We start from the raw sequence: 49,627 nt of genomic DNA, 5'->3' as shown, positions 1-49,627 counted from the left end.
TACACGAATTTTCACAAATTTATTCGTGTACTATTCGTGCATTCGTGGCAAAGATAATTTTTTAAAGATATCTCTACCAATATCCGTTTCCCAACCCGCTCAATCAATGATGAGACTGAACACGGTCAAAAATTAACTAAAAGTTTTGCCACGAATACACGAATTTTCACAAATTTATTCGTGTATCATTCGTGGCAAAGATAATTTTTTAAAGATATCTCTACCAATATCCGTTTCCCAACCCGCTCAATCAATGATGAGATTGAAAAGGGTCAAAAATTAACTAAAAGTTTTGCCACGAATACACGAATTTTCACAAATTTATTCGTGTATCATTCGTGGCAAAGATAATTTTTTAAAGATATCTCTACCAATATCCGTTTCCCAACTCGCTCAATCAATGATGAGATTGAACAGGGTCAAAAATTAACTAAAAGTTTTGCCACGAATACACGAATTTTCACAGATTTATTCGTGTATCATTCGTGCATTCGTGGCAAAGATAATTTTTTAAAGATATCTCTACCAATATCCGTTTCCCAACCCGCTCAAGCAATGATGAGATTGAACAGGGTCAAAAATTAACTAAAAGTTCTGCCACGAATACACGAATTTTCACAAATTTATTCGTGTATCATTCGTGGCAAAGATAATTTTTTAAAGATATCTCTACCAATATCCGTTTCCCAACTCGCTCAATCAATGATGAGATTGAACAGGGTCAAAAATTAACTAAAAGTTTTGCCACGAATACACGAATTTTCACAAATTTATTCGTGTATCATTCGTGCATTCGTGGCAAAGATAATTTTTTAAAGATATCTCTACCAATATCCGTTTCCCAACCCGCTCAATCAATGATGAGATTGAACAGGGTCAAAAATTAGCCAAAAGTTTTGCCACGAATGCACGAATTTTCACAGATTTATTCGTGTACTATTCGTGCATTCGTGGCAAAGATAATTTTCGTTAAAAAGTTATTTCTACCGATATCTGTTTCCCAACCCGCTCAATCAATGATGAGATTGAACAGGGTCAAAAATTAGCCAAAAGTTTTGCCACGAATGCACGAATTTTCACAGATTTATTCGTGTACTATTCGTGCATTCGTGGCAAAGATAATTTTCGTTAAAAAGTTATTTCTACCGATATCTGTTTCCCAACCAAGCCAACATTGGAAGTGCCGCAAAAATTGCCAAAGCGACTTTAAAGCCAGCAAAAATCCCTACAATTCCGGCTATTAAAAGTACAATCACAGGATAGAGATATAATAATAATCCAAATAAAGCCGAATCATAAAAAACAGATCTTGCTGTGATTTTCGATACTTTTTTGTCAAAAGCATGATAAAGAGGTCGGTGAATAAGGCGACCAAACCATCCCAATCCTTGTAATAAAAAGTTACCTTTTGATGGAATAGAACTCGGTCCGAAAAAATTATTGAAAGCCATTTTACGCTCTTCCTTTGTTGCCGTTTCAGGAATTGTCAGAATTTCCTGATTCATTTTGAATTGAAGGATTTCATTAAATTCCCGAAGCCATTTTTCATAATCTTCCGGATCGGTTTTGATATCGGAATAATGAATTGCGTCTCCAAAACGGATAGCAGTCCGTTTCCCGGTACCTCTGTAATGTTCATAATTCATTCCAATTGGAATCACCTGCATTTCCTTCAAGTTACTTTCTCCAAACCACGCCTGATGCGCCATTCGTGCCGTTCCTTTTCCCAGTGGACGAAGTTTCCACTCATTCACACAAACGCCTTCTGAAAAGATTATTACAGTATTGCCTCCTTTCATCGCATCCAGACTCTCCCTTGTCGTCACGTCCAGACTTAAAACGGCCTGTCTTCCTTCCGAGCCTCTGAAAACCGGTATCAGATTTATTTGTCTTAACCAGAAAGCAACAGCAGGTTTTTTAAAAGCATCTCCGCGTGCCAGTGTAAAAATCGGCTGACGCATGGTTGCACCGATCACAAGCGCATCAAAAAATGAATCCGGATGATTGGAAGCCAATAGCAATGGCCCCTTATTTGGTACTTGATCGAAGTTAACAACAAACAACCGTCGAAGGAAAATAGGCAGCGCCAGACGGATCAAAAAGCGGGAAAAATAGAAAAAATACAAAATATTAAATGGTAAGTTTCGCTGCAAAATTAATGTTAAATTTTATGTTAAAGAAGTAATGCAGAATTTCAATTCCTCTTTCCACTGAAAATCAATATTTTAACATTTTTCAGTGTTTGCTACTCAAAGAGACAAGCATATATAGTATCAGTGAAGTTGTTAACTTTGTAACACTTTATCACTAAAAAGTACCCGATTCTGTCGGCTATTTAACTAAAAACAGTAATTAATTTCATGCGTATAAAAAACTATCCGGCCATTATAGAAAAAGCGTGGGCGGGATTTGATGATTCTATTTCCATTAAGTTGGTTGAAGATATAAGTGCCAAAGTTTCTACAAATCACGTTTTCAGGGTTACGCTGGACAACGATGATACCGTTATTGCCAAGCTTTCTTATTTTGGAAAATATGAACATTTCAAGGAGGACCACCGGATTATTCAGGCCGCTTCCAATAATTTGCTTTACCCTTTTGAAAATGTTCTGGCAAAATCACTGCTGAAAAATAATCAGGTTTATACCTATCGTTACCAGGAAGATTTTCTGGATACCTGGGTTGTTTTTTATAATCCGATCCGGGCAATGCAACGCATGCCCAAAAGACTGGACGAAGATCATATCCGGAAAATGGGCCGGGAAATGGCAAAATTCCACCTTGCATGCTTTCGAGTAGGAAAATCGCTCCCGAAATCTTCGAAAAAATTAAGAACCGATATTTACCATTTACTTGATATTCTGGATACAGAAGCAGGACAATACGAACATCGGATGCATATCGATTTTCTCAAAGATCAGTGTGAAACTTTTTTGAAGAATATCAATAAACTAGGTGTTATTAATTTTGATATGATGCCTGTTTTCGTAGACTGGAATATTGGAAATTTCTCAGTTACGGACGAACAGCATTTATTTTCACGGTGGGACTATGACTGGTTCCGGGTTTCTTCGAGGATTCTTGATTTTTACTTTTTCAGCAGAGTTGTTTCTAACGTTGGCGATCGTACCGTTTTCAGTTATCTTATCACGCCGCTAATGGAAGATCGCTTTATGATTTTCCTGGAAGAATACCATAAAGTATATCCGCTTTCAGAAAATGAAGTGCGGTTTATGAAAGAAGCTTATCGTTTTTTTATTCTGAATTATGTAATAAAATACGGAAAATACTTTTTTCATAGAACTTACTCAACCAAATTGCAGAGAGAAGCCTACGAGCTCTACTTTCCTTCGATTGACACTTTTGATCCTGAAAAAATCCTAAATCATCTGGGTATTAAATCAGAACCAAAAGAAAGTAAGAAAAAACAGAATTTAGATAAATAGTAAACCAGACACCAAATTCATGATTCTAGACAACTTCAAATCCGTGCTCTCGAAGTACGAAGTTATATTTTTCGATGCGTTTGGTGTACTTAAAACTTACAACGGTTTAATCCCCGGAATTGAAAATACATTCGCTTACCTGAAAGAAACCGGTAAAGATTTCTATGTTGTTACAAACGACGCATCCAGAAGTCCTGAGCAATTGGCTGAATCATACGTAAAACTGGGAATTAATGATGTCACGCCTGATAGAATTATTTCGTCGGGTATGCTTGCGCGGGAATATCTGGATCTAAAAGTAAGAAATGGGATCGTAGCCTATCTTGGAACAGAAAATTCTGCTCATTACATCGGCACGGCTGATATTAAAACGCTATCAATCAAGGAACTCGATTTAAGCGCCATCGACGACGTCAACGCGCTTGTTTTCTTAGATGATGAGGGATTTGACTGGAATACAGATCTGACAAAAACACTAAATTTGCTTCGTAAACGCAATATTCCGGTGATTGTAGCCAATACGGATAAAACCTATCCGGCTTCAAAAACCCGGCTTTCCATTGCCGTTGGTGCTTTGGCAAAAATGATCGAAGATACCATTGGAAGGCAGTTCATCCGTTTTGGGAAACCAGATCCTCAAATGTTTATTTTTGCGTATCAGCATATTAAAAATTATCCAAATGTGAGTAAAAGAGATATCCTCATGGTAGGAGATACTTTGCATACAGACATTTTGGGTGGAAATAAATTCGGGCTGGATACTGCGTTGGTATTAACGGGTAACACTCAGGCGATTGACGCAGAAGTCAGGATCAGAAGTACAGGAATTATCCCGACTTACATTTGTGTATCGGCGGTGGTTGAGTAGGAGATTTTAGGAAATAAATTTTCTATATTTGTTTAAAACAGAGACGCTATGGACTTACGAGCAGTTGAAATTACGGAAATTGAAACCCCTCTTGAAGAAACCATCTCTTTGAACCATTCCCGATTGACTTACCGGTTAAGCATTTTGCTGTCTGCCTATGATGATAAGTTCGATATCATGCCAGAACTCGAACTTGAATTATCCAACGGTCGCGCAAAGCCTGATATTTCAATTTTCCAAAATCTGGTTTTCAACTGGGAAGAGGATATAATTCGCTACACAGAACCACCGATCACAGCAATTGAAATACTTTCTCCGACACAAGCTTATGATGCTTTGACCGGAAAAATCAGGAAAATATACTTTCCAAGTGGTGTTAAATCCGCCTGGATTATCATGCCCTCTGTCAGGACCCTTCAACTATTTCTTCCTGACAATTCTGTTCAATATTTCACCGAAACCGATTTCAAAGACCCTGCTACCGATATAGGACTCAATTTAAAAATGCTATTCAAATAAGATCTTTTTATTTTTTAGACACCGGACTTCCTTTCAAATTAAGATCTTTCAATTTCTCCCGGATATCTCTCATAAAATCAATTCCCGGGTCTGTCTTGGTAGTTCTGTAATTGGAATCAACTTCTTTCCATAACGGATCCCCTACAAAATCGGTGTATTCATAATGGCCGATCACATATTCTATCGCCGGATATTTCTTTTTCAAATACCGTACAAGCTGCTCATTGGCCTTTAATTGCTCCTTTGTTAAAGGATCTTTATCCGAACCCACGTTCTCTACACCGATCGCGCAATAGTTTAATCCGATAACATGCCGGGCAAAAGCAGTATCCGGTAGAAGCCTGAATATAGTCCCATCGCGGTCGATTAGAAATTGTGACGAAACATTTAAATTACTCGCAGAAGCAATTCCCGCACGCGCTCCCGGTAGTAAAACCGGATTGAAAACATCAAAAGTCTCCTCAATAGAAGGCACAGCAGTCCAATGCAACACAATCATTTGTGGCTTGATATAAGGAGTTTTCTGTTTAATTGAATGCCTGTTGGCTAAATAATCAATAGATAGGCGCTTCCTTTCCGCATCAAAAATGATAGGTTTGTCAAGAATCCGGAAAGTGGCCTGAGACACCGATTTGTCGCTTAGCAGTAATAAAAACAACAACAAGATGCCGGGCAGAAATTTCGTAATCACCGAATTGCTATTCATAAATCTCTTCATTTTTTAACCGCAAATTTGACGTAAAACTCCCTCACACGTTTTTCTTCCTCTCTGGCTTCTTCTCTTTTATCCATCAGCCTTAACAACAACGCCCTGTTGGCGTGACAATCCGCTGCGACGTAGGAATCCGGAAAAGAACGTGCGGAACGGGTAAATAAATCGTAAGCCTGGCGAAGAGAAGTCGTATCGGTATTTTTCATTAGCGCCTGTCCATCCAGAAAATCCTGATGCCAGCGACGGGCGATATCATTCATGCGCGCAGCTTCTTCAAAAACTAGAAAAGGCGGAATAGTAACCAATGAATTTTTGGGAATTATTTTCGGAATTGGTTTGCTAAAAAAGGCTTCAAAGGCTTCCGTATATGCCGCAGCTTCTTTACGGTTGTAATCTTCCTGTTTCAATTTTTGCTCTTCTTCCGGATTTGAGAAAAATGCAGCTTCGGCTAAAACAGCCGGAATTCCATAGGTTACCCTTAAAACCTGAGCTCCGGCTTTTGGAAAAATACTAAAATCAGAAGCGACTGAAACCGGACTATTACCTTTAAAAAGACTTTTTGTAATAGTTGTAGCCAGTTCTTTTCCCAGCTCGACTCCTGCCAAATTTTCACTTGAATTGCCATGAAAATAAATAATAGGGAAGTCTACTTTCGAGTCCGCAGTAGCATTATGATGAATCGAAACGAAAAGATCGGCTTTGTTATCAACGGCTATTTTTGCGCGGCGCCATAAGGCAATGGTATCGTCTGTTGTTCTGGTCATGAAAACCGTGGCACCTTTTTCTTCCAGCATTTTTTGCAAAAGTTTGGCGACACGCAAATTGATCCATTCTTCACGTTCACCTCCCGGACCGACCCGGTAGCTATCCGTAAGTGCAGTTCCGCCGTGGCCTGCATCGACACAAATTATTTTGCCGGAAAGTACACTGGTTTTTTTTTGAGAAAAGACTTTTTCTTGTGCAAGCAGCAAAAGAGAGGCAACGAATAAATACTTTATCATGGGAATAGGAGTATGATTAAATTAAAAAAATCCTTTGTCAGGATTTTTTTTGATTGTTAAATTTAACGTTTATTCAACCATAACGACGTTTTCTGTTGTCTTTTTATCCGATTTTAATCAAATCAGGAATATCAACATTTCCGGTCCTGCTTATCTTTATCAGAATGGGTCAGGTTACGTAATTTCCTGTTAATTTTGGAAAGGTTTGTCTACTGACTTTCACACACTATCAAATTTTCAATCAATATTATGCTTGCAAAAACTTTCGGAAGTGCGGTTTATGGCGTGAATGCCAAGATGATTACCATTGAAGTTCAGGTTGGGCAGGGAATGCATTTTCACATTGTCGGGCTGGCAGATAGCGCGGTTAAAGAAAGTGAACATCGTGTTGAAGCTTCTTTGAAATATTTCAATTACAAAATGCCAAGGCAAAAAGTAGTTGTCAATTTGGCACCTGCTGATATCCGAAAAGAAGGATCTGCTTATGATCTTCCCATTGCGCTTTGCATTTTAGAGTCATCTGAACAAATTACTTCTGTTCAGAATCTGGAAGATTATGTGATCATGGGCGAGCTGTCGCTTGATGGCAAGCTACGACCGATAAAAGGTGTTTTACCCATCGCGATCGAAGTTAGAAAACAAGGTTTTAAAGGATTTATTTTACCTGCTGAAAACGCCAGGGAGGCAGCGATTGTCAATAATATTGACGTGATTCCCGTTGAAACGCTTCAAGATGCCATCGAATTTTTGGAAGGTAAGAGTTCTATTGAGCCGCTTATAGTAGATACAAGAGATTTATTTTTTACAACACAAAATGAATACGACGCTGATTTTGAACATGTTCAGGGTCAGGAAAATATCAAACGCGCTTTGGAAATTGCAGCTGCGGGCGGCCATAATGCCATTATGATCGGACCTCCCGGCGCTGGAAAAACGATGCTGGCGAAGCGTATTCCCAGTATTCTTCCTCCGCTAAGTTTGCCGGAAGCGTTGGAAACAACAAAAATCCATTCTGTTGCCGGTAAGTTGGGAACGCATATGGGACTGGTTTCCCGTCGGCCATACCGCGCGCCACATCATAGTATCAGCGATGCAGCTTTGGTTGGTGGCGGAAGTTTTCCTCAGCCCGGAGAAATTTCACTGGCACATAATGGAATACTGTTTCTGGATGAACTCCCGGAATTTAAAAGAACCGTATTGGAAGTAATGCGGCAGCCGTTGGAAGAAAGAAAAGTAAGTATTTCAAGGGCAAAAATGACAGTAGAATTTCCGGCAAATTTCATGTTGATCGCCAGTATGAATCCCTGTCCCTGCGGTTATTACAATCATCCGGACAAAGAATGTGTTTGCGGACCGGGTGTGGTACAAAAGTATCTGAATAAAATCAGTGGACCATTGTTAGACCGGATTGATCTGCACGTAGAAGTGACGCCTGTAACCTTCGATCAGATCGCATCAACCCGTAAATCAGAAAGCAGTGCGCAAATTCGTGAACGGGTTATTAAAGCACGTGACAGGCAGATCGAACGTTTTAAAGATACTAAGGAGATTTATTCCAACGCAATGATGCCTCCGGAAATGGTTAAGAAGATCTGTATCATTGAAACAGCCGGAACAGCGCTTTTACGCACGGCAATGGACAGGTTAGGATTATCGGCGCGCGCATACGACCGAATTTTAAAAGTGTCGAGAACGATAGCAGATCTGGCTGGAAGCGATGATATTCGGGTGGAACATTTGGCTGAGGCGATTCAGTATCGGAGTCTGGATCGGGAGAATTGGGCTGGTTGATGTGCTATTTTCTGAAAATTATTTTTATAGATAATCTGTAACCATGAATACTCGCCTCCTTGCAGACATTTTAAATCAGCCCGATGCCTATTACTTGATCGAAAAGGCAAACAACTTACTCAATCAGGAACGTGAGTGCAGATTGAAATTTTATGATGATGTTACTGAGCAGGGAAAGGTTGAGTTTATTAATGGAGAAGTTATTGTCCATTTTCCGGTTACTAAAAGATACAACGTTGCCAGCGGTCTACTTTACAGATTATTAAGTATTTATTCCGGAAAGAATAATTTAGGCTTTGTTGGCATTGAAAAAATAATGATTACCCTCACAAGAAATGATTATGAACCAGATATCTGTTTTTTCCGAAAAGAAAAATCTTTGACTTTCACAGAAGATCAAACCCTTTTTCCCGCTCCGGATCTTGTCATAGAAATTCTTTCAGATTCTACTGCCAAGCGTGACAGAGGTATAAAATTCAAAGATTATCAGGCGCACAAAATTGAAGAATACTGGATCATCGATCCGGAAAACCAGACTTTGGAGCAATATCATCTTAAAGGAAATAGCTACGATCTGGTTCTTAAATCTTCACAGGGACTTGTTACAAGTTTCGTTGTAGACGGTTTTCAAATTCCGATTTTATCGATTTTCGATGAAGTGGAGAATTTCAAGACGATTGTTGGGTTTTGATTAGCTCATAACTCATCCACACTAACCCCGCCCAATTCCTGAAAAAGCGTTTGCCAGTAATGCGTTACATGCGGATTATTTTCTTTGGAAGAAGCTGTGGCTTCGAAAGGAGAAACGATGGTAACCTGAGGCGAACCGATTGCGTATTGTTCCAATTTTTTTACGTCTGATTTTGCTTCGCCTTCAGCCTGTGCGTCGGAAACCGGAGGCTGTTTGTGGAAATCACGTCTGTCAGCACCTTTTACACTTTCTATCATATCGCTGAAATAATATACGCTAACCTGCGCGCCACTTTCTCCTGCTTTGGCAATAACCGGCAAACTGGCCCAGATATCGGTCGACTGATTTGACGCTCCGGTATTTTGCTGGTTTAATTTCAAAAGCAATTGTCTTAAAAAAATACTTTTTTCTCTTTGTAATGAAAGTTGAAATGCAGTTTCAATTGCCTCACGGTCGGTTGCATTCGCACCATCGTTAACCTCTTTTTCACTACGGATTGTCAGCGACAAGGCACGTGCCTGAGATGTATTTTCATGTATAAAATAAACTTCCAGCTTATCTCCTTTATTTTTCATGTTGGTTTCCACGATGTTAGTCAGCGTCTGGCGATATTTTTCGTTTACATAAGCTTTATTGACATTAACACTTTGCGTTTTATCCAGGAAAATCAGCGTATATACGGGCGCATCCGGAATGGCTGCTGCTTTTTCCTTTTCACTACCACAGGCGGCTAGCAGAAAAACAAGCACTGAAAGAACTGTATATTTTATTTTTGAAGATGAATTCATGAGAATCGGGGAATTTTTAAGAAAGTTCATAGCTCTGGATTTACGCAACGAAACTACTCAGTTCGTCATAACCATACAACGCCAAACGGGATGAACGGTTTAGTTATTTTATCAACACACAAAAATCCCTCCAGAACGGGATGTTTAGGAGGGATTTTACATTTTTATGAAAAAACAAATCCGAATTCTACTCCGCTTTGTTTTGATTCTGAATCATTTGAACTAATTCTTCTGAAATTCCCGTCGATGAATAACCACCATCATGGAAAAGATTTTGCATCGTTACCATACGCGTCAGGTCAGAGAACATGGAGATAGTATAGTTTGCACAATCATCAGCCGTAGCATTTCCAAGCGGGCTCATTTTTTCTGCAAATTCATAAAATGCATCAAATCCACCAATTCCAGAACCAGCTGTTGTTCTTGTAGGCGACTGAGAAATTGTATTGACACGCACATTTTTTGCTTTTCCATAACGGTATCCGAAACTGCGTGCAATACTTTCCAACATCGCTTTGGCTTCGGCCATATCCGTGTAGAATGGATAGGTACGTTGTGCCGCGATGTATGACAAAGCAACCACAGAACCCCATTCGTTGATCGCATCCATTTTCTCAGCCACTTGTAAAAACTTGTGAAGAGAAAGCGATGATACATCAAGACTTTTCAGGTAATAATCGTAGTTAAGGTCGCCGTATGGTTTGCCTTTACGAATGTTTGCGCTCATACCGATCGAGTGCAAAACAAAATCTACTTTTCCGCCCAATACGTCCATCGACTGGGTATATAGCTTTTCAATATCTTCAACTGAAGTGGCATCCGCAGGAATAATTTGCGCATCACAAACTTTGGCCAATTCGTTGATTGCGCCCATACGCATAGCGATCGGTGCATTGGTCAATGTGAATATAGCTCCTTCTTCCTTTGCTTTTAGCGCAACTTTCCAGGCAATTGAATTTTCGTCCAACGCGCCGGATATTATTCCTCTTTTTCCTTTTAATAAACCGTATGCCATGATTTTCTTTATTGTTAATTACGAGTTAACGCCCTTTTTGGCCGACAAAAGTAACAAAATTTTGATTGCTTAAACCACATTCTTTTACAATCCTAAGCATCTGTTTATTTGATGACAAGGTTATTTCTGAGCGGTTTCTACTGGTTTTAGCCCAAGCTTTTCTTCCAGAAACTGTTCCGTGGCTTTGTAAACTCCCTCGACATCTTTCGAACGCAGATAAGATCCGATCACATGGTCGCCGCTGTTTGGAAATGCTTTTTCCACTTTCAGATTTGCCGGCGTACCTAATTTTGGAAACATATCCAGCATCGCCTTCACCGAAACGACCTTATCCTGCTCTTCTTCATTTTTGTAATAATAAGCCATAAAAACCGGCACTTTCACCTTTTCATACACTTCTGGCTTAGCCACCGCATCGATGGTTTCCTGCAATGCCAGCAAGCCATTGGTATGATAACTTTGCAGCCAGAAATTGGCTCTTTCAGGAATCGTATCCGCTGATTTTCTGCGCTCACCCATAATTCCGTGTAAAATTTGTTTTCCCCAAGGTCCGGTAATCAATTTTATGGCAGGCGAAGCAACGGCCATGCAAGGAGAATAAAGCACAATTCCCTTTAAATCTGGATTTGTTGAAGCCAGATATACCGTTAATAACCCTCCCGCAGAAGTTCCTATAACAATAACACTATCACCAATTGCTTTCCCGATCGCAAGAGCACGTTTCGCACCGGCGATAAAATTGTCGGGCGTAAGGTCATCAAAGGCATTGGAATCACTAATTCCGGCATCATGCATGCGCGCGAGGTAAAGGTTTGCCCCATAACGTTTGGCAAGATCCCGGTGAATTGGTTCACCTTCCGCCCAGCTGGCGCCAAAACCGTGTATATAAACGATACTATATTTTGTCTTTTCTTTTTTCAAACTATCTGCCCAGACAATGCGTGCCTGATTATCCCTTTTCATATCCTTAATTGACGCCTCAGATTTGTTAATTTCCTCTTCAAGTTCCGGCAGATTTTGTGTTACAACCGGGAGCTTAGGATCTGGTATTGTGGGAGTTACTTTCGGTCCGGCAAAATAAACAATGGCAAATACCGCAAACACGGCTACGATCCAGACAATAATTTTTAACATATATTATGATTTTTGAAGGTTTCTTTGCTCCGAAAGTTCGTTAGTTTTATGCTGCATTCCAATTGTAACCGAGCTGCAACATTTCATTCAGTAAAGCAGTATTTAATTAGCAAGCGGAAGTAGAATCATTTCTAATCATATAGCCAGGAAAAATGCCCAACCTCTTACTCGTTGAAGACGACACCAATTTAGGAGAATTACTCCAGGAATATCTTATCGACAAAGGATATCCGACCGATCTTGCTACGGATGGACAAAAAGGCTGGCAATGTTTTGTCGATAATCAATACGATCTCTGCATTTTTGACGTGATGATGCCTAAAAAAGACGGTTTTTCTTTGGCAAAAGAGGTAAGAATGACCGGCCGTGATGTCCCGATTATTTTCCTGACAGCCAAATCAATGAAGGAGGATACGATGCAGGGTTTCCGGTCGGGTGCGGATGACTATGTCACCAAACCTTTTGACAGAGAGGAACTTATTTTAAGAATTGAAGCCATTTTAAGAAGATACCGCAAACAATCCGATTTGCCGGAAGAAGAAAAAAGTACTGTTTTTCAAATTGGGAATTACACTTTTGACTACAATCACCACCAGTTAGTTCTTGACGAAAAAGGAACGCGACTTACCAGTAAAGAGTCGGAATTACTCAAACTTTTCTGTGAAAATCTCAATCAACCCATCAGTCGTAGTTTTGCTTTGAAGACCATTTGGGGCGATGATTCCTATTTTAATGCCAGAAGTATGGATGTGTATATTACCAAACTGCGTAAACATTTCAAAGAAGATGCTTCGATTCAGATCATGAATTTGCATGGCGAAGGTTTTAAATTGATGGTAGGGTAAATCAGAAAATTTATCCCTGTGAAACTCAAATTATTTCTCCATGGTTCTTTGTCTAAGAAATTCATTTATTCATTAAGCTGACAGCCGACAGCCGATTGCTGATCGCCCTAATAAAATGATCTATTTAACCCGTCGTCCAAGACGTAATCGTAAATCCGCGGCCATCCGGGATTTAGTACAGGAAACCACACTTTCGGTCTCCGATTTTATTTTCCCAATGTTCATTCAGGAAGGCACCAACCAGAAAGTTGAGATCAAATCAATGCCTGGAATTTATCGTTTTTCACTGGATACGATTCTTGAAGAATTGAAAGAAGTAACGGATCTTGGAATTCGTGCGATTGATCTTTTTCCAAATTATCATGAAGATAGAAAAGACAAATATGCTTCTGAAAGTTATAAGGAGGATACTTTTTATCTGAAAGCCATTACGGCAATCAAAGAGAAATTCCCTGATTTAGTAATTATGACAGATATTGCCATGGATCCATACAGTTCAGACGGGCATGACGGATTGGTTGAAAATGGTGAAATTGTCAACGATGCAACGATCGAAATTTTGGCCAAAATGGGTATAGCCCAGGCAAAAGCCGGTGCTGATATTTTAGGGCCGAGTGATATGATGGACGGCCGTATTGGTTATCTGCGCGATACCATTGACCGGGAAGGATTTACGAATGTCAGTATTATGTCCTATTCCGCAAAATACGCGAGTGCGTTTTACGGCCCATTCCGCGATGCACTGGAATCTGCTCCCAAATTTGGCGACAAGAAAACATATCAGATGAATCCGGCGAACAGCCGTGAAGCATTATTGGAAGCCCAACTGGATTTCGCAGAAGGAGCTGATATGCTGATGGTAAAACCTGCGTTGTCTTATCTTGATATTATTACCAAACTGGATCAGAATTTCGATATTCCAATTGCTGCTTATAACGTTTCCGGAGAATACGCGATGCTTAAAGCAGCCGCTCAAAATGGCTGGTTGGACGGCGACCGTGCGATGATGGAAGTATTGATGAGCATCCGTCGCGCTGGTGCGAAGTGTATCTTGACTTATTTCGCTAAGGAGGCTGCAGTGATATTAGGATCTTGATTTTAGGATTTTTTGATTTTCCTGATTAAAATCTGCCATTTCTGGGCATTAAAATCTCAACTCAATTACTTATAAGTAAATATTGCGTCTAATTATAGCCTTGCTAATGTAGTGGTTTAAGGTGATTTATAAGATCTAATATTTGTTTAATGGACCTGGATCAACTAACTTATAAAATTATTGGTGCCTCCATGAAGGTACATAATACATTAGGAAATGGTTTTCAAGAGGTAATTTATCAACGTTGCTTGGCCATTGAATTGAGACGTTTGGAAATAGAATTTGTTAGAGAGCAGGACCAAACAATATTTTACGAAGGTATTCACGTTGGCACTCGCAGGGCAGATTTTGTAGTCCAAAATCAGGTAATTATTGAATTAAAAGCAGTGATAAATTTAGAAGATGCCCATCTTGCCCAAGCCAAAAATTATCTCATTGCTTACAACTTTGATATAGGTTTGCTGATTAACTTTGGATCGACGAGTTTGCAGTATAAAAAAATATTTAACTCAATAAAAAACCCGGTCAAAAAGCAGAATTAATACGACAATAATATTAAGAGGCTTTCTTAAAACGAGTAAGCCTCTTTTTTTGGGCCTATTAATCCCAAAATCATAATTATCTTGTTGCCTGATTAAACATAAATTACCTCTTCACATCGGACTAAAACTTAACATTTCAAAATTAAATAGAAATACTCAAATGGACATTCACAACTCAACAGAACTCCTTCCTATCAATCCTGTTAATCTTAAAATCCTTAAATCAAGATACTTATTTTTCCTGCCAGCATTATTGCTGCTAAGTATTCAGGCTTTCTCCCAAAAGAAAACGCCACTTCCCCCCGAATTCTCTATCAAAAAATCTGAAACAGAGGCGCATATGCGGTTTTTAGCTGCGGACGAGCTATTAGGACGAAGGACGGGTGAGCAGGGAAATCTGGTTGCCGCAAGATATATTGCTGAACAATTCAGAAAACTGGGCGTTTTACCGGTTCCTGGAAATACAACTTCTGGTACGTCTACCTACTACCAAAATGTCCCTTTTGAAAAAATGGGTTCGAACGGAAGTGGAGAAATTGTTGCCGGTGACGAACATTTGAAAAGTGGGGAAGACTGGATCTTGATGAATGGTGAAGCAACGGATATTACAGCCCCTCTGGTTTATGCAGGTTTTGGTTTGGAAAACGCAGCAAAAGGCTGGGATGATTATAAGGGTCTGGATGTAAAAGGCAAAATAGTTTTATTACAAAGCGGAACGCCGGATGTACAAACGCCTTCCGAAATCATTGCTTCTTCAACCGAGAAAAGAAAGCTGGCTGCTGAAAAAGGTGCCGTGGCTATTATCGAATTATTCAACGCACCGATGCCATGGAATATGGTAAATCGCTATTTTGCAGGTGAAAGAATTGCTCTGGCAGATGCAAAAGATGGCTCTAGAAAATCGATTCCTCACGCCTGGGTGAATGGGAAAGAAGCCAAAATAACACGTGCTTTACGTGCGGTTCAATCGGTAACTTTTAAAACATCGGGTAGAAAAAGCCAATTGGTGAACAGCTACAACGTAGCCGGTTTTATCCAGGGAACTGACCCCACGCTGAAAAGTGAATATATTCTTCTTTCCGCCCATTATGACCATGTGGGTGTCGGAAAGCAGGGTGGGCAGGCTTTCACGCCCGAAGATAGTATTTTCAACGGAGCGCGGGATAATGCTTTTGGTACCGTAGCACTTTTAACAGCCGCGGAAGCTTTGTCAAAAAATCCTCCTAAACGTTCTGTTTTGATCGTGGCCTTAACTGCGGAAGAAGTTGGGTTGCTGGGAAGTCGCTATTATGCTGCTCACCCTTTGCTGCCAATGAATAAATGTATTTTGAACCTTAATTCCGACGGTGCGGGGTATAATGACACGACTATTGTTTCTGTGATTGGCCTGGATCGTACGGGCGTGAAAACAGAAATTGAAACAGCCAGCAAAGCTTTTGGATTAGGTGTTTTTGCTGATCCTTCGCCGGAACAAGGATTATTCGACCGTTCTGATAATGTAAGTTTCGCAAAAGAAGGAATTCCTGCACCGACATTTACACCGGGTTTCAAAGAATTTAACGGCGACATTATGAAGAATTATCACCAGGTTTCAGACAATCCTGAGACGGTTGATTTTAATTATTTGTTGAAATTCTGTCAGGCTTTCACGTACACAGCCCGGTTAATCGCCGATCGCAAAATCGCTCCTCAGTGGATTGCAGGCGATAAATATGAAGCGGCTGCGAAAAAACTTTATGGGAAATAAGTTAAAATTTACAATTTGCTCAATGTATTGAGTAAATTTACTCAATACATTGAGCAAATTGTAAATCATGTACGAACGATCTCATTTAAAAGTACTTACAGACCGAATAAATGAACCACGAAGGTTTATTCAGGTGCTTATGGGGCCTCGCCAGGTTGGTAAAACGACCGTAGTTACCCAATTGCTCCAAAAGTTAAACATAAATACCCATTTCGTTTCTGCCGATTATGTCCTTATTTCCGATTCATTTTGGCTTGAACAGCAGTGGGAAATTGCCCGATTAAAAATAAAAACTTCTTTCCGCAAAGAATTTCTTTTAGTTATTGATGAAATTCAAAAAGTCACCAACTGGAGTGAAAAGGTAAAATTATTATGGGTCTATTTCTGAAAATTATAAAGTATACTATTGGCGTGATCGGGATCAAGAGATTGATTTTGTGCTTGAATATAAAAATCAGATTGTTGGGATTGAAGTCAAAAGCGGAGCAAAACAATCGTCATCCGGAATGGCAGCTTTTCAAAAGCAATTTCAACCGAAGAAAATTTATTTGGTTGGAGATACTGGATTACCTTGGCAGGATTTCTTAAAGATCAATCCGATTGACTTATTTTAACAAACAAAGCCCGACAATGGATGCCGGGCTTTGTTTATATATCTGGTAATAATAATTGACTAATCACCTCGCACCCGGAGGGCAATTCTTCTTCAAATAATCAGTGAACAGCGTTCTCAAATGCAGCGACGTCCCTTCGCCTTCAAAAATCCCGTGAGAGCGGTTTGGATAGGGCATGAACTGGAACACTTTGTTGTATTTGATCAACTCATTTACCAGCATTTCTGCATTTTGGTAATGCACATTATCATCACCCGTTCCGTGGATATAAAGCAAATTTCCTTCCAGGTTTTTTGCATTCGTTATTGGTGATCCTTTCACAAAATCTTCAAGATTTTCCTGCGGAATGCCCATGTAACGTTCCTGATAAATATTATCGTAAGTCAACTGGTTTCCAACTGCCGCAACTGCAATTCCGGTTTTGAAAATCTTCGGGTACTTAAATAAAAGATTCAATGTTGAAGAACCTCCACCGCTCCATCCATGGACAGCTACACGGCTGGTATCTATGAAAGCATATTGTTTGAACATGGAAGTCGCCGCTCCCGCAATATCATTAATATTAATCGTACCAATATTCCGGTATATCGATTTTCTCCACGCACTTCCTTTTGGAGAAGGTGTTCCCCGGTTATCCACAGAGGCGTAGATATATCCGTCTTTGGCCATACTGCCCGTGTAAAGACGATTTCTACCCGTTCCATAACTATCATGAACAGTACTTGAAGCAGGCTCACCATAGACCATAAATACGATCGGATATTTCTTGGCAGGATCGAAATTATCCGGCTTCACCATCCAGCCATCCACTTCAACATTTTCTGCCGTTTTTATTTTGAAAAACTCAATGTTAATCCCCGCCGGGCGAATCCGCATCATTTTCTCGCTGATCGAATTATTTGGATCCACTGCTTTATGATCCGGTAACGTGATCCACTCCATCATAGGAGGCAGGTGCGCATTGGAAAAACTATGCGTTGCATATTTTGCCAAAGGAGAAATTTCATAACTGTGCGTTCCTGCCTGATCTGCCGGTGAAAGTCGCTGCGGTTCGCCTTTTCCATCCAGAGAAGCGCGATACAGATATTCCTGCGTCGCGTTGTCCGGTGATGCTGTGAAATAGTATGCGTTATTTTTTTCGTCGATCAAAACGGGCGTGATCACATCATATTTTCCGGTAGTGATCAATGTTTCTTTTTTCCCATCACGACTTACGCGATAAGCATGTCTCCAGCCATCTTTTTCACTAACCCAGACAAATTCTTTTCCGCCACCAATCCAGTCCCAGCCTTCGTTTCCATCTGCCCAACGACTTTTGATATCGATCCATGCTTTGTCTGTTTCCGTGAAAAATGGTTTTGAAACGCCATCTTTTGTGTTGATATAAAACAAAGTGCTGACATTTTGTTTACGGTTCAATTGCTGGATAACCAGCTCATTAGCGCTTCCGGCCCATTCCATACGCGGAACGTAGGTGTTTTGAGGATCCCCCGGAATGTTCATCCATTTTGTTTTGGCTGTAACTACATCTACCACACCAATTTTGTAAGGTGACGGCGTTTGTCCAACCTTTGGATATTCAACCGGAATCGTGTAGGAATAAATCGAATCCGTGGTATTGATCATCAGGAAATTGCGGATTTTACGGGCGTCAAGCTGCCAGTAAGCAATTGTTTTGCTATCCGGACTCCAGCGGAATCCGTCGCGACAATCAAATTCTTCTTCGTAAACCCAGTCAAATGTTCCATTAATAACACGATCCGTTCCGTCCAGCGTAATTTGTTTGATCGTACCCGTTGCCAGATCTTCCGAATAGATATTGTGTTTGCTGACATAGGCTACTTTTTTCCCGTCAGGAGAAAATTTCGCGAACATCAGTGAAGATTCCGGACGGCCTTTTCCCAGTTGTTTCAGATTGTTTGTCGCCAGATCCAAAACCCAGTAATCGCCTCTTGTATCTTTTCGCCAAACTCTTTTTGAATTGGTATAGATCAAAACCTTCGTTCCGGCTTCGTTGAAAGTATAACTGCGAACTTCTAAATTTTTGTCCGAGCCTTTGGGGGTAAGTTGTTGTTTTGAAACTAAGGTTCTGGGCTGATTGCCCGGTAATTTAATCTCGAAAATTTCACCTTCTGCCTCATCTCTGTAACCACTGCCATCAGACAACCACTGAAAATTAGCCGGGATTTGCGCAAACAAAGGGGAGGAGATAATAACAAAGACGAGTGCTTTGATCAAATGCTTCATTTGTAATGGGTATGAAATAAATATTATACGAATAATTGCTAATGCAATTTTAACACTTTGATTTACAAAATCCGATGGGCTGGTCATAATACAATAACAATAAGCAAGTTTTGGTAAAGTGGGCTTACCCAAACTTCCTTATTTAACTACTGATTATCAATTAATTCCTTCCTCAGGATCTAATTTTACATCTTTTCCACGTGAACGCTTTTGTTTTTTTAAAGCATCACTAAGCAAATATTCGATTTGTCCGTTCAGACTTCTAAAATCCTGCTGTGCCCACGCTTCAAGCTCTTTCAGCATTTCAGGATTAATCCGCAAAACGAACGCTTTTTTTTCTGCCATATCAAGGATACAAAGTTCCGGCGTTCAATACTGGGGTGACTGATTTTTCACCACATAAAACGACTAATAAATTACAAACCATCGCCGCTTTTCGCTCTTCATCCAGGTTTACAATTCCTTTTTCCGAAAGCATTGCCAGGGCCATATCCACCATACCAACAGCACCATTCACAATTTGACGGCGCGCAGCTACCACCGCAGAAGCCTGCTGACGCTGCAACATCGCTCCGGCAATTTCCGGTGCATAAGCCAGGTGACTGATTCGAGCTTCGAGAACGTCCACTCCAGCCCTACTCAACCTTTCAGTAAGCTCAGCTTCAAGCATTTCGTTGATTTTTCCGCTTCCGTCACGCAAAGTAAATTCAGGAACTTCCACTTCTTCCGCTTCCATGGTATCGTAAGCATAAACGCCTGCCAAATGACGTACTGCTGCTTCGGACTGAATTTCTACATATTTTGTGTAATCATCCACTTCAAATGACGCTTTCGCCGTATCGCCTACGCGCCAAACGACAACAGCCGCGATTTCAATCGGATTACCAAGTTTGTCGTTCACCTTTAACTTTTGACCGTTCAGGTTTCTTGCGCGCAGACTGATTTTTTTTCTGCCAAAGAATGGATTAACCCAACGCAAACCACTTTGTTTCATCGTTCCAATGTAATCTCCAAAAAATGTGGTAACCACAGCTTCATTCGGGTTAATAACAGTCAATCCAATCAGGATGAAAAATCCGATAATAGCAATGAGAATACCAAAATTCGGACGTCCCTCAACGATCGGATATATGATACCTCCAAATAACATGATCAAGCCAATTCCAAATAGCAAAAAGCCTGACATCGAGCGTAATTCTTTTTCATTCATAGCTTAATTGTGATAGTAAAATGATATCACAATGTTATCAATTTCAGAATATATTTTAATATAAAATGGTACAAAAAAATCCCAAAGCATTTGGATGGCTTTGGGATTGGATGAATGGTAATAATTATTGCTTAATTAGTAGCGAAGTTAATGGGAAGTGTATATCTTATCTTCACTTTGTCTCCGCGCATGGTACCTGCTTCCCACATTCCACTCGATTTTTTTACAACTCTTAACGCTTCTTCATCTAAACTTTTTTCTACACTTTTTTCAATTTTATAATCTGTTAAAGTGCCGTCTTCCAATATTACAAATGATACTACAACCCTACCAGTAATTTTGTGCAGGGAAGCCTGATATGGATACTGAATATTTGTTCCTAAGAATTGAAATAGTTTTGAAGGTCCACCTTTAAATTGAGCGGGTTGGTCATCTAATAAGCTATACTCAGTTTTATCCTGTTTAATACCTTTGACTAATTTTCCATTCTCATAGAATTCATCATAGACCAAAGTACTATCACCCCACTTACTCGTCCATCGGCCAGACTTACTGCCATTTAACACTTTTCCTTCTTCAAAAATATTTTTATTGTTAAAGGGGTTGCCATTGATTTTACCCCAACCATTTCCATCTGTGACAATCTGCGTTCCATCGCGCTCCCAGACATTTTTGACAATAATCCCTTTTCCGTTGCCTGATTCAACAATGCTGTGAATCTGTCCATTATCAAACCAATCGGTAATTTTCAACAAACTATCTATATTGGTCTGTTCAACTTTTAACATCCCGTTCAAAAAATAAAATTTTCCGGAAGATGGCGGTCTCCCGGATCCGGGATACGTACTATGCGCGAGAAGTTTTCCGTCTGGCTGAATAATCATTTCCTCGTAAGAACTTTCATAATTATTCATTTTTGCAGAAATCCGGAATGCTTTTACCGAATCAACAGTGGCAGACCCCGATACAGTAGCCCACATCTCTTTTTTCTCAAAGGGGATTTTTACGACCGTCTTCCACTTACCAAGCCGAAGCTCTTCATATAGAATATCATCTCGGACAAAACCGCGCACATCAACCGGGATCACATTTCTAAATTTAAATTTTTTGGGATCTCTCGTCAATAAATTATCCTTGTCGAGATATTCTATAATCGCATTCGAAGTACTATCATATTCCGGCATTGGATTTGTCCTGAATAAAACCGGAAAAACAGTTGCTTGCCTTACGGATTTATCTTTAATCAGTGCAGGTTTCCACGCTTTGTATAAACTTAAAAGGCGAATGGCCTCCGCGTCAGTTTCTTTGTTCACTGATCTTAAAACTTCAAGTCCCGACATACTTCCATCCGGCTCGATTACGCCCTTTACAAAAACTTTCGCGTTCATTCCCATCGCAGCCAATCTGATAGGAATCTGAATGTTTGAATTAATAAACTGATTTATAAACATAACTCCACCAGATGGTTCGGCCGGTTTTTCAACTTCGTTGACCTGATAGATTTGCTGGCTTAAAGCCGGGAAACTCAAAAGAGTTAATGCTAAAAAGAATGATTTCATAGCTAATTCGATAGGTGTGTAAATAGTATAAACTTTGAAAAAGTATACTTGCAAAAGCGCTATTTCAGCGCAAAATTAACAGGCAAATTATACTTTACCCGAACCTTTTGACCACGGATTTCACCTGGCTTCCACCTGCCACTCATTCTTTTTACAACCCTTAATGCCTCATGATCAATATCATCACGAACTCCTTTTATTAGCTTATAGTCGCATAAACTTCCATCTTCACATACAACAAAAGAAATAAAGACCTTTCCCGAAATTCCCATTTTGGCAGCGTCAGAGGGATAGGTAATGTTGTTTGAAAGAAATTGGTAAAACTCCTGTATACCTCCCTTAAACTGAGGTTGTACAGCGCTTTCTTTATAGACAACCTTTTCTCCATTCACAAACGAAGCCCCTTCTTTTAATTTTCCCAGATCATAAACCTCGTTGTAATAAACCGTGCTGTCAGCAAGTTTGCCGATCCATTTTCCATTTTTCAACCCGTCGATTACTTCTCCTTCTTCAATCAATACCTTTTGGCTTCCTTCATATACAGCAGTCACATTTTTCCACCAGCCGTTTCCGTTTTTTACCATTTGTCTTCCGTCGTAGGTCCAGGCGCTCAGGATTTTTCCTTCTTTCTGCTGCTCAACATTTCTTTTTGGATTTTCACCTATACTTTTCAGTTGTCCGTTGTTAAAATAAGCCACATGAATACTGCCGCTGTCCGAAAAAGTTTCCATCTCTTTGAGCATACCACTCAGATAGTATGATTTTCTGAGTGCCATTTTACCAATCGAAAAATATTCAATGTGAGACAGAAGTTTGCCATTCGACTGAAATGTGAGAAAGGGAATATAACTCGTTTCATAATTATTTTCGGCCGACAGCTGATAGGCCTTCACCGAATCCACCCCGATTTCGCCGTGTACCTGGTACCATAATTCTTTTCTAACAAAAGGAATGGTCGATACCTTTTTCCATTTCCCGCCCTCCAATTCTTGATAAATTATATCACCTTTTACTATCCCACGCTCATTAAGTGGCATAATACTCCGGTAATGATATTGACCAGGATCGTTTACCACACTAAATTTATTATTGTAATAATGGATAAAACTCCAACTTGTGCTATCAAAATTTTCCAGCGGGACAGAATCAAAAGCCAAATGATAAACCGCCGTTTGCCTTACTTTTTCATTTTTTAAAACTGCCGGTTTCCAGGCTTTATAAAGGCTCATCACGCGTATTGCCTCTTGGTTACAAAGGGAATCAATACCTTTTATTATTTCCAATCCCGACATCGTTCCATCCGGCTCCACAACACCTTTGACAAAAACTTTTCCTTTAGCACCTTTGATCGAAGATTGAAAAGGTATCTGAAGATTGGAAGCGATAAATTGATTGAGCAGGCCAGCACCACCGGAAGGAGTGGCAGGTATTTCTACATCGCTCGACTGGTAGACTGTCTGGCTAACGGATTGATAACCAATTAGAACAAAAATTAATAGTAATATTTTCATCGGTCAGGTGAGTTTGCTGTATCCAAATATAGAGAATCCTTTATTTACCATTATTATACTTAGAATTAATATTATTCATGTTCTATGAGATTTTTGTAGAACTAGTTTGTCTTCAAACTTAATCTACTGATAACCTGCCAGTAATATCCAGGTAACATGAAATGAGAATATTTGTAACATGGGAGAAACAACTCATTTTAGAACGATTATTATTTCTGACTTACACCTCGGAGCAGGTGGTTCCAAGGCAGAAGAAGTTACCAATTTTTTGAAAAGCTACTCTTGTAAAAAGCTTATTCTGAATGGTGATATTATTGATGCCTGGCAGTTGAAAAAATATGGCGTCTGGAAACGGAAACATACCATGTTTTTCAAACGGGTTTTGAAAATGATTGAAGAAAACAAAACCAGAGTGATTTACATCCGTGGGAATCATGACGATTTTCTTGATCAGATCATTCCGCTGCGTTTGGGAAAACATTTCCAGATCAGAAAAGATTATATCCTTAACTCTTCTGAAAAACGCTTTTATGTTACACATGGAGACGTTTTCGATTCGATCACAACCAACTTGAAATGGCTGGCTTATCTGGGCGATATCGGTTATACGTTTTTGCTTTGGATAAATAAATTTTATAATAAATACCGTGCTTGGAGAGGATTGCCTTACTATTCTCTTTCTCAAAAAATAAAACAGTCAGTGAAAATGGCCGTGAATTATATGTCGGATTTTGAAGAAAAACTGACAGAACTGGCCCGTTCCCGTGATTGCGACGGTGTAATTTGCGGACATATCCACCATCCTGCTATCCGCGATATCAATGGAATTACGTACATGAATTCCGGCGACTGGGTGGAAACATTAAGTGCGCTGGTTGAAGATTTTGAAGGAAACTGGAATCTGATTTATTACAATCAGGCACATTATGATGAAAAACCTGCCGAAGAAAAAGCTGTTAAAACTACACGGATCGATACTTTCCCAACCGTAGATAAACAGGTGGCTTTCACAGGAATTGTTTTGGGTGACGATAAAAGAAGGATGATTTAATACGGCTTATGAAGATTTTGTTTTTGGTTCAGGGTGAAGGAAGGGGGCACCTGACGCAGGCCATATCCATGAGCCAGATCCTTCGCGGAGCTGGTCATGACATTGTTGGCGCAATGGTTGGCAGTGCGGTAGGTAGGCTCATTCCTTCCTTTTTTGAAGAACAAATTCATTCATCTGTATATTATTTCAATGCACCCAGTATAGTCTACAACGGTGGCGGAATGAATGTAAAAAGGACTTTGCTGAGTCTTGTAACACATCTTCCGCAATACATAAAAAGTTTACGCTATATACACAGAACGGTCCGCGAAATTCAGCCGGATCTGATCATCAGTTTTTACGAAACGTACAGCGGCCTCTACAATGTGATATACGGTACCAAAATACCGATGATTTGTGTCGCCCATCAATATTTAATTCTTCATCCTGATTTTACTTCTCCCAAAAACAGCGGCATCAGCCGCATACTGATCAACCTTAATTCCAAAGCTGCTTCCTGGAAAGCAAGTCAAAGGCTCGCTTTGTCGTTCCGGGAAATGGAATCACTGCCTGATAAAAAACTGATTGTGGTACCACCACTTTTGAGACAAGAAGTCCGCGATCTGTATCCTTTGAAAGAAGATTTTTTCCTGGTGTACATGACCCATCATAGTTTGAGCGAGCAAATTATAGCATGGCACCTGAAACATCCGGAGATACGTCTGCAATGCTTTTGGGACAAGGCAGACGTTCCGGATGAACATAAAATTGACGAAACCCTTACATTTCACAGAATCAACAGCCAGAAATATCTTTTCATGCTGGCAAGCTGCCGTGCTTTGGTAACCACAGCCGGATTCGAGTCCGTTTGTGAAGCTATGTACCTGTCAAAACCCGTGATGATGGTACCCGTTCCCAATCATTATGAACAGGAATGTAATGCACTGGATGGCGTTATTTCCGGAGCGGGTGTTACTTCAAAAACGTTTAATCTTTCCGTATTGCTGGATTATCTTCCGCATCATATCGATCAGTCCGAAAAATTCAGAAACTGGTATCACAGAGGAGAAGCCATGTTTATCAAAAATGTTGAAGTTTTTGACAAAACTCTGCCCGCACCAAAGCTGGCACTTGCTGATAAGAAATAATGCGTGTTAGCCTTTCTTGAAAGTTATTTTGCTAAGTCGGCGAAGGTTTTTCGGATCCGTTGCGTCGAGCTGATAAAGCCCGTCGGCCGCGGTAATGATTACCGTTTTTCCTGACACAAAGACATTATTTGCCTGGATATCTTTTTCATGGGAAAGTAAATGCTGATCGATGGCGGCGGTATCGCTTACGTCGAAAACTTTAAAGCCGTTTATTCCTTCGCAGATGTACAAAATTGGAAAATCTATACTTAATGCACGGGGGCTATCCATGGGACATTTTTTCATAAATCTTGGATGTGCGGCATCACTGATATCAAAAAGTTTTAACCGGTTCTGATTTCCGCCACAAATTGTTCCAGTCCGTTCTGAGACATAAGCAATATCATTTTGGACAACAACTTTATCGCACATTGACATGCTATCCAAAATCGAAATCATTCGAGTGGTTAATGGATTTGTATTATCAAAAATCCACATATAATAATTGTAATCAAGAATTAGCTTATTTTGAAAGGAAGTAAAGGAGAAATTAACCGAGCCAATGCTCGCCGAATTTATTGCTTTCAATTTTGGTGTTTTGTCCAGATCAAATATGTCCAGGACTTCTCTATTAATTGTGTAAAGATATTTATCCTGAACGGCAAACCTTGGAGCAGTTTTGGCATGTTCCAGAGCACTGATCGGAGCAGGATCCTCTATGGCTATCAAATCTTCCGGCTCATCACAATTGACTATTTCTGTAACGTATTTCTCAATCTTCTCACCAAAATATAAGCCTCCATCCTGCACGCTCCACCATTTTCCATTAAACCATCCGGATTTAAACACCTGTTGTGCTCGTTCAACTTCCTTTATGTCATTCAAGTTTGTAATATCGAACGAAATCAAATCGGAATAGCTATCCGCATAAAGCCTGTTTTGATAAATGGCTAAATCCCCATTACCCGGAATTTGTAAAAAAGAAAGAAAAACCGGATTTGTTGGATCGCTATTTTCAATGATGTGAACTCCTTTTTTTATTTCGCTAACAAATAAAATAGTACCCTTAACCAAAATTTTTCCCGGATCCTCCATTTCCCTGGCAGGCAAAAACCTCACACTATCCCGAATCTCGGAAAATGGATGGATTACCGGGGTGTTAACAAGGGTTGTTCGGGTACTGGTGCAATCTCCCTTTTCTTTGCAAGACCAGAATCCGCTGATTAGCAGAATAAAAAGTAGTTTATTTTTCACGACGTTGAGTTTATTATTTAAATGGGAGGAGTTGTATTACTCTATTTCAACCGCAAGAAATAATTTTCAGACAGCTTTCTTGAGTGCAATTTTACTCAGCTGTTTCAGATTTTTTGGATCGGTACCATCAAATTGATAAATCCCGTCCTCCGCATTTACGATCACAATTTTTCCGGAAAGAATAACATCATTTGCCTTTAAATCATTAGTGTAAGTGAGCAAATGCTGATCAACCGTCATTTTATCACTGACATCAAAAACTTTAAAGCCATTTGTTCCCTCGCAGATATATATAGTTGGGTAATCCAGGGCAAGGCCGCTGGTACTGATCATGGGATACGATTTAATCAGCTTCGGTAAACTTGAATCACTGATATCTATTAGGTCAAGTTTTTTTGCTTCATTACCACAATAGCTTCCGATTGTGGTAATAAGGTATGCGATGTTATTTTGAATAACAGTTTTATCGCACGAAGTCCCTTGTGGAAAAGCTGATATTTTCTTGGGGAAATCTGGTGTCGAATTGTCATAAACAATGAAGCCATCAAACGATGAAATAAATAATTTGTCCTGATGCGTGAAAATTGAAAGCGGCAGAGGAGATACCTTGATCGTATTTAACGGGTCCGGTTTTGTAAAATTCATTAAATTAAATATCTCAACCGTTGTAAAATCCGTAGCTGAATAAAGAAACTTGTCCTGAATAGCAAAACGGCCCAACGTTTTCAGCCCTCGACGGGTTACAATGCTCGTTTCTAATGGAATTGACTCTGGCTCGGGATCATTCTCGCAATCCACATCAACTGTTTCTGTAACATATTCTTTTGTTGTTTCAGAAAGGTTAAATCCTCCGGACTCCACAGACCAGGAAGTATTATTAAACCAGCCTGCTTCAAACAAATCATTGACACGCCCAGTTACTTTAATATTGGTTAGATCCGAGATGTCAAAGGAAACCACATCGGAATAACTATCTGCATACAAGGTGTTACTCTGAATTGCAAAATCTCCATTTCCCGGAATTTGAATGAAAGAAATTTTGACAGGATTTGACGGATCATGGTTATCAATTATATGGATTCCATTTCTGATGTCATTAATGAACAAGTAATTGTCCTTGGTATACATTTTACCGGGATCCTGGATTTCCTGAGAGGCCAGGATTTTTACGCCGTTTCTTATTTCAGCTGCCGGATGAATTATCGGGGTATATTTAATTACTACCCTTGTTTCCTTACACTTATCCCGGCAGGACCATAAACCACTGGCTAATAGCACAATGGAAAAGGCAAATAATTGTCTCTTCATAACGTTGAGTTTTTTTGAAGAAAGGAGGTGATATTTTTTCTCTCTAAAATTATAGTCAATATAATAAAAAAGAAATGTAACTGCAATAAACAAAATCGTCCGAAAAGAGTGCTCCGAACGAATTTGAAAACTAAAAAAATGTTAAATATTGAAATCCGTTCTGACCGCAATAAATCCTAAAAACTTATCCCAATCCGGGCAGCAATCCTGTTATATACTCTATCTTCTGTGCGCTCAGTCTGATTATAAAGTAAGGGCTTATCAGCAAATGCTTCCTGCCGTTTGTAGGATACCGAAAATGTAAAAGAGGAGCTGTTAATTTTTCCCATCCGCAAGCCAACGCCGGGATTTATCATCCAGCCGCCTTTTGTTTTATAACCATCCGAATCCTGATTCAGCCAGTTGAATCCGTAACCTACGTCACCTGTAAGAAACAATCGTGCTTTTGGCCCTTTTGTAATATCATAACGGATTCCGGCTGCAATTGGATTTAATAACGCAGTTTTATACCAATCAAAACCCAGCGTAACACCCACATCCAGTCGCTGGTTCAGATGAATTCCGTTGAAAGTCTGGATACTCAAACTCGCTTTGCTATCCACCGTTTTCTGATTACCACCATAACCTTGATAAGTGTCATATTTTACTCTGCCAAACAAACCTCCAAATTCCGTATGGTTTACAAACTTCCTTTTGAAAGTTTCGTCCTGCGCCAGTGCAGGAGAAATAGCCAGAACGGCCATGAAGAATGAAAAAAGTATTTTCATTTTATATTTTTTAAATTGTTGAGAGAGAAACCGGTATCTATAAGTTATTCAAACTAAACTAGTCCCGACAACTTATTGAACTGCTTTTTTAACTGCGATTTTACTAAGCTGTTTTAGATTTTTTGGATCGCTTGCATCAAACTGGTAAAACCCATCATCGCCTATCAACATTAAATTTTTGCCCATAGAAATCACATCGTACGCATGCATATCGGTATTGAAAGAAAGCAGATGTTGATCCACTGTTAATTTATCACTGACATCAAAAACTTTAAACCCGTTTTTCCCCTCGCAAAGGAATAAATTCGGGAAGTTTATGCTCAATCCATATGGATTTTCCATCGTGTAGCTCCTGATCAGTTTCGGAGCACTTGCATCACTTACATCCACAAGATCCAATTGATTTTGGTTTCCGCCACAAGAATTGCCCGTACGCAGTGTGACATAAGCAATATTGTCGTGCACAACAACCGGATCGCAGGCGCGCGCATGTTCGTACATCGAAAGCTGTTTTGGTGCAGCGGGATTACTATTATCCAAAATGAACATTCCCGTTGAAGAACCCAGAAAAAGCTTGTTTTGGTAAGGAAAAATAGTTTCAATATTCCAGCCCACATTTACGGTGGTATAATCTACCGGTTTTGCAGGATCATTGATATTAAATAAATGCATACTATTTTGACTCACGGTATACAAAAAGTTGTCATATAGTGCAAAACGCGACATAGAGCCAGCCTGCCCATTTGAATTTCCAGAAGACACAGACGGTGCATAACTTGAAAGCATGCTGGTTGTCGTAAACCAGGAATCATAATATATTGGCGAGGCAATATTATCTTCACAATTGGTTGTTACAGTTTCTGTTACGTAATCAATTGTATAATCCTGAATCGTCAGATTGTCAACTCCGTTAGTCTGATTTAGAAACCAGGCAGCACCGTCAAACTGTCCATTACGAAATACATTTTGAACTCGGCTTACTTCTTTTGCATTTGCAGGATCAGTGATATCTATCGCTACAAGATCCGTGTAACTATCGGCATATAGAATATTATTACGAACAGAAATGTCTCCATTACCAGGAATGCTTATAAATGCCAAAAATTTAGGATTTGACGGGTCGCTGTTATCCACGACATGAATTCCTGTTTTTATCTCATTGATAAATAAATAGTTATCTTTTGTATAAATTTTTCCTGGTCTGACAAGATCATGCGGAGATTCAGTTTTTACATTACTACGGATTTCGGCGAGAGAAATTGAAATGGGTGTATAGCGCCGAGTAATTCTTGTTTCTTTACATTGATCATTACAAGACCATAAAGTGCTGGCCAGCAATACAAATAAGAGCGGAAGTAATTGTTTTTTCATGACGCAGGGATTTTGTTAGAGAAGATTCTGTGAAACTTTTTCTTACTAAAATCATAGACACAGGAAGAAAAGGAAAGGTTGTAACCATACCAAACAAAATCGTCCGCAAGCAAAGCCAGCGGACGATAACGCACCCCGAAAACGTTAGTCGACAACTAACGTTTATTTTCTTTTAGCTTTTGGCTGTTAGCGATTCGGCGTTAGTGTTGATAATAAACCAACCTTTGCCCAAATCCAATTCCTAACAGTTCAATAGCCCATTTAATATCAGTAATCACTAGGCATTGGCTTATTAATCAACCCACTTTCACCAAAAGCTAATCCCTGACAGCTAATAGCTACTTACTGTCCGGATTCATGATTCTTCCCATGAACAATATTGTATTTGATGTTTTTTCGCTGATGATGATTCCGAATGGACGGTCGCAGATGATTTGTAGCGGTTGAGTAGGACCAGCCGAAGTAGCAACTATGCCAATTGATGTGACCGCTGCTGCCTCTGTTCCCTTTTCATCTATGCCCAGATAGGTATCTTGTTTTACGAAACTGACCATCGTAGGTACTGTCCTATTAATCTTTCCTAATTCCGCAGCTGTATTGAAGATTGCGGAAATACCCATTTTGTTCAAGGTTTCATTCAGCTTTTTTGAATATTCCAACGTAAATCTTGGCAATCCCAAATTGACACCGGTTTTTGCAGTATCAGATTTAATCTTGGTCCATTCCGCAGTTGTGAATGAGCTCAGGATTTCATTGATTGAATGCTGGGTGTTCGGGAGCAAAATGGTCATTTCAAATTGTCCGTTACCATACGGTAATTTAACCGCTGTATATTTTTCGGAGCCTGATAAAGCAAAATCTGATTTTGAATACATCATTTTTACATTTTTATCAACTCCGGATTGAAGATGAAATGTCCTATCCTTTGTATTTCCTGAATCGAATTTTGTCACCCAGTCTCCTTTAAAATACAGGGCGTTCAACAGAAACATAACATCATCCGGATTGATCTGATCAAGCACCTTTTTGATTTTCCCATTCGTTTTGTCGCTCGCCCACTGATTGATTTTATCCAAGGCCGTTTTATTAAATTCCAGCCCGGTAACTTCTGCATTGAATGTTTGATTCAGTACATTTTTAAAATCAGTTTCAACCTGGAAAGTATTTCTGTACCAGACAGAATTGGCAAGTCCCAGCGTTACTTTGGAATCTGCGACAGGCATGTCGTTCAAAAGTGTCTGATATGCTTCATTGAGATCCGTAAGCGATACGCCTTCCATTTTCAAAGTTTTCAGAATTTCGGCCGCAGTCTCATTTTCTGCTCCGTTCAGCAGCATCCCCATTGCCATGTGCAGGCTCAGCGGGGATACGAATAAGTTATCATCTGCTTTTTCCTGTTGTTGAAGATTTTTGAAGAAATCGAAAGCAAAATCATTGGTCCCGGCCGAAATCCTCGCAGGAATCTGCACCGGATGCACTTCGCCCGGTGCAGTATCGATTTCGTCGTTACTGCACCCTAAAAGAATTCCTGCCATCAGGGCAGGAATCAACATCTTGATTTTTAATATTTTATTCATGGCTAATAAATAAAATGTGTATAGGGTTTCAATTTTATTTAACCTACGTAACAGGTTATATTATGAAGAGTCAATTCTCCGCTGATTGGTTGGAATGAGATGAATCTTTTTTTTAAAAAGAATATCTTACACCCCAGGCAACACCATATAATGACGGATGTGATTCCAGTGATTCGCTGTTTTTAAATCCTGAAAGCAGTGATTTTTGATACGATCCTGAAAGTGTTGCTTTTAATTTTGCTGATAATTTATAATTGAAACGCAGACCGGTTGTTGCCGAATAATTCAAATTACGATACACATCATCCTTCGCTTTCGTTGTGATCACAGATCCCGAAGCGGCCTCAAATTCATTGTTGACAAAGAAATTCGTAATCACTCCACCCACAACTGAATAGCTTAATTTCTTGTCAGGATTTAATGTAAAACCAGCCTGAACAGGAACCTGAACGAAGCGGTAATTATTAATAACTTCTTTATTTAAAGCAATATAAAGCGTATTAGACGAGTAATTAGAACCTAGCGCTGGGCTGTTAGGAGCAGCATTAGATCCCAAAGCTGTTTTATCCGCTAACGCACTTTGCAATACATTCTCGGACTGGCTGTTAACAGCATTCAATAAATATCCTCCACCTTCATAGGTAGAATTTCCCTGCAAATAATTCAAACCCGTTTCCACCGACCAGTGTTTGGAAATACGCTTCGCGCCTTGCGTCTGAACTGCATAAGATGATCCGGATTTACTGCTCCCTGATAATGACTGTCGTGATGCATTCGCGGAAGCATAGGCCGAAGGCGCATTTGTTACATTTATATTTGGATTAAAACTGGCAGGCATCACATTTACATCAGCCCAATATTCCTGTTTCTTTTTCTCTTTTTTAGGAAGCTTGGTTTCAGCCATCGCATCTGGCTTATAGAAAACATAGCGTTTTTGCATGTAAACATCCAGATCTTTATATCCGATCGGCATCAACGCTTCTGCTAAAATCTGACTTGCAGCATCAAGTTTTGCTATTTCAACCGCTTTTTCGGAATTATTTGTCAACTCCTGAGCCTCTTTTGCCTCAGGAGTTTCCTTTATTTTCTTAAAATCACTGGCCAACAAAGATTTTTCTTCGCTGTTAAAACCCGATACGGCAGCGACATTATTTTCCACGGGTGGTACAACATCAGTATTTCTACTTTCTCCAAATCCTGATTTTTGCTGCACTAATTTTTCCCCGGTGTTTCTGAAAACAGCCGCATTTTCCGATAAGCCTTTACTTCTTCCAACTTCTGCAATAGTGCTTCCCGGGCTTAAAACCCGCTCTTTTTCGATTTGTGTTTCAGTTGGAATAACACTTTTATCTTCTTCTAAAACTTCCTTTTGAGTATCAGGACTGGTTTTATTGGCTGCTACTTGTTTCTCTGCGTTACTATTATTCACGTTGTTAGAGCCATCCCATAAACTAATACCAACAAGCAGCAATGCTGCCACCGAGGCAGCCGCATACCAATATCCTGGTGTTTTCCACCAAAGTGGAACCACTTTATCCCTCTCTTCCTCGTCAAGACGAGCCTCTATGCCTTCCCAGGCAGATAGAGGAGGCGTTTCAGAAGCTTCCTGAAATGCCTTTTTCCATTGCTCATCAAAGCTATTTTTTTTGGACGGATCCATCATCAAATCTTGTTTCTTTGTTCAATTTTTCCTGGAGAAGCGTACGAGCCCGCGAATACTGCGATTTCGAGGTTCCTTCAGATATACCTAATTTCTGGGCTATTTCATTATGCTGGTATCCTTCAATGGCGTACAGATTAAAAATCGTCTGACAGCCGATAGGCAATTCCTTGATAAATTCCAGCAGCTGCTGCCATTGAAAATCTGCCAAGGTAATATCCTTACCGGCCAGGCCATTTTCATGCGTATCAATATCGTCGAGCTGTTTTAAATATTTATGTTGTCTCAAATGGTTTAACGCCGTATTGACTGCGATGGAACGCAGCCAGTATTCAAGCGGACTATCATTTCGAAACGTACTTATATTTTCATAAATCTTTATAAAAGCATCTTGCAAAACATCTTGCGCGTCATCTCGGTTTTTGGTATATCGAAGGCATATAGCAAACAATTTGCCGCCAAAAACATCATATAGCTGTTTCTGGGCGACACGGTTGCGCTGTTGACAGCCAATCACCAATTCCTGTTCGTTAAAAGTCATCCGAAGTTTAAGGGGGTGCTACTTTCGGTTTGATTTATTATTTTTTTGCCTTACTACTAAGGACTAGGTCTCGTTTTAAACTTGCTTCGTTATTCTTTCTGATTAAATAAATTACCAGCTCTTCAATACGTTGACACCGATATTTAAAAAATGGTTGGAACAGAGGTTTAAATAATTAAAACTTTTTTTAACTTACCTAAGTTCAACGAGACGCTCCGGAAAATCGTTGGTGTGTTAATATGAGTTAAAGAGTATGTGATCAAATATATCGGAGGAACTATTACATTGCGCATATCCTTTTATAATAGTAAAATTTAGATTTTCACGTACCTAACCTCTTTCGCTCATGAGTCAATATATGGTTGAAATCCAACTTCCGGCTGTTATGACGGAAGAATACACTGAGAAAATACCGGCGCAGAGAAAAAAAATCAACGAATTAATGGAGCAGGGACGACTTATGTCTTACGCATTATCCGAAGATCGTTTGAAACTCTGGTGCGTGGTAAGAGCGGAAACTGAGTTTGAAGTAATGTCATTGGTTTCAGAATTTCCACTGATTGATTATATGGACCCAACCATTTGTAAACTGATGTTTAACAATGTCGTTGCGCTTAGGCTGCCCATGTTTTCATTGAATTAAAAATCGAATGATTTAAAATTATAAGAACCTCATTGTCTGCACGATGAGGTTCTTTATGTAAAAAAGTATCAATAATTTTTAGCAATACATGATTTCCAAAACCCGTTACACACCGATTTCTTCCTGGCTCAGACAAAGTTTTTTTATTCTTGCAACGTTAGTAGCTGTTGCCTGTTCTGGTAATGGAAATAATACTTCTCAGGAAAATACGCAAAGCCAGGAACAAACGGAATCCAAAGCAAAAAAGCCACTAAAACTGACTAGAAAATCTGATAAATCGCTTTTAAGCAAAAATCAGAAAGGGGAGATTCCCCAGAAAGTTTTAAACATTCTGGCTTATGTCCGTGAAAATGGCCGTGCACCGGAAGGTTATCAGGGAGGCAGAAAATTTGGAAACTTTGAAAAACTTTTGCCACTAAAAGATGATGCGGGGAGTATCATGAAATACCAGGAATGGGACGTTAATCCTAAGAAAAAAGGAAAAAACCGCGGTGCGGAACGTTTGATCACCAGCGAAAATAAACGCGCGTGGTATACGCGGGATCATTATGATTCTTTTACAGAAATCGAATAACTTTCCCGGGCAGCTTTTTATCTTTGTACAACTTTTACTTTTTTATCTGATTCTGTCAGTATTAACACCATGAAAAACACACATTTTCTTCTTGCAAAAAAAGACACAGATCTTCGCAAATCATTTCTGGGTGCTTTTATTGCCAAAATTGATGGTCAGAAAGCGACTTCAATAAAAGATTTCCATGAGCAAATTGGCGAAGCATTAAACTTCCCAGATTACTCCGGAAAAAACCTGGATGCGCTTGATGAAATGCTGAACGATCTGGAATGGATCACAGAAGAAAAAGTAATTTTATACATCACAAATTCCAACGACTGGCTTTCAAAAGAAAAATCAGACGATAAAATTCTCGCGCTTATTGACATTTTTGACGCAACAGCGGAAGATTGGAAATGGATGGACGAAGAGGAAGATGTTGCAAAAAAAGAGCTCCGGATTATTTTTGAAGATTCACCAAGGATCAGGGCCATTCTGGAAGAACAGGAAATTCCTTTTGGTGATTGTTAAAAATTGGCGCTTGTCAATTTCTTCATATCCCGTTTCCATTGAATATATCCTAACACAGCTAATGCCAGAAAAACAGCATATAAAATGGCTGTAAGGTATAGATCTTTGTAAAAATACATTACCGTGTAGCAGGCATCTGCGACGATCCAGACGATCCAGTTTTCAAGATATTTTCGTACCATCATCCATTGTGCGATCAAACTGGCAATGGTTAGCGCAGAATCAACATAGGTAAAACTTGCATTGGTGAAACGGCCCAGGAGAAACCCCCAGAGTAAGGTTCCGGCAAAAAAGATAATGGCAAAAATTCCATAAAGTTTTGATGGTGTATTACTTACTGAAATTCCATCATGACTTTTTCCGCCATATAACCACATCCACCAGCCATAAATACTGGTAAAGAAATAGTAACCCTGCAAACTCATATCGGCATATAACTTAACCTGCCAGAAAACGATCACGTAAAGTACGGCGTTGATAATTCCGAAAAACCAGCCCAAAACATTTTGCCGGGTATTTAGATAAACACAAATTGCGCCCGTCACAAAACCGAGTATTTCAAGAACCGTTGTGGCTATGCCCGCGAAAGTTATGGATTGATTGAGCCAGTCGATCATGTATTTGAAAAAGTTACCTTGAATTTGTATCCAAAGAAACCAAAAATTAAGCAGATGGATATTTTTTCTATCCGCGAATGTATTTAAAATGAAAATTCCGGATGCCATATGTCACTTCCTTTGCATTTAGCATAACGATTCCTATATTTATTGTACTCATTTAAGTTACAAAGAAACTTTGTTTGTCTAATCCTTACCTACCTTTTCATTATGAAATTTAAATTTACACTCCCCACCGCATTTTTCCTGATATTCATTTTTGCCGGTTGCAGCACGCATCTGCGGCCATTGGGATATGTTGCGGTTCAACCTTACGCAAAACCATTTCAGAAAAAAGTCACCCAGCCTTTGAACATCGTTTTAATGGAAGATGTGAGAGATAGCCTTGTGATGGACGGTGGTGGAATAAAAAAAATGAAAGTCAGTGATTTCAGATTAAGTGTTATAGATGGGTTGAAAAGTACTTTCAGCAAAAATTTTCAAACAATTAATTTTCTGGGGATAACTCCTGAGAAAGGTTTAGTATTAGTTATTTATCGAATCAGGCCTTTCTGGAAGGTTGGAGGGTCCTCTACTTCGGCTGTTCTTGCAGGAAATGTGGCCGTTCCTGTCACTTCAAATAATTCCTCAGCGGCGTTCCAATTCGAATCGTCATTGTTCCTGAATAACAAAAAAATACAGGTTGCCGACAGTCAGACTTACAGTGATGAACTGACGGGAAGTGCGACTCCCCATAAAATTTTTGAGGACGGTTTGCGAATTACCTGTGAAACCATTAATAAAATGATATTCACAGACGAAGTTTTAGAGAAAATTAACTGATTTCAAATTAAGACATTTCACAAAAATTTTACGTTGTCCCCGACTGATTTCACTTTATCTTTGTAAAAGAGAAAAAACAGTAAACAAAAGCGAAAAATCTGTTGTTCTTAATTTATTGCCGACCGGGAAAATCCCTGGAACGGCTTTTTGTGTTTGATCAAGTTTATAAAAACCGGGGAAATTTCCTCTAATAATTTAGCTATACTTTTGGAAGTAAAAGATTTATTGACGCTATACGGAGGTGACAGTTATCTGGATCTGTTCATTTCACAAATTGCCTCTAAAAAACAGGACGCCGCACATATTCAGATCAAAGGACTTGTCGGCAGTGTAGATGCGGTAATTGCAGCGGCCGTTCAGCAAAAGAAGAAAAGTCCGGCCTTATATATTTTGAGCGATCGGGAAGAGGCTGCTTATTTTCAAAATGACTTGCAGAATTTGCTGGGCAAAACGGAGGTTTTATATTATCCTACGTCCTACAAACGCCCATATCATTACGAAGAAGTAGACAACGCCAACGTTCTGATGCGCGGAGAAATCCTGAATAAATTGAACGTTGCCAAACCCGGACCGTTTCAAATCGTAACTTATCCCGAAGCGCTTTTTGAAAAAGTGATCAACAAAAGATCGTTGATTGCCAACACTTTTTCGGTGAAAGTAGGCCAGAAGCTGGATCCATCATTTCTGACAGAATTCCTGACCAGTTATGGTTTTGAAATTACCGACTTTGTTTTTGAAGCCGGCCAGTTTTCCGTACGTGGAGGTATTCTGGATGTTTTCTCTTTTGCCAGCGAACATCCATTCCGTATCGAGCTTTTTGGTGACGAAGTGGAAAGTATCCGCTCTTTTGATCCTGATACGCAGCTTTCGATTGAAACAGCCAAACAAATTAATATTGTCCCGGATATTCAGCAAAAACTGGTTCATGAAACGAGAGAATCATTCATGGATTTTCTGGATAGCGATTCAGTTTTGTGGTTTAAAGATGCAGAACTAACGCTTGAAGTGATCGAAAGCTGTTTCGAGAAAGCGGAAAAAGCTTTACAGGAAGTGACCAGCGGTGGTGTTCAGATCGTTTCAAATCCGGCCGATTTATTTGAGACACGACGCGGTTTTTTAAATCAGGTTAAAAAATTTAAAACGGTAGAATTCGGGCGTCGGTTTTATTTCAAAACGGAAAGCAAACTCCCCTATTCTTCCAAACCGCAACCGTCTTTTAATAAGGACTTTAAGCGTTTACTGGATGATCTTTCCGAAAATCAGTCAAAAGGTTTTGTCAATATCATTGTTGCGGAACAACCGAAACAGCTGGATCGTCTGGAAAGGATTTTTGAAGATCTTGATCCGTTTGTCAAATTTCAGCCGATGCCGAATATTTCGCTTCGGGAAGGTTTTATTGACGAAAATCTGAAAATAGCCTGTTATACTGATCACCAGATTTTTGCCCGTTTTCATAAGTACAGGTTAAAAGAAAAATTCAGCAAATCGAAAGCGATTACGCTGAAAGAATTGAAGTCCCTGCACGTCGGTGATTTTGTTACCCATGTGGATTATGGTATTGGACGTTTTGCCGGTATGGAGCGGAAAGATGTCAATGGAAAAGAGCAGGAAGCAATCCGGCTTATTTACCGCGACAATGATTTGCTATATGTAAGTGTGCATAACCTGCATAAAATTGCCAAGTATACCGGCAAGGAGGGAACGCCTCCTGCGATGAGTAAATTGGGTTCCGGCGATTGGGAAGCGAAAAAATCAAGAGTTAAAAAGCAGCTTAAAGATATTGCCCACGAACTGATTGCACTTTACGCGAAACGTCGTCAGGCACCAGGTTTCCAGTTTTCTGCTGACAATTACATGCAGGCTGAACTTGAATCATCCTTCTTGTATGAAGATACGCCGGATCAGGCAACGGCCATTGCCGACGTGAAAGATGATATGGAAAAAGGTCATCCGATGGATCGTCTGGTTTGTGGTGATGTTGGTTTTGGAAAAACAGAAGTAGCAATTCGCGCAGCTTTCAAAGCCGTTTGTGATAGTAAACAAGTAGCTGTTTTGGTACCAACAACGATTTTGGCCATGCAGCATTTTAAAACGTTCAGCGAACGTTTATCAGATTTCCCGGCGAAAGTGGGTTATATCAATCGTTTTAAATCAACAAAACAAATTAAAGATACGCTGAAAGAGGCTGCCGAAGGCAAAATTGATATCCTGATCGGCACACACCGTATTTTGAATAAAGATGTGCAGTTCAAAGATCTTGGTCTTTTGATTGTCGATGAGGAGCAAAAATTTGGAGTTAAAGCAAAAGACAGATTGAAGGAAATGCGTGTGAATGTGGATGTTTTGACATTAACTGCAACGCCAATTCCAAGAACACTGCATTTTTCTTTAATGGGCGCGCGTGATCTTTCGGTTATCGCAACGCCGCCACCAAATCGCCAGCCGGTAACGACAGAAATACATTCATTCAGTGAAGAATTTATCCGCGATGCCATCAGTTTTGAAGTGCAGCGCGGCGGACAGGTTTTCTTTGTACATAACCGTGTGAATGATATTGAATCGATTGCTAACATTATTATGCGTCTGGTTCCGGAAGTAAGAATCGGTGTGGCGCATGGACAAATGGACGGTGATAAACTTGAAAAAGTAATGGTCGACTTCATTGAAGGAGAATATGACATTCTGGTTTCTACCAATATCATTGAATCCGGAATTGATATTGCCAACGCCAATACGATCATTATCAATTCGGCGCATATGTTCGGACTTTCGGATCTTCACCAGATGCGCGGCCGGGTAGGGCGTTCCAACAGAAAAGCATTCTGTTACCTTTTAACGCCGAACGCGTCTACCTTAGCCAGTGATTCTAGAAAACGTCTTCAGACTTTGGAAGAGTTTTCGGAACTGGGAGATGGATTTAAAGTTGCGATGCGGGATCTGGATATTCGTGGAGCAGGAAATCTCTTAGGTGCGGAACAAAGTGGCTTTGTGAATGATCTGGGTTATGAATTGTATCATAAAATGCTGGATGAAGCAGTTGCCGAGTTGAAAAATAATGAGTTCAAGGATTTGTTCTCATCGGCTTTGGGGCTGCCTGCAAAATTACTGCCGGATTGCCAGATCGAAACCGATTTTGCTACCTTAATACCTGAAACGTACGTCAAAAATATTTCAGAAAGACTTTCGTTATATACGCGTCTCGACGATATGAAAACGAATGAAGAGCTGCTTGGTTTCGAGAAAGAAGTAATGGATCGTTTCGGACCTCTGCCAAAAGAAGTTGAGAATTTGTTGAAAACAGTTCGTTTGCGTTGGGAAGCCGAAAGTTTGTATTTCGAAAAATTAACGTTAAAAAACAATACATTGAAAGGATACTTCGTTACTTCGCAGAACGATGAGTTTTTTCAGTCGCCAAGGTTTGGTAAAGTAATTGATTACATTAAGTTACATCCAAAACAAAGTTCGTTGAAAGACCAGAAAGGGAAACTTATGCTGATCTATGAAAATGTGCAAAGTATTGACCAGGCGCACAAGATTTTAGTTGAAATGTGTCAATAATGGATTTTTCGCAAATAAGTTCGATTGATTTCTTACATTTGCAGTTTCGCATACTATTAAATACCAAACACTCTAAGTCACTTTAAAGCAATGATTTGCATGCATAAGATGGGTATCCGGTCGATCGCGTTGATACTGATTGTGTTATTAGCGGCTACTTCGTGTAGTAAGAAAAAAAGACCAACGAGTTTGAAACCGGGGAAATCCAGTTCAAAAACAGGCTTGGCGTATAATGGCAAGGATGGCTATCAGGTGAAACAATACAAAGCATTACCTGCTGGTCCTGACTTGGTTTATATCGAAGGTGGGCGTTTTACCATGGGATCTTTGGAAGAAGATGTTATGAACAGACGTGACAACCCAAAACGTACCGTAAGTATCCAGTCGTTCTATATGGATCAGACGGAAGTTGCCAACGTCCATTATCTTGAATACTTAAATGCTGTTCAAAAAGATTCTTCGGAAGAATTTTACAGCAAAGCCTTACCCGACACAGCTGTTTGGTACAATGAATTGTCATTTAACGATTCTTATGTAACCATGTATCTTCGTCACCCTGGTTTCCGTTTGTACCCTGTTGTAGGTGTATCGTGGGTTCAGGCGAACGATTATTGCGCATGGAGAACTGCTGCTGTAAGTAAAAGCAATACTGCAATCGGTAATAAAGCCGGACAGAAGAAAAAAGGATTTGCTATTGGCAAGAAGAAAAAAGCTGCCAATGCTGCGGAAGCAGAAGCAGTTGCCTCAGCGGAACCAGCTCAACTTAGAATTGAGAGCGGTTACGTAATGCCTCCATACCGTCTGCCAACAGAAGCTGAATTTGAATATGCTGCGATCGCTATGATCGGTACACAGTATGCGGATGAAAATCAATCAAACCAGCGTATTTATCCTTGGGATGGATCGACAATGCGTCAGCCACGCGGACGGAAGCAAGGACAAATGCTTGCTAACTTCAAACGTGGACCAGGAGACTATGCTGGTATCGCCGGTAAATCAAACGATGGTGCGATCATTACTCAGGAAATTCGTTCATATCCTGCTAATGACAACGGCCTTTATGATATGGCTGGAAACGTAAGCGAATGGGTTTATGACGTTTATCGTCCGCTTTCCAACAATGATGTGAATGACTTGAACGCATTCCGTCGTGATGGATATCAGGATGATGCTAAAAACTATGACAGCAAAAACGGTAACTCTTTGGTAAATGATAACCTTCGTGTTTACAAAGGTGGTTCATGGTCTGACGTAGCCTACTGGTTGTCACCAGGAACGCGTCGTTACATGGATCAGGATTCTGCCACTGCATCGGTAGGTTTCCGTTGCGCAATGATTGCGACTGGTAGCCGTAAATAAGATTCTTTTAGAATAAATTTATAAAAGTAAAAAGGAAGGATTCAGGTTTTAAAACTTGAATCCTTCCTTTTTTAATGCCAAATTCTTTTTAATGCTGAGCGGAAGCAATCGTTAAAATATAAAATTGTCCGCATCCTGCCTCCCTCAAAACTTCTATACACGCTTCCAAAGTTGCGCCAGTTGTCAAGATATCATCTATAACAATTACGGATTTCCCTTCAACATTTTCACTTACCCGGAATACGCCTTTAACATTTTCCCAGCGTTCATTTCTTGTTTTACCGGTTTGTGTTTCGGTAAATCTGGTTCGTTGCAAAGCATTTCCAGACCACGGAATATTAGTAGCGTTTGAAAAACCTTCCGCCAGTTTATCACTTTGGTTATAGCCTCTTATCTTTAATTTTTTCTTGTGCAAAGGAACTGTGACGATCAGGTCTGCCTCCGGTAAATTTCCATTTGCCATCATTTCCTGTCCAAACATAAACCCAAGTAAAATACCAACTTCCGATTTTCCCCGGTATTTCAGCGCATGTAATAATTTCTGCACTTTGCCTTTTTTGGTAAATAACAAAAAAGAATGCGTTCCTGCTACTTCGTGAATATTGACAAACTTTTGCTTGACGATATCACTAAAAACACTGTCCTGCTCAACTCTGGGTAAACCAATTCTGCACGTAGTACAAATAATAGCCTCATTACCTACCAATCCTTTGTCACAGGCTTCGCAGCATCTTGGAAAGATAAGGTCAACGAAATCAAACCAGAGAGAAGTCATAACAATTTTGAATGATTGAGTGAGAGAATGATAGAATAATTTGAATGAGAGAATGATTGAATAAATTAGCTGGTCAACCAAGACATTCTTAACTTTACTTTTCAAATTATTAGCGATTTAGTATATCCACCAATTGTATAGTAAATGAAAACCCTTATCCTGAATGCCCGCATTGTCAATGAAAATACGATCCAGGAATCTGACGTATATATTGTTGATGGTCACATCCAACGCATTGCAAAAGATTTACAAAATCTTCCCGCTGACCGGGTTATTGATGCAAAAGGGACGTATTTACTTCCTGGTGTTATTGACGACCAGGTTCATTTCCGTGAGCCAGGACTAACTTACAAGGCAAATATTCATTCCGAAGCGCGTGCCGGGGTAGCAGGTGGCGTAACATCCTTTATGGAAATGCCAAATACAGTTCCAAATGCGCTTACACAACCGTTGCTGGAAGATAAATACCAGATTGCGGCAAACACGTCCCTGGCGAATTATTCATTCTTCATGGGCGCGTCGAATAGCAATTATGACGAAGTAATGCGCACGGACCCAACACAGGTTTGCGGGATCAAGATTTTCATGGGTTCTTCTACGGGAAATATGCTTGTAGACTCGCCGGAAGTTTTAGAAAAACTATTTGCTAATGCACCGATGCTGATCGCAACACATTGCGAAGATGAGCCGACGGTTCGTCAGCGGATGGAGTTTTTCAAAGAAAAATACGGAGATAATGTTCCTTATAATATTCATGCGCTCATCAGAAATGAAGAAGCCTGTTTGATCTCATCCACTTTTGCCAGCGGATTAGCACATAAACATAAAACGAGATTACATATTCTTCATATTTCAACGGGTGACGAAGTTTCTCTTTTTGAAGTAGGAGAGCGTAAAAATGGTAAAATTCTTTTGGCTGACGGATCCCCAAAACTTGTGACGGCAGAAGCTTGTGTGCATCATTTATGGTTTGATGCGGAAGATTATCACATATTGGGAAATAAAATAAAATGTAATCCGGCCATCAAAGCGCCGCATCACAAAGAAGCAATTTTCCAGGCACTTTTGGATAACAGGATTGATGTAATCGCTACGGATCATGCTCCGCATACCATCGAAGAAAAAGCACTACCTTACTGGCAGGCGCCTTCGGGTTTACCTTTGATTCAACATACATTAAATGTTATGCTGGAATTCAGTAAAAAAGGGAAAATACCTTTGGAAAGAGTGGCTGAAAAAATGAGTCACGCCGTAGCGGATTGCTTTCAGATTAAAGACAGAGGATATATTCGGGAAGGTTATTGGGCTGATCTTGTGCTGGTAGATCTTGACGGAAGTACTTTTGTTGAACCTTCCAATATTTATTCAAAATGCGCATGGTCACCTTTTGAAGGTACCAACTTTCAGTCAGCCATTACACATACTTTCGTATCTGGCCATTTGGCTTACGAAAATGGGAATTTCGATGAAACCGTTAAGGGAAAAAGATTATTATTTTCCCGATAGATAGGTATAATAACTTTTAATAATATCCAGATCTCCGACCGTCCAGTTTAACGAAAGCAAATCTTGTGGGTCAAGCCACATGATTTGCTCATGTTCGGATAGCGTCATTTCAAAAGTTTGCAGCTTACATATAAACGGAACAAGGATAATTTCTCTCCAGCCCTGATCTTTGGTCGTAACCGGTAGTTTTTGAATTATTTCTATGTCAACATCAAGTTCTTCTCGTATTTCGCGAAAAAGCGTTTCCTCGTCGGTTTCGTTTTCCTCTTGTTTCCCGCCTGGGAATTCCCATTGAAGCGGAAACGAAAGTGCTGCACTACGCTGTCCTGCTAAGACTTTTCCATCATGTTCAATGATCGCACAAGGCACCCTCACAACCAACTTTACAGCAACAATACTTTCTATCATACCAGCAGTGACACAAAATTTCACGCAAAAGTACGTAATTTTCAGAGAAAATGCAATGCAGCTAACTCAATTATTGTCTTGTTGACACTATCTTAACATAGATGTAAATTGCTAGCTATCAGCTTTTCTGACGAAAGGGATTTAAAATAGCTCTCCGGAACGGTGCCTTGGCAGTACACCTAAATGCCGATATGCTTTTTCTGTAACTTCTCTGCCTCTGGAAGTTCTTTTCATATACCCTTCCTGAATCAGAAATGGCTCATAAACTTCCTCAATTGTTTCCGCCTCTTCACCACATGCCGTAGCAATGGTAGAAAGACCAACAGGCCCGCCTTTGAATTTCTCAATAATAGTACTCAAAATCCGGTTGTCCATTTCATCCAGTCCGTTCTGGTCTACATCAAGCGCCAGAAGAGCCATTTCAGCGATGGCAACGGTAATTTTACCATTACCCTTTACTTGTGCAAAATCGCGTGTCCGACGGAGAAGGTTATTGGCAATACGCGGAGTTCCACGGCTACGACGGGCAATTTCATAAGCGGCATCATCTTCCAACGGAGTTCCCAAAATCACAGCTGATCGCTTTAAGATGGATTTCAACAATTGCGCATCGTAATATTCCAGACGAGCGTTAATACCAAAACGAGCCCGTAACGGAGATGTCAGCATTCCTGCGCGTGTGGTGGCTCCAATCAATGTGAATGGATTCAGTCCGATCTGGATACTGCGCGCGTTTGGTCCGCTGTCCAGCATGATATCAATTTTATAATCCTCCATCGCAGAATAAAGATATTCTTCAACAATCGGATTCAGACGATGGATCTCGTCAATAAAAAGGACATCGTGTTCCTGCAAATTTGTAAGCAAACCTGCAAGATCGCTCGGTTTGTCCAGAACTGGCCCGGAGGTAATTTTAATACCGGCAGCAAGTTCATTGGCTATGATATGCGACAATGTTGTTTTCCCCAAACCCGGAGGTCCGTGCAACAACACGTGGTCCATGGCATCACCACGCTGTCTTGCAGCCTGAACATATATTTTAAGATTTTCAAGAATTTTTTCCTGTCCTGTAAAATCATCAAATGAGAGCGGACGTAATGCCCGCTCCACATCTTTTTCAGTATTAGAAAGATTTTCTTTATCTCCGGACAGATAATCCTGACGCATAAGCTTTTTGACAATAGTAATCGCGTTTTAACAAAAAACGCACCTGTTTATTTGATCAAAAATAACCGTTTTAATTGGCAAAACCGAACATTTAACGGATCACCATAACCGAGCCTCGCATGACAACAGGATTTCGTTCAGGGAAATATTGGGCTTCGTATGATACAATATAAGGATAAACTCCCGGCTGAACTTTCAATCCTTTATAAGTACCATCCCAGCGGTCTTCTATCGAATTAGTGGCATAAATCACCTCACCCCAACGGTTATAAATCCTTATCGAATAGTTTATGTAATAGGCCCCAAAAACTTCCAGCGTCTCATTTTTCCCATTGCCGTCGGGAGTAAACGCATCGGGAATAAAGAACCGGGGTTCACATTGATCAAAAACAGTTGTGGATTTTTTCGCAATACATCCCTCTTTATTGGTTCCCAAAACTGTATAAACTCCTTTTTGATTAACAATGATCGTTTGCGTGGTGTCTCCTGAAGCCGGCCACTCATAATGTATGACCCCAACGCCTTTGGCATCCAACACGGTTGAACCACCATCGGGAATACAGATGTAATATTCAGGAGCAAGCCCCAGCAAAGGCGAGGGAAGTTCTCCAACCTGAATCGTATCCGCATTATAACAATCATTTCCGTTTTTCACCTGAACAAAATAGGTACCAGGCTGACGAACGGTAATACTCCGTGTCGTTTCACCGGTATTCCATAAGAATTCCCTCCACGTAAGTCCGGGGGCAGTAATCAGAATGGAACTATCGCGGCACATCGTCGTATCAGCACCAAGATCGAATGCCGGTGGCTTTCGTAACGTGACTTCTGTTGTATCAGCAGTGAAACAATCTCTTTGCGGACCGTTATAAGCCACGGCAATGTAGCGGCCGGTAGCCGTAACTTTCAATGTTCTGGAACGGCCAACAATTCTGCCTCTGTTATACCACTCGTAAATCTGCGCGGTAATACCCATATCCAGATTTATGTATTGTCCGCAGGTATCGATGTTTGCGCGCAAATTCATTGCTGGTGGTGTCTCGAATATGACAACAGTATCTTTCGTAACCATTGTTGTACACTCGTTTGTCTGTGAAAGCGTTACGAGGTAACTCCCTGGCTGTGTGTAAGTATGCGTAACTTTTTGCTCCTTGGACGGTGGCGAAGCCGAACCATCTCCAAATATCCAGCTATACGTATCTTTTTTAGGATCACAAATTGGTCCGGCTTCAAAGGTCGTAGGTTCATTCGTACAAAAACCATCCGCTGTAAATCCGGGTCCCGATGATTCCTGAGAAAAATCCTGTACCATGTTTGGCAATCCTAAACCACTTTTTTTACCTCCAAGATTTACACCTTCAAGTTTATATTCAATGGTACTTACAGAATTTCTTTCAGGTTTTCCTATTACCCCCAAATAGTCACTTCCGTCAACAGCCATATAGATTTTGCCGTCCGAAGCCATTTGTAAAGCTCCATATTTCTGTGTGGCAGAACTGTCAATAACCAGTGCGGATTCTACCAGCGTGCTATCACTGAATGTGAGGTCATATTGTTTTAAATAGGATTTCGTTTTTCCATCTCCCTGGAAGGTGACGTACATTTTTTCACCACTGGAAGAAAACTCAATTCCGTAGGCAATCGGTGGGGCGGGACCAAGATTTATTAATTTATCATATGTTAAAACGCCCGTCGTATCATTGAACTTGAACAATTCTACGTAATTCGTAGGTGGGCCTGGTATTACCACAGCAAGTCTTCTTTCGCCCGTTGTACTATCTGCGGCAGAAAATTTCATATATCCCTCCCCCTTATTCAAAGAATCATGCGCCATACCCAATTCAGGAGAACCGGTTTCTGTCAAACCACCGGTTGTAGCGTGAAAAATGCGAAATTTGTTCGTGCCGTAATCGTGGGATACAACCCAGTACGTAGTATCTTTTTTATTTTCAACCGCTGCCAATCTTTCTGTTGTTGGCTGTTGTAAAGTTGTATTTTGTTCAATAATCGCACCTTTTCCATTGTTCCGGCGCATATCCACGACGCTTACCGTAAGATATTTCGTCCCTTGAATATCCGTTGTTGTAAAAACATTAAATAAATATTCACAACCCCGGCAGGTTGGCTGAGGCACAATCAAAACGGATTCTGTTGATGTATGGCTTCCTAAAAGAGGCGCACAATTCGCCAACAAATAGCAATCCATCTGTTTATGATCCTTGTTATAAATCGTAATTCCATCAGAATAAAACAGCAATTCACCTTTGGAATTTGCGATTGAAGAAACGCCTTCGGCCGAATTAACCTGTCCATCCGTTAAGGGCGACGGAGGGGAATTATTAAAATCAAGCCCTGCATTTGCTCCAAAATACCATTTGGCACCTTCCGAATTGGTAGGCTCCATACAGATTTTGACATTAACTTTATCCTGGAGCTTACAACCATTCGGCAAAATCACCTGGACGGAATAACAACCGGAACTATCAACCTTTAAGATCTGCGTAGTATCGCCCTTGGGATACCAAATATATTTTGCGCCAGCTGGTGCATTGGTAGGATAAGGGTTCAAATCAATAGTTTGACCCGGACAAATCGTAGTATCTGCTTTCCATTTTTGAAACGGGGGCGGAACCTCGCCAATTGTAATTAACTGCGTTTCAGTTGTCTTACTCCCATCAGCAAAAGTTCTGGTCAATGTAACAGTGAATGACCCGGCTGTTTTATAAGCATGCAAAGGGTTTCGAACATCATCCTTTCCACCATCCCCGAAATCCCAGGCCCACGCGGTAGCCTTGCTATTATTATCTTCGTTAAACACAGTGCCATCCTCCGCACACGCCGGACTTGGCACGCACTTTTCAGTTACGGTAAAAGTTTCTCCCTTTGCAAATCCTGTCACCAGAAAAAACAAAAAGAAAAAAGAATAAAATATTTTCCGATGTGTATTATAAAATCGCCTCATGTTTCGTTACTAAATCAATCATCCCTACCTGCCACATTTAATATTCTTGTTACCCGATCATTCTAACGAAAATAATATGTTAAAATTTTGTGTGGTAATGTCTTAAAAACCATGCTAATTTGAATATTAATACGCAATGTGGCGACAATTTGTGAATTAAAATTTGTAATTTTTTATGTCTCTACACACAATTCGCCGTAAATAGCGGACAAAGTCTATTTTTGTATGATAAAGCGTTTACTCTCTATTATTTTTATGACACTGCTCAGCCTCGAAGGTTGGAGCCAGGACCCTCAATTTTCCCAATTTTATGCTAACCCATTGTACCTCAATCCCGCTTTGGCAGGTGGGGCGCTGGCTCCAAGACTTACTGCCAATTACCGGAATCAATGGCCTGCACTTTCTGCCAATTTTGTGACTGCTTCTTTTGGCGCGGATGTTTTTCTTCCAAACTATAACAGTGGTATCGGGATTCAAGTCACAACGGATAGCCAGGGCTTGGGAAATCTAAAAGCAACGGATGTAGCTTTACAATATGCATACCAGATTTCACTAAATGATGTTACTTCTTTAAGACTTGGTATTCAGGGTGGTTTTTCTTCACGCTCGTTGGATTATTATGGATTAACTTTTGGTGATCAGTACAATAACGGCGGACTTACCGGTACGCCATCAGCAGATCCTTTTGCACAAGGCGGCCCAAATGTTAGTTATGCTGATTTCTCAACTGGTATGATGGTCTATTCTGACTGGTA

44 protein-coding genes and 1 pseudogene (1 of these 45 running past the window's edge) are annotated in these 49,627 nt (G+C 40.1%); 22 read left to right on the top strand and 23 right to left on the bottom strand.

The genetic code is table 11. The features are described 5' to 3' along the window. Positions 1-1,142: 1,142 nt before the first annotated feature. Complete coding sequence (locus tag FZF08_RS25740) at positions 1,143-2,153, bottom strand: 1-acyl-sn-glycerol-3-phosphate acyltransferase (RefSeq protein ID WP_229216700.1); 1,011 nt, start codon at positions 2,151-2,153, stop codon at positions 1,143-1,145. Between the two features lie 207 nt (positions 2,154-2,360). Here FZF08_RS25740 and FZF08_RS25735 point away from each other — a divergent pair, with 207 nt between their 5' ends. From FZF08_RS25735 to FZF08_RS25725, 3 genes are read left to right on the top strand one after another with little or no spacing between them, the layout of a single operon-like run. Next, on the top strand, positions 2,361-3,446 hold the full coding sequence (locus FZF08_RS25735) for a hypothetical protein (RefSeq protein ID WP_159475611.1): 1,086 nt from the start codon (positions 2,361-2,363) through the stop codon (positions 3,444-3,446). Between the two features lie 19 nt (positions 3,447-3,465). Continuing rightward, entirely contained in the window at positions 3,466-4,314 is an 849-nt protein-coding gene (locus tag FZF08_RS25730; protein WP_159475609.1) for a TIGR01459 family HAD-type hydrolase, read from the top strand. A 48-nt stretch (positions 4,315-4,362) separates the two neighbouring features. After that, the gene (locus FZF08_RS25725; protein ID WP_159475607.1) at positions 4,363-4,833 is read left to right on the top strand and encodes a Uma2 family endonuclease; all 471 of its coding nucleotides are present in this window, start codon (positions 4,363-4,365) and stop codon (positions 4,831-4,833) included. A 7-nt stretch (positions 4,834-4,840) separates the two neighbouring features. Here the strand turns inward: FZF08_RS25725 and FZF08_RS25720 are convergent, their stop codons facing one another. Together FZF08_RS25720 and FZF08_RS25715 are read right to left on the bottom strand one after the other, a co-directional pair. Continuing rightward, positions 4,841-5,539, bottom strand: a complete 699-nt coding sequence (locus FZF08_RS25720) for an N-acetylmuramoyl-L-alanine amidase (protein ID WP_159475604.1) — start codon at positions 5,537-5,539, stop codon at positions 4,841-4,843. 8 nt (positions 5,540-5,547) lie between these two features. After that, complete coding sequence (locus FZF08_RS25715) at positions 5,548-6,546, bottom strand: N-acetylmuramoyl-L-alanine amidase (protein ID WP_159475601.1); 999 nt, start codon at positions 6,544-6,546, stop codon at positions 5,548-5,550. Between the two features lie 249 nt (positions 6,547-6,795). Between FZF08_RS25715 and FZF08_RS25710 the strand changes: the two genes are divergently transcribed. Then, positions 6,796-8,337, top strand: a complete 1,542-nt coding sequence (locus FZF08_RS25710; RefSeq protein WP_159475598.1) for a YifB family Mg chelatase-like AAA ATPase — start codon at positions 6,796-6,798, stop codon at positions 8,335-8,337. Positions 8,338-8,380: 43 nt separating this feature from the next. Then, complete coding sequence (locus FZF08_RS25705; RefSeq protein WP_159475595.1) at positions 8,381-9,028, top strand: Uma2 family endonuclease; 648 nt, start codon at positions 8,381-8,383, stop codon at positions 9,026-9,028. 5 nt (positions 9,029-9,033) lie between these two features. Here FZF08_RS25705 and FZF08_RS25700 read toward each other — a convergent pair whose 3' ends face one another. The 3 genes from FZF08_RS25700 to FZF08_RS25690 form a co-directional block, all read right to left on the bottom strand. Beyond that, positions 9,034-9,816 (bottom strand): hypothetical protein, encoded by a 783-nt coding sequence (locus FZF08_RS25700; protein ID WP_159475592.1) that lies wholly within the window; start codon positions 9,814-9,816, stop codon positions 9,034-9,036. Positions 9,817-10,003: 187 nt separating this feature from the next. Continuing rightward, on the bottom strand, positions 10,004-10,831 hold the full coding sequence (locus FZF08_RS25695; RefSeq protein WP_159475589.1) for an enoyl-ACP reductase: 828 nt from the start codon (positions 10,829-10,831) through the stop codon (positions 10,004-10,006). A gap of 120 nt (positions 10,832-10,951) precedes the next feature. Continuing rightward, positions 10,952-11,965 carry a carboxylesterase gene (locus FZF08_RS25690; RefSeq protein ID WP_159475586.1) on the bottom strand — a complete coding sequence of 338 codons (1,014 nt, stop codon included), beginning with the start codon at positions 11,963-11,965 and terminating at the stop codon, positions 10,952-10,954. 152 nt (positions 11,966-12,117) lie between these two features. Here FZF08_RS25690 and FZF08_RS25685 point away from each other — a divergent pair, with 152 nt between their 5' ends. From FZF08_RS25685 to FZF08_RS31895, 7 genes and pseudogenes are all read left to right on the top strand, one after another. Next, on the top strand, positions 12,118-12,810 hold the full coding sequence (locus tag FZF08_RS25685; RefSeq protein ID WP_159475583.1) for a response regulator transcription factor: 693 nt from the start codon (positions 12,118-12,120) through the stop codon (positions 12,808-12,810). A gap of 115 nt (positions 12,811-12,925) precedes the next feature. Next, positions 12,926-13,906, top strand: coding sequence for a porphobilinogen synthase (hemB, locus tag FZF08_RS25680; RefSeq protein ID WP_200837165.1), 981 nt, complete (start codon positions 12,926-12,928; stop codon positions 13,904-13,906). Positions 13,907-14,055: 149 nt separating this feature from the next. Continuing rightward, complete coding sequence (locus tag FZF08_RS25675; protein ID WP_159475580.1) at positions 14,056-14,448, top strand: GxxExxY protein; 393 nt, start codon at positions 14,056-14,058, stop codon at positions 14,446-14,448. 160 nt (positions 14,449-14,608) lie between these two features. Then, positions 14,609-16,195 (top strand): M28 family peptidase, encoded by a 1,587-nt coding sequence (locus tag FZF08_RS25670; protein WP_159475577.1) that lies wholly within the window; start codon positions 14,609-14,611, stop codon positions 16,193-16,195. Positions 16,196-16,262: 67 nt separating this feature from the next. Next, positions 16,263-16,583 (top strand): AAA family ATPase, encoded by a 321-nt coding sequence (locus tag FZF08_RS31900; protein WP_229216699.1) that lies wholly within the window; start codon positions 16,263-16,265, stop codon positions 16,581-16,583. Continuing rightward, positions 16,576-16,632 (top strand): annotated as a pseudogene (locus tag FZF08_RS32225) (hypothetical protein); the annotation flags it as partial. The gene FZF08_RS31900 and the pseudogene FZF08_RS32225, both read left to right, overlap by 8 nt. Next, positions 16,633-16,809, top strand: coding sequence for a hypothetical protein (locus FZF08_RS31895; RefSeq protein ID WP_304487034.1), 177 nt, complete (start codon positions 16,633-16,635; stop codon positions 16,807-16,809). 63 nt (positions 16,810-16,872) lie between these two features. Here FZF08_RS31895 and FZF08_RS25660 read toward each other — a convergent pair whose 3' ends face one another. The 5 genes from FZF08_RS25660 to FZF08_RS25640 form a co-directional block, all read right to left on the bottom strand. Further along, complete coding sequence (locus FZF08_RS25660; protein ID WP_159475574.1) at positions 16,873-19,056, bottom strand: S9 family peptidase; 2,184 nt, start codon at positions 19,054-19,056, stop codon at positions 16,873-16,875. Between the two features lie 156 nt (positions 19,057-19,212). Then, on the bottom strand, positions 19,213-19,401 hold the full coding sequence (locus FZF08_RS25655) for an Arc family DNA-binding protein (RefSeq protein ID WP_159475571.1): 189 nt from the start codon (positions 19,399-19,401) through the stop codon (positions 19,213-19,215). Position 19,402: 1 nt separating this feature from the next. Continuing rightward, positions 19,403-20,266 (bottom strand): SPFH domain-containing protein, encoded by an 864-nt coding sequence (locus FZF08_RS25650; RefSeq protein ID WP_159475568.1) that lies wholly within the window; start codon positions 20,264-20,266, stop codon positions 19,403-19,405. 131 nt (positions 20,267-20,397) lie between these two features. Beyond that, positions 20,398-21,825: a TonB family protein gene (locus FZF08_RS25645; RefSeq protein WP_159475565.1), complete on the bottom strand. Its 1,428-nt coding sequence runs from the start codon at positions 21,823-21,825 to the stop codon at positions 20,398-20,400. 59 nt (positions 21,826-21,884) lie between these two features. After that, entirely contained in the window at positions 21,885-23,336 is a 1,452-nt protein-coding gene (locus tag FZF08_RS25640; protein ID WP_159475562.1) for an energy transducer TonB, read from the bottom strand. A 178-nt stretch (positions 23,337-23,514) separates the two neighbouring features. Here FZF08_RS25640 and FZF08_RS25635 point away from each other — a divergent pair, with 178 nt between their 5' ends. Further along, positions 23,515-24,387 (top strand): UDP-2,3-diacylglucosamine diphosphatase, encoded by an 873-nt coding sequence (locus tag FZF08_RS25635; RefSeq protein ID WP_159475559.1) that lies wholly within the window; start codon positions 23,515-23,517, stop codon positions 24,385-24,387. An 8-nt stretch (positions 24,388-24,395) separates the two neighbouring features. Then, positions 24,396-25,514 (top strand): glycosyltransferase family protein, encoded by a 1,119-nt coding sequence (locus FZF08_RS25630; protein ID WP_159475556.1) that lies wholly within the window; start codon positions 24,396-24,398, stop codon positions 25,512-25,514. A gap of 6 nt (positions 25,515-25,520) precedes the next feature. Here FZF08_RS25630 and FZF08_RS25625 read toward each other — a convergent pair whose 3' ends face one another. The 7 genes from FZF08_RS25625 to FZF08_RS25595 form a co-directional block, all read right to left on the bottom strand. Further along, on the bottom strand, positions 25,521-26,747 hold the full coding sequence (locus FZF08_RS25625; RefSeq protein ID WP_159475553.1) for an LVIVD repeat-containing protein: 1,227 nt from the start codon (positions 26,745-26,747) through the stop codon (positions 25,521-25,523). A gap of 66 nt (positions 26,748-26,813) precedes the next feature. After that, complete coding sequence (locus tag FZF08_RS25620; RefSeq protein ID WP_159475550.1) at positions 26,814-28,055, bottom strand: LVIVD repeat-containing protein; 1,242 nt, start codon at positions 28,053-28,055, stop codon at positions 26,814-26,816. Positions 28,056-28,231: 176 nt separating this feature from the next. Continuing rightward, on the bottom strand, positions 28,232-28,822 hold the full coding sequence (locus tag FZF08_RS25615) for a hypothetical protein (protein ID WP_229216698.1): 591 nt from the start codon (positions 28,820-28,822) through the stop codon (positions 28,232-28,234). A 72-nt stretch (positions 28,823-28,894) separates the two neighbouring features. Further along, positions 28,895-30,193, bottom strand: a complete 1,299-nt coding sequence (locus FZF08_RS25610) for an LVIVD repeat-containing protein (protein ID WP_159475547.1) — start codon at positions 30,191-30,193, stop codon at positions 28,895-28,897. 338 nt (positions 30,194-30,531) lie between these two features. Next, positions 30,532-31,770, bottom strand: coding sequence for a serpin family protein (locus FZF08_RS25605; protein WP_229216697.1), 1,239 nt, complete (start codon positions 31,768-31,770; stop codon positions 30,532-30,534). Positions 31,771-31,882: 112 nt separating this feature from the next. Next, the gene (locus FZF08_RS25600; RefSeq protein ID WP_229216696.1) at positions 31,883-33,433 is read right to left on the bottom strand and encodes a hypothetical protein; all 1,551 of its coding nucleotides are present in this window, start codon (positions 33,431-33,433) and stop codon (positions 31,883-31,885) included. After that, positions 33,408-33,971 carry an RNA polymerase sigma factor gene (locus FZF08_RS25595; protein ID WP_159475544.1) on the bottom strand — a complete coding sequence of 188 codons (564 nt, stop codon included), beginning with the start codon at positions 33,969-33,971 and terminating at the stop codon, positions 33,408-33,410. The genes FZF08_RS25600 and FZF08_RS25595 overlap by 26 nt, the downstream gene beginning before the upstream one ends. Positions 33,972-34,317: 346 nt before the next feature. Between FZF08_RS25595 and FZF08_RS25590 the strand changes: the two genes are divergently transcribed. From FZF08_RS25590 to FZF08_RS25580, 3 genes are all read left to right on the top strand, one after another. Further along, positions 34,318-34,614, top strand: a complete 297-nt coding sequence (locus FZF08_RS25590) for a muconolactone Delta-isomerase family protein (RefSeq protein WP_159475541.1) — start codon at positions 34,318-34,320, stop codon at positions 34,612-34,614. Between the two features lie 88 nt (positions 34,615-34,702). Further along, entirely contained in the window at positions 34,703-35,188 is a 486-nt protein-coding gene (locus FZF08_RS25585) for a ribonuclease domain-containing protein (RefSeq protein ID WP_159475538.1), read from the top strand. 69 nt (positions 35,189-35,257) lie between these two features. After that, positions 35,258-35,698: a barstar family protein gene (locus FZF08_RS25580; RefSeq protein ID WP_159475535.1), complete on the top strand. Its 441-nt coding sequence runs from the start codon at positions 35,258-35,260 to the stop codon at positions 35,696-35,698. On the opposite strand, the gene pnuC is transcribed toward FZF08_RS25580, so the two are convergent. Beyond that, complete coding sequence (gene pnuC, locus FZF08_RS25575; protein ID WP_159475532.1) at positions 35,695-36,315, bottom strand: nicotinamide riboside transporter PnuC; 621 nt, start codon at positions 36,313-36,315, stop codon at positions 35,695-35,697. The two genes, FZF08_RS25580 and pnuC, sit on opposite strands and share 4 nt — an antisense overlap. A gap of 210 nt (positions 36,316-36,525) precedes the next feature. Here pnuC and FZF08_RS25570 point away from each other — a divergent pair, with 210 nt between their 5' ends. From FZF08_RS25570 to FZF08_RS25560, 3 genes are all read left to right on the top strand, one after another. Then, positions 36,526-37,137, top strand: coding sequence for a hypothetical protein (locus tag FZF08_RS25570; RefSeq protein WP_159475529.1), 612 nt, complete (start codon positions 36,526-36,528; stop codon positions 37,135-37,137). Between the two features lie 207 nt (positions 37,138-37,344). Further along, positions 37,345-40,695: a transcription-repair coupling factor gene (mfd, locus tag FZF08_RS25565; protein WP_159475627.1), complete on the top strand. Its 3,351-nt coding sequence runs from the start codon at positions 37,345-37,347 to the stop codon at positions 40,693-40,695. A gap of 99 nt (positions 40,696-40,794) precedes the next feature. After that, positions 40,795-42,054 (top strand): SUMF1/EgtB/PvdO family nonheme iron enzyme, encoded by a 1,260-nt coding sequence (locus tag FZF08_RS25560; RefSeq protein ID WP_159475526.1) that lies wholly within the window; start codon positions 40,795-40,797, stop codon positions 42,052-42,054. An 88-nt stretch (positions 42,055-42,142) separates the two neighbouring features. Here the strand turns inward: FZF08_RS25560 and FZF08_RS25555 are convergent, their stop codons facing one another. Then, positions 42,143-42,829, bottom strand: coding sequence for a ComF family protein (locus FZF08_RS25555; protein WP_159475506.1), 687 nt, complete (start codon positions 42,827-42,829; stop codon positions 42,143-42,145). A gap of 144 nt (positions 42,830-42,973) precedes the next feature. Here FZF08_RS25555 and FZF08_RS25550 point away from each other — a divergent pair, with 144 nt between their 5' ends. Next, on the top strand, positions 42,974-44,335 hold the full coding sequence (locus FZF08_RS25550) for a dihydroorotase (protein ID WP_159475503.1): 1,362 nt from the start codon (positions 42,974-42,976) through the stop codon (positions 44,333-44,335). Here the strand turns inward: FZF08_RS25550 and FZF08_RS25545 are convergent. From FZF08_RS25545 to FZF08_RS25535, 3 genes are all read right to left on the bottom strand, one after another. Then, on the bottom strand, positions 44,321-44,767 hold the full coding sequence (locus FZF08_RS25545) for a (deoxy)nucleoside triphosphate pyrophosphohydrolase (protein ID WP_229216695.1): 447 nt from the start codon (positions 44,765-44,767) through the stop codon (positions 44,321-44,323). The genes FZF08_RS25550 and FZF08_RS25545 overlap by 15 nt on opposite strands. A gap of 117 nt (positions 44,768-44,884) precedes the next feature. Continuing rightward, on the bottom strand, positions 44,885-45,910 hold the full coding sequence (ruvB, locus tag FZF08_RS25540; protein WP_159475500.1) for a Holliday junction branch migration DNA helicase RuvB: 1,026 nt from the start codon (positions 45,908-45,910) through the stop codon (positions 44,885-44,887). A 91-nt stretch (positions 45,911-46,001) separates the two neighbouring features. Continuing rightward, on the bottom strand, positions 46,002-48,872 hold the full coding sequence (locus tag FZF08_RS25535; protein WP_159475497.1) for a PKD domain-containing protein: 2,871 nt from the start codon (positions 48,870-48,872) through the stop codon (positions 46,002-46,004). A gap of 225 nt (positions 48,873-49,097) precedes the next feature. Here FZF08_RS25535 and FZF08_RS25530 point away from each other — a divergent pair, with 225 nt between their 5' ends. After that, positions 49,098-49,627, top strand: partial view of a type IX secretion system membrane protein PorP/SprF gene (locus FZF08_RS25530; protein ID WP_159475494.1) — the 5' portion only. The gene runs 499 nt beyond the window's last position; the window shows 530 of its 1,029 coding nt (coding positions 1-530); the start codon lies at positions 49,098-49,100; its stop codon lies off the right edge, out of view.

The sequence above is a fragment of the Dyadobacter sp. 3J3 genome (genome assembly GCF_009801115.1).
Taxonomy (GTDB): domain Bacteria; phylum Bacteroidota; class Bacteroidia; order Cytophagales; family Spirosomataceae; genus Dyadobacter.
The sequence above is the reverse complement of the archived record's forward strand: the minus strand, read 5'-3'. Positions and strand labels throughout refer to the sequence as shown.

Coding starts and splice junctions, on each gene's coding strand:
- FZF08_RS25610 (WP_159475547.1), bottom strand. CDS start 30,193: ATGAAAAAACAATTACTTCCGCTCTTATTTGTATTGCTGGCCAGCACT.
- FZF08_RS25635 (WP_159475559.1), top strand. CDS start 23,515: ATGGGAGAAACAACTCATTTTAGAACGATTATTATTTCTGACTTACAC.
- FZF08_RS25710 (WP_159475598.1), top strand. CDS start 6,796: ATGCTTGCAAAAACTTTCGGAAGTGCGGTTTATGGCGTGAATGCCAAG.
- FZF08_RS25580 (WP_159475535.1), top strand. CDS start 35,258: ATGAAAAACACACATTTTCTTCTTGCAAAAAAAGACACAGATCTTCGC.
- FZF08_RS25715 (WP_159475601.1), bottom strand. CDS start 6,546: ATGATAAAGTATTTATTCGTTGCCTCTCTTTTGCTGCTTGCACAAGAA.
- FZF08_RS25560 (WP_159475526.1), top strand. CDS start 40,795: ATGCATAAGATGGGTATCCGGTCGATCGCGTTGATACTGATTGTGTTA.
- FZF08_RS25675 (WP_159475580.1), top strand. CDS start 14,056: ATGGACCTGGATCAACTAACTTATAAAATTATTGGTGCCTCCATGAAG.
- FZF08_RS25595 (WP_159475544.1), bottom strand. CDS start 33,971: ATGACTTTTAACGAACAGGAATTGGTGATTGGCTGTCAACAGCGCAAC.
- FZF08_RS25570 (WP_159475529.1), top strand. CDS start 36,526: ATGAAATTTAAATTTACACTCCCCACCGCATTTTTCCTGATATTCATT.
- FZF08_RS25600 (WP_229216696.1), bottom strand. CDS start 33,433: ATGATGGATCCGTCCAAAAAAAATAGCTTTGATGAGCAATGGAAAAAG.
- FZF08_RS25585 (WP_159475538.1), top strand. CDS start 34,703: ATGATTTCCAAAACCCGTTACACACCGATTTCTTCCTGGCTCAGACAA.
- FZF08_RS25690 (WP_159475586.1), bottom strand. CDS start 11,965: ATGTTAAAAATTATTGTCTGGATCGTAGCCGTGTTTGCGGTATTTGCC.
- FZF08_RS25535 (WP_159475497.1), bottom strand. CDS start 48,872: ATGAGGCGATTTTATAATACACATCGGAAAATATTTTATTCTTTTTTC.
- FZF08_RS25735 (WP_159475611.1), top strand. CDS start 2,361: ATGCGTATAAAAAACTATCCGGCCATTATAGAAAAAGCGTGGGCGGGA.
- FZF08_RS25655 (WP_159475571.1), bottom strand. CDS start 19,401: ATGGCAGAAAAAAAAGCGTTCGTTTTGCGGATTAATCCTGAAATGCTG.
- FZF08_RS25670 (WP_159475577.1), top strand. CDS start 14,609: ATGGACATTCACAACTCAACAGAACTCCTTCCTATCAATCCTGTTAAT.
- FZF08_RS31900 (WP_229216699.1), top strand. CDS start 16,263: ATGTACGAACGATCTCATTTAAAAGTACTTACAGACCGAATAAATGAA.
- FZF08_RS25700 (WP_159475592.1), bottom strand. CDS start 9,816: ATGAATTCATCTTCAAAAATAAAATATACAGTTCTTTCAGTGCTTGTT.
- FZF08_RS25660 (WP_159475574.1), bottom strand. CDS start 19,056: ATGAAGCATTTGATCAAAGCACTCGTCTTTGTTATTATCTCCTCCCCT.
- FZF08_RS25650 (WP_159475568.1), bottom strand. CDS start 20,266: ATGAATGAAAAAGAATTACGCTCGATGTCAGGCTTTTTGCTATTTGGA.
- FZF08_RS25590 (WP_159475541.1), top strand. CDS start 34,318: ATGAGTCAATATATGGTTGAAATCCAACTTCCGGCTGTTATGACGGAA.
- FZF08_RS25685 (WP_159475583.1), top strand. CDS start 12,118: ATGCCCAACCTCTTACTCGTTGAAGACGACACCAATTTAGGAGAATTA.
- FZF08_RS25550 (WP_159475503.1), top strand. CDS start 42,974: ATGAAAACCCTTATCCTGAATGCCCGCATTGTCAATGAAAATACGATC.
- FZF08_RS25620 (WP_159475550.1), bottom strand. CDS start 28,055: ATGAAGAGACAATTATTTGCCTTTTCCATTGTGCTATTAGCCAGTGGT.
- FZF08_RS25705 (WP_159475595.1), top strand. CDS start 8,381: ATGAATACTCGCCTCCTTGCAGACATTTTAAATCAGCCCGATGCCTAT.
- FZF08_RS25555 (WP_159475506.1), bottom strand. CDS start 42,829: ATGACTTCTCTCTGGTTTGATTTCGTTGACCTTATCTTTCCAAGATGC.
- FZF08_RS25630 (WP_159475556.1), top strand. CDS start 24,396: ATGAAGATTTTGTTTTTGGTTCAGGGTGAAGGAAGGGGGCACCTGACG.
- FZF08_RS25615 (WP_229216698.1), bottom strand. CDS start 28,822: ATGAAAATACTTTTTTCATTCTTCATGGCCGTTCTGGCTATTTCTCCT.
- FZF08_RS25720 (WP_159475604.1), bottom strand. CDS start 5,539: ATGAATAGCAATTCGGTGATTACGAAATTTCTGCCCGGCATCTTGTTG.
- FZF08_RS25695 (WP_159475589.1), bottom strand. CDS start 10,831: ATGGCATACGGTTTATTAAAAGGAAAAAGAGGAATAATATCCGGCGCG.
- FZF08_RS25730 (WP_159475609.1), top strand. CDS start 3,466: ATGATTCTAGACAACTTCAAATCCGTGCTCTCGAAGTACGAAGTTATA.
- pnuC (WP_159475532.1), bottom strand. CDS start 36,315: ATGATCGACTGGCTCAATCAATCCATAACTTTCGCGGGCATAGCCACA.
- ruvB (WP_159475500.1), bottom strand. CDS start 45,910: ATGCGTCAGGATTATCTGTCCGGAGATAAAGAAAATCTTTCTAATACT.
- FZF08_RS25645 (WP_159475565.1), bottom strand. CDS start 21,825: ATGAAATCATTCTTTTTAGCATTAACTCTTTTGAGTTTCCCGGCTTTA.
- FZF08_RS25725 (WP_159475607.1), top strand. CDS start 4,363: ATGGACTTACGAGCAGTTGAAATTACGGAAATTGAAACCCCTCTTGAA.
- hemB (WP_200837165.1), top strand. CDS start 12,926: ATGATCTATTTAACCCGTCGTCCAAGACGTAATCGTAAATCCGCGGCC.
- FZF08_RS25605 (WP_229216697.1), bottom strand. CDS start 31,770: ATGAATAAAATATTAAAAATCAAGATGTTGATTCCTGCCCTGATGGCA.
- FZF08_RS25640 (WP_159475562.1), bottom strand. CDS start 23,336: ATGAAAATATTACTATTAATTTTTGTTCTAATTGGTTATCAATCCGTT.